The sequence below is a fragment of the Desertimonas flava genome, assembly GCF_003426815.1.
Taxonomy (GTDB): domain Bacteria; phylum Actinomycetota; class Acidimicrobiia; order Acidimicrobiales; family Ilumatobacteraceae; genus Desertimonas; species Desertimonas flava.
In genome coordinates, this window is record NZ_QKYK01000023.1 from 1 (window position 1) to 55,836 (window position 55,836).

Here is a 55,836-nt window from a genome sequence, read left to right on the forward strand (position 1 = left end):
ATCTGGATGCGGTCGATGTGGAGACCATGGTGTTCGACGGTCATTTCCGGGCCATCGAGAAGTCCGATGCCCGCACGTTCACCGGGGCGTTGCGCCGGGCGATTCAAGTGCGTGATCGACACTGTCAACACCCCGACGGTTGTGACGCCCCAATCGACGTGTGCGATGTCGACCACATCGTGCCGGTCCACGCCAGCGGAGACAACTCGCAGGACAACGGCCGGTTGATGTGCCGGTTCCACAATCGCATCACCCCCACCTACTGCACCCCACCACCAGCCGACCCCGCCCACGACACACGCACCCACACACCGAACCTGCTGCCCAACCCGCCACCACGACGCTGACCGTCAGATGGGGCCCTTCGAAACCGTGTCAACTGTCGAAACCGTGTCAACTGTCGAAACCGTGTCAGCTGTCGAAACCGAGGCCGAGGCGATCGAGCGTGCGGAGCCACAGGTTGCGCTTGCCGGTGTGGTCCTCCCGGTCGAGCGACCAGCGGGTGGCCTGGATCCCGGCGAACCGGAACGGCTCGGGAGGGAACGGCACCGGCTTCTTGCGGACGAACTCGGTGTCGGTGGCCTCGCTGCGGCGGCCGTCGAGCAGATCGAGCATCACGCTCGCCCCGAAGCGGGTGGACGCCACGCCGAGCCCTGTGTAGCCGAGGGCGTAGCTCACGCGCCCCGACATCGCCGTGCCCCAGAACACGCAGAAGCGGCTGCATGTGTCGATCACTCCGCCCCAGATGTGGCTGAACCGCACGTCGTCGAGCTGCGGGAAGGTCTCGAAGAAGTGGCGGCTCAGCTTGGCCCACGTCGCCGGCCGGCTCTCGAGCTCGACCGACACCTTGCCCCGCCAGTAGTAGACGACGTCGTAGCCGCCCCACAGGATGCGGTTGTCCTCGGTGAGCCGGTAGTAGTGGAACTGGTTGGGGATGTCGCTGAGGCCCTGCCGGCCGGACCAGCCGATGCGGTCGAGCTGTTCGGGGGTGAGCGGCTCGGTGACCATGCAGTAGTCGTACACCGGGGCGATGTAGTGGCCGATGCGGCGCAGCAGCGGCGGGAAGGCGTTGGTGCCGAGGGCGACGCGGGCGGCGCGGATCTTGCCGAGCGGCGTGGTGACGAGCACTCCGACGCCGTCCCGCTCGATGTTGGTCGCCTTGGTGTCCTCGTAGATGCGTACACCGAGTGACTCGGCCGCGGCCTTCATACCCCACACGAGTCGTGCCGGATCGACGAGCGCAGCCCGACCCTTGCGCCAGAGGCCGCCGGTGTAGGTGGGTGAGTTGATCTGGGCCCGCATCTGGTCGGCGTCGAGCAGCTCGACGTCCTGGCCGAGCTGCGTGAGATGTTCGTAGTCGTCGCGCAGCTCGTCGAAGTAGGAGGCCGCGTGCGACGTGGTGGCCACGTCGATGACGCCGGTGCGCTCGTAGTCGCAGTCGATGCCGTACCGGGCGATGGCCGCTTCGATCTCGTTGAGGTTCTCCAGCCCGAGCCGCTCGAGCAGCTCGATCTCGTCGGGGAAGCGTTCCTGGCCGTTGGCGATGCCGTGGGTGAGGCTCGACTCCATGAAGCCGCCGTTGCGGCCGCTGGCCGCCGAGCCGACTTCGGCGGCGTCGATCAGCACGACGTCACGAGAGGGGTCGCGCTCCTTGGCGATGATCGCCGTCCAGAGTCCGGTGTAGCCACCGCCGACGATGCACAGGTCGCACGATTCGGTGCGGACCAGCGTCGGGTTGGACTCGGGTTCGTCGGCGTCGTCGTACCAGTAGGGGTACAGATCGGCGTCGGCGATCGCGTCGAGGCACTGCTGCTCGGTCGGGTCGACGTCGGATGTGCCGGTCGGGTCGCCGGTCATGGGTATCACGCTCGTTCGTGGCTTCGCGGTTGCTGCGAGTGTAGGAGACTGCCACCGTGGAGATCGGGGAGGCACCGGAGCGCGTGCCGGGCGAGCGCGTCGGCAGCGGCCGCGAGGCCGAGGTCTTCGTCTACGGCGACGGTGAGGTCCTCAAGCTGCTCCGTCCCGGCAACGACCCGGGTCGTGCGGACGTCGAGGCCGCGGTGCTCGGCGCGCTCGAGGCGGCCGGCTACACGCGCCCCGCCAACGTGGTGTCGTCACGATCGACGGGCGGCGCGGGCTCGTCATGACGCGTGTCGACGGGAACGATCTCCTGACTGCGCTCGCCCGGAACCCGTTTCTGCTCGGCACGGTCGCCCGAGTGCTGGCGGTTCGTCAGGCCGAGTTGCACGACATCGTCGCTCCACCGGGGCTGCCGGCACTGTCCGACGCGCTGCGGGATCGCATCACCGTCGCCGGACCGCTGCCCGACGATCTCCGCCGTCGGAGCCTCCAATTGCTCGACACGTTGGACGGCGGTGACCGGCTGTGCCACGGCGACCTCCACCCGGGCAACCTGGTCGGTCCTCCCCGCGCCCCGACCGTGATCGACTGGGCCGGCGCGACACGAGGTCCTCCGGTGGCCGACGTTGCCCGCACGCAGCTCTTGCTCCGCGAGGGCGTCGTTCCTGACGAGGCGCCGCCGATGATCCGGATGCTCGCCCCGCGACTGCGGGGCCTGCTCGCCGCTCGTCACCTGAATCTCACGCGGCGCCGCCGGCCGATCGATGTACACCTCTTCGAGCGCTGGACCGTGGTCTGGGCGGCGGCGCGTCTGGCCGAGGACGTCGAGCCCGAACACCCGGCGATGTTGCGCCGCGTCCGTGCCTGGTCCGCCTGATGTTCGCGAGGGGTTGACTTCAAGTGTGCTTGAGGTCTTACGGTCGACTCATGACCGCCCAATCCGTACTCGCTCGACTCCTCGATGACGAACTGGCCTTCTCGCCCAGCTACCGCGGGTACTTCAGCAACCACCTCGCCATGGAGCTCGCCGCCCTGCAGCGGCTGGGTGCTCCCGACGGCGTGCTCCGATCGGTGTTCGACGCCCATGCCCGCAACGGTCCCGAAGCGCGCACGGACGGGGAAGTCCTGGCCGAGCGGCTCCGGGAGGTCGCGTCCGACGGGATCGCCGCGACGGTGCGCGACCGCGCGCCGGCACTCGTCGATGCCCCGGGGACTGCCCTGTTCCACCCGATCATCAGGCTCGCCTACGGGCTGGATGTCGCCCACGAGGGTCAGGTCGCGGCGGCCCTGCTCGACTGGGAGACCCGCCGTCACGCGCTCCCCGTTCCGGAGCCGTCTGCGGGTGGTCGCCGGCTCGGCGACATCGCCGCCGTTCTCTCCGCACGCCCGGCGGGGACCTGGCACGAGACGTTCGACCTCGACGGGACCGCCCGCCGCCCCGAGCTCCGCGAGTCGTTGCGCGACGTGGCGTTCGACCGCGGGACACTCGACGACGTCTCGTCGTTCGCCATCGCCGCCCACATCGCCGCCGACCACTTCATCACGCTGCACCTCGTCACCGGCGCACGCGCCATCCGCACCGTGAGCGAATGGGTCGACGACGCCACGGCGGCCCGCCTCGCGGCGCACGCCCTACCCGTGATGGCGGTCGCCTACGCCGCCGCCGGGGCACCGCGGCTCCCGGGGAGGGCCGAGCTCGACGCCCTGCGCCGGACCTCGCTCCCGTCGCGTGAACAGATCGCCGAGCGGGCGATCGCCGACCTCGACGCCCACGTGGTCAAGCTTGCCGACGTAGCGCTCGCCGAGGAGGAACGAACGGGTGACCCGCTGTATCGGGTCGCTGCCGGCCGGGTCGTCGGGCTGCTGGACCGCCCGGCCGCGGTGTGAGCTGACCGGCTGCTCGCGGCCGTGCCGGAACGGCTAGAACGGGCGCATGGATCTGGGTTTGCAGGGCCGCCGAGCTGCAGTGGCCGCGGCATCGGGCGGGTTGGGCTTGGCGTCCGCCCGGGCACTGGCCGCCGAAGGAGCGACGGTCGCGATCTGTGGCCGTGACCGACGCCGCATCGACGAGGCGGCGGCCGAGGTCGGTCCAGGCACGATCCCGCTCGTCGTCGACGTGGCGAGCGCCGCCGGTGGTGCGGCGTTCGTGGCCGCCGCCTCCGAGGCCCTCGGCGGTCTCGACGTACTCGTCACCAACGCCGGCGGACCGCCGGCGGGAAACTTCGCCGACACGGCCGTGGAGGCCTACCAGGCCGCTCTCGAGCTCAACCTGCTGTCCGTCGTGGGCATGGTGAAGGCTGCCGCGCCGGCCATGCAGGCCCAGGGCTGGGGGCGGATCGTGGCGATCACGTCGCTCGCGGTGCGCCAGCCGATGCCCAACCTGATCTTGTCGAACACCGCCCGCTCGGGCGCGACCAGCTTCCTCAAGACGGCGGCCCGCGAGCTCGCCGGCAGCGGGGTGACGGTGAACTCGGTCCAGCCCGGTCTGCACGCCACCGACCGGGTCAAGCAGCTGTACGGCGACGACGCCTCGTTCGGTGAGATCGGCGATCCCGCCGACTTCGGCGGGATCGTGACGTTCCTGTGCAGCGAGCAGGCCAAGTTCGTCACCGGCCTGCAGCTACACGTGGACGGCGGCGCCTACCAGGCGCTGCAGTAGCCGCCGCTACGGTCGCCGGTCAGGCCGGCACCAGCCGCACGTCGATCGCCTCGAGGCCCTTCTGGCCGGGACGGATCTCGAACTCCACCCGCTGACCGCTGCGCAGGCGCTTGCCCGCCGGAAGGTGGCTGCGGTGGACGAACAGCGACTCGTTCGTGCCGGCGTCGATGAAGCCGTACCCGCGGGCGCCGTTGTAGGAGCGCACCGTCCCGGTCTGGCGGGTCGACGCGACGACGGGGCGCTGCTGGTCGACCGCTCGCGGCTCGGCCGTGACCGTTGGGACGGGCGCGGCGGGCGGCGCCGCCGGCGCCTCGAGGTGGGAGTGGTCGACGTCGGAGACGGACACCGAGATCCCGACGCTGCGCTGGAGCGCCAGAGCGTCGCGGCGGTCGGCCGGGTCGACGAACGCCACGACCGTGCCGCGGGCACCGGCGCGAGCGGTGCGGCCGGAACGGTGGATGTAGGTCTCGCCGTCGGCGGGCAGATCGAAGTGGACGACGCCGGCGACGTCGTCCACGTGGACGCCGCGGGCGGCGACGTCGGTGGCCACCAGGGTGGTGACATCGCCCTTGGTGAAGGCGCGCAGGGCGCGGTCGCGCTGGGGTTGCGAACGGCCGCCGTGGATGGCGGCCGCCGTCGTTCCCGCCCGGTTGAGCTGACGGGCGAGGCGGTCGGCCCCGTGGCGGGTGCGGCAGAACACGATGGTCGAGCCCATCGATTCGATCGCCGCCGCGGCGACCGCGGCCCGATCGGCACGGGCGACGTTCCAGAACACATGGGTGGCCGCGCTGACGTCGGGTCGGTCGGAGCCGACGGCGTGGTTCACGGGATCGGTCTGGACCTCGGCGATGAGCTTGGTGACGGCGTTGTTCATCGTCGCCGAGAAGAGGTGCACCTGGCGGGGGCCGGTGATGAGGCCGAGAATGCGGCGGACCGACGGGAGGAAGCCCATGTCGGCCATGCGGTCGGCCTCGTCGAGGACGACCTGCTCCACGCGGTCGAGGCGGATGTCGCCGCTCGCGATGAGGTCCTCGAGACGGCCGGGACAGGCGACGACGAGTTCCGCGCCGTCGGCGAGAGCCTTGCGCTGCGGGCCGTATCCGACACCGCCGTAGACGGTGGCGACGGCGTGGTTGCGGAGACGGACGTAGGGTCGCAGCTCGTTGGCGATCTGGTCGACGAGCTCGCGGGTGGGGGCGAGGATCAGCGCGGTCGGGCGACGGTTCGACGCCGACGACAGGCCGGCGACCACGGGGAGACCGAACGCCAGCGTCTTGCCCGAACCGGTGGGGGCCCGGCCGCACACGTCACGGCCGGCGAGGGCGTCGGCGATGACGGCGGCCTGGATGGGGAAGGGCGCGTCTATGCCGCTCGCGGTCAGGCGGGCGCAGAAGTCGGACGGCAGGCCGAGTTCGGCGAACCCGGAGACAGGGGAGGTCATGGAGTGTGGGCTTTCTGAGTGACGCCGCGCGCGACGTGGGACGGCGGCGCGGCCACGGTGGCCGCGAGTTGGCGATGTGGTGAGGTCTCGACAGCGCAATTTGCCGGAGACAACTCGACGATCGCGCACTGACGACGAGTGCCGTCAGGACGCCCACCCTACCGGCGGGAGGTACCGAACCTCCCCTCCTCCCGCCGGCTGCCCGCACCGACCCCTACGGCTTGGCTTCGAGGATCAGGTTGAGCGGGGTCTGGGCGACACGGCGAACCCGATGGAGGCCGGCTTCGGCGAGCACCTCTGTCAACCGGGCCTCGCCGGCCTGCGCGCCGAGACCGAGCCCGACGTCCTGGGAGAGCGAGTTCGGCGTGCAGACGGCGGAGGAAACGGTGTAGAGCATCGCCGACAGCGGGTTGTCGGCGATGTTCTGATCGCGGCCGTCGAGGGCGAAGGGCTCGACGAGCATCACGGTGCCGTCCTCGTTGAGGTGCTCCCGGGCGTAGCGGGCGATGCCGACCGGGTCACCCATGTCGTGCAGGCAGTCGAAGAAGCAGATGAGGTCGAACGTCCCGGGGTAGCTGGTCGCATCGGCGACCTCGAACGTGGTCCGGTCGGACACGCCGGCCTCCGCGGCCCGCTCGCGGGCCGTTTCGACGGAGGGTCCGTGGAAGTCGAAGCCGGTGATCGAGGCGGCCGGGTACGTCTGGGCGAGGACGATCACCGACGCCCCGTGGCCACAACCGACGTCGGCCACGCGGCCGCCCCGGGCGAGGATGTCGGCGACGCCGTCGAGTCCGTCGATCCAGTTCGGCAGCTCGGCCCGATAGCCGGTGCGGAAGAACCATTCGGTCCCCGAGAAGAGGCACGGATGGTGATCGCCCCAGCTGAGGCCCCCGTCGCCGCGGAACGCGTCGGCCACCTTCGGCATGTCGATGAACACCGCCGCGACCGCGTTCATCGCGCGGGCCACGAACGCCGGCGACTCGTCGTCGGCCAGAGCTGCGGCCGCCTCCGGTGTCAACGAGTAGGTGTCGTCCGCCGGATCGCGGTGCACCAGGCCGCCCGCCGTCTGCCCGTCGAGCCACTCACGGACGAGCCGTTCGTGGCACCCGGTGCGCGTGGCCAGGTCGGCCGCACGCGCCGGCCCGCCGGCGTCCAGCTCTCGATACAAGCCGAGCTCGTCGCCCAGCCAGATTCCGAAACAGAGCGCGGCTCCGGTCATGTGGCCGACCAGCTGGCCCATCAGTTCCTCGAGCCGCGTCTCGTTGATCTCCGTCGTCGTCATCGGTCGCTCCTCTGCGTGATGTTCGATGCAGAGGAACGGTCCTTCTCGCCGGCGCGGCGTTACACGCGAATTCGAAAGACCCGCCGAGGGATGGGGCCTACGCTGCGCGCAGTGGACGACGACACTGCGCTCGTCCGGCGGCTTGGCGACGGCGACGAGGAGGCCTTCACCCTGCTCGTGCGTCGCTACCATCCGACGCTCGTCCGGCTCGCCCTCGGCACCGTGGGCAACAGGGCTGTCGCCGAGGAGGTCGCGCAGGACACCTGGCTCGCCGTCGTCAAGGGCATCCGGTCCTTCGAGGGCCGATCCTCGTTCCGGACGTGGCTGTTCCACATCCTGATGAACCGGGCCCGTTCCACCGGCGCTCGAGAGCATCGGGCGGCGCCGCTGCGCGACGACGACCTCGCCGAGAGGTTCGACGCCAAGGGGGCCTGGGCCGCCCCACCCGGTGCGTGGGCCGACGAGGTCACCGACCGTCTCGCCGCCGAACGGCTCGTTCCCGAGGCTCGACGGCTCATCGACGCCCTCCCCGACGCCCAGCGTCAGGTGATGCTGTTGCGGGACGTGGAGGGTGTGGAGGCCGACGACGTGTGCGCCCTGCTCGGGCTGAGCGGCGGCAACCAGCGAGTGCTGCTCCACCGCGCCCGCACCGCCGTCCGCGCCGGGTTGGCCGAGGTGATGGGGTAGAACATGACGATGCTGCGATTCCGCCGGTCGCTCGCGTGTCGTCAGGTCGTCGCCCTGTTGACCGACTACCTCGAAGACGCCTTGTCGAAAGGTGAGCGGAACCGGCTCGAGCGGCACCTCGCCGGATGCCCCCACTGTCGTGAGTACCTCGAGCAGCTGCGCGTCACCATCCGCGCGGCCGGGGAGATCGACGCCGACGAGATCGACGACGAGACGGCGAACGAGCTGGTGGCGATGTATCGGCGCTGGCGCGCCGACATCGACGCCGGCTAGGCGGAAGCTTCGGCGAGGGCCCGGCGGGTGAGGACCTTGGCGAGGTGCGTCCGGTACTCGACGCTGGCGTTCAGGTCGGCCTGGGGATCGGCTTCGGCGGCGGCCTGTTCGGCGGCCTCCTCGATCGATGCTCCGCCGGCCAGGGCGGCCGACACGCTCGTGGCGAGGATCGGTGTCGAGCCCATGTTCACGAGCGCGACGCCGGAGTCACCGTTCTGCCGCCAGGCGGCGACACCGACGATCGCCCAGTCCTGGGCTCGGCGGTTGAACTTCTGGAAGCTCCAGCCGGCACCTTCGCGCTTCGGGATGCGGATCTCGGTGAGCAGCTCGTCGGGCGCGAGCGCCGACTGCAGGAAGCTCTCGTAGAAGTCGGCGGCAGCGATCTCGCGGGCCCCGTTCGGACCCTGGGCGACGTAGGTGGCGCCGAGGGCGAGCGTGGTGGCGGGCAGGTCGGACGCCGGGTCGGCGTGGGCGACCGAGCCGCCGATCGTGCCGCGGTGCCGGACCTGCGGATCGCCGACGTGGCTCGCCGCATGCTTCAGCAGCGGCGCGTACTGGCCGAGCAGCTCGGAGGTCTCGACGTCCCGGTGCCGCGTGAGGGCGCCGATGGCGATGTGGTCACCGGCGTCACGGATGTAGGACAGGTCGGTCAGCCGGCCGATGTCGACGAGGACGGTCGGCTGGGCCAACCGCAGCTTCATCAACGGCAGCAGGCTGTGGCCGCCGGCGAGGAACTTGGCCTCGTCGCCGTGCTCGCCGATGAGGCTGATCGCCTCCTCGGCCGATCCGGCTCGGACGTAGTCGAATGCAGCGGGGATCATGAGGTGGCTCCAGTGTCGAGTGCGTGAAGGGCGGCCCAGACGTTGAACGGGCTGGCGGGCATGGGGACGTTGCGGACGCCGATGGCGTCGCACACGGCGTTGATGACGGCGGGAGCGGCACCGATGGTGCCGGCCTCGCCGATTCCCTTGACGCCGAGCTGGTTGGTGGGTGAGGGCGTGACCGTGTGGCCGAGCGTCAGTGACGGCACGTCGCTGGCCGCCGGCACGAGGTACTCGGCCAGCGTCGTGGTCTTGAGGTTGCCGTCGGTGTCGTACACCGCCTCTTCGAAGAGGGCCTGGGCGAGGCCTTGGATGACCCCGCCGTGGACCTGGCCCTCGACGATGAGCGGGTTGATCTGCACCCCGCAGTCGTCGACGGCGACGTAGTCGAGCACGTCGACGTGGCCGGTCTCGGTGTCGACCTCGACGACGCAGATGTGCGTGCCGAAGGGCCACGAGAAGTTCGGCGGGTCGTAGGTGACCTGCGCCTCGAGGTTGGGCTCGAGGCCGTCGGGCAGGTTGTGGGCGGTGAATGCCTCGAAGGCCACGGCGGCCAGCGGCAGCGCCTTGTCGGGCGAGCCGGCCACGGTGAACGTGCCACCGGCGAACTCGATGTCGTCGGCGTTCGCCTCCAGCTGGTGGGCGGCGATCTGCTTGGCCTTGTCGATCACCTTGTCGCAGGCCATGGCGATGGCCACGCCGCCGACCGGCAGCGAACGAGACCCGTAGGTGTCGAGCCCGAGCGGAGAGATCGCCGTGTCGCTGTGCAGCACGTCGATGTCGGCGGGGTCGATGCCGAGCTTGTCGGCGACGATCATCGACCACGACGTCTCGTGCCCCTGGCCGTGGGGCGTGGATCCCGACACGACCTGCACCTTCGCCGTGGGCAGGATTCGGACCGTGGCCGCCTCCCAGCCGCCGGCCGAGTAGTTCAGCGAGGCGAGGACCCGGGACGGGGCGAGGCCGCACATCTCGAAGTACGACGCCACGCCGATGCCGAGACGCTTGGTGGCGCCCTCGACGTTCTGCGTGCGCTGCCGTTCCCGCAACTCGTCGTAGCGGGCGAGGCGAGCCGCCTCGGTGGCGGCCAGGTCGTGATCACCCGAGTCGTACTCGAGGCCGCTCCACGCCGTGTACGGGTAGGCCTCCTTGCGGATGTAGTTGCGGCGGCGCAGTTCGAGCGGGTCGATGCCCATCGTCGCGGCGAGGGAGTCCATCGCCCGTTCGATGGCGTAGGTCGCCTCCGGCCGGCCGGCGCCGCGGTAGGCGTCGGTCGGCGTCATCGTCGTGAACACCGACGTGCACTCGAAGTCGTAGGCCTGGGGCAGGTCGTACACGCCGGCATAGAGGAACGCTCCGAGCAGCGGGATCCCCGGGGTGACGAGCTGGAGGTAGGCGCCCATGTCGGCGAGGAGCCGCACTCGCACGGCGGTGAGCTTGCCGTCGGCGTCGGCGGCGAGGTCGATCTTCTGGATCTGGCCCCGACCGTGGATGGTGGCGACGCTGTTCTCGGTGCGCGTCTCCGCCCAGCGCACCGGTACTCCGTGCTTGCGGGCGAGGGCCATGCACAGCAGCTCCTCGGCGTACACGTTGAGCTTGCTGCCGAAGCCACCGCCCACCGACGGAGCGATGACACGAACCTGGTGCTCGGGGATGCCCAGCGTGATCGCCGCCATCACCTTGAGGATGTGCGGGACCTGGGTCGCCGAGTACAGCGTGATGTCCCCGCCGAACGGCTGGGGCACGGCGGCGATGGCCCGCGTCTCCATCGCCATCGGGAGGAGGCGCTGCTGCACGTAGCGCTCGCTGACGGTGAACGCCGCCTCGGCGAACGCCCGGTCGATGTCGCCCTCGTTGGCCTCGACCTTCAACGGCCAGGTGTAGGACGCGTTGGTGCCGAGCTCCTCGTGGATGACGACACGGTCGGAGAGGGCGTCCTCGAGGTCGATCACGGCTTCGAGCGGCTCGTACGTGACGTCGACGAGTTCGACGGCGTCACGAGCCGCCGCTTCGGAGGTGGCGATGACGGCGGCGACGCCGTCGCCGACGTAGCAGACCTTGCCCTGCGCGAGCGGGTGGTGCGCGGGGTTCTTCATGTCCTCGGTGACCGGCCATGCACACGGCATCGGCGCGGCCCACGCGTCGGCCAGATCGGCCCCGGTGTACACGGCAGTCACGCCGGGCACGGCGGCTGCTGCGCTGGTGTCGATCGACACGATGCGCGCGTGGGCATGGGGGCTGCGGACGAGGGCGAGATGGAGCGCGCCGGGCAGCTGGAGGTCGTTGGTGTAGCGGGCCTCGCCGGTGAGCAGGGCCGGGTCCTCCCGGCGCAACAGCCGCTGGCCGATGAACGGGGCTGCGGCCGTGTCGACGGCGCTCATCGTGTCACCCGGCCTCGGCCGCGGCGAGCACGGCCTTGACGATGTTGTGGTAGCCCGTGCAGCGGCAGAGGTTGCCTTCGAGGCCGATCCGCACGTCCTGTTCGGTGGGATGGGGGATCTCGTCGAGCAGGCTGGTCGCCGCCATGATCATGCCCGGTGTGCAGTAACCGCACTGGAGACCGTGGTTCTCCATGAACGCCTGCTGCATCGGGTGGAGGGTGTCGCCGTCGGCGAGCCCCTCGATCGTGGTGACCGACGAGCCGTCGGCCTGGGCGGCCAGGACGGTGCAGCTCTTGACCGACTCGCCGTCGATGTGCACCGTGCAGGCTCCGCACGAGGAGGTGTCGCAGCCGATGTTGGTACCGGTCAGCTTGACGTGGTCTCGTAGGTAGTGGACGAGCAGCGTGCGTGGCTCGACGTCGTGCGTGTGCAGCGTGCCGTTCACCGTGACGGAAACTTCCATGTGGGCCCCCTGGGAAGGTCAGTGGGAGAGTAGGCCTCCTCCGGGCGCCATCATGGCATGCTGCGCCACGCGTCCAAAGACGGGGCGTTACGACTCGTGGAGCTGCTGGGAGAGGTAGTTCTCGAGGCCGATCTGGGCGATCGACTCGAGCTGCGTCTCCAGCCAGTCGACGTGGTGCTCCTCGTCGGTGAGGATGTCGGCGAGCAATTCACGCGTGCCGTTGTCGCCCCGGCTGACACACAGTGCGATGCCGTCGTTGAGCCGTTTGAGAGCGGCCATCTCCACGGCGAGATCATTGGTCAATTGTTCGGGGACGGTTTCGCCGATCTTGAGGGGCGACAACCGCTGGAGGTTCGGCACGCCTTCGAGGTAGAGCACGCGCTCGACGAGCGCCTCGGCGTGCTTCATCTCGTCGATCGACTCGTCGCGGATCGTGTGGGCGAGGCGCTTGTAGCCCCAGTTGTCGCACATCTTGGCGTGCAGGAAGTACTGGTTGATCGCCGTGAGCTCACCGGTGAGCACCTCGTTCAGCAGCTCGATGATGTCGTCGTGCCCCTTCATGGCGGCTCCGTTCGTTGGCGGGAGGATGGACCGTGCGGACCGCAGTCGGCACGGTGCGATCCTAGGCCGATGTTGTACCCATGTCAGCGGTCATTTCGAATTAAGGACCGCCTAACTCGTGCCCGTAAATCACTCTAAAGATCGCGTGAGGGTGGACCTGCCGCCGCCGGCATCTAACGTGCTGGTCGTGACCGATTGGAATCCGACCGACCCCGACACCGTGAAGGTCCACTACGACGTGTCGGCGTGGACGGTCGAGCAGCGTGCCGAGCTGGCCGAAGCGCTGGCCGAAGAGGACATCGCCCACGTCTGGGAGAGCGACGACGGCGTGGACGAACTGGTGGTCCCCGAGGAGCAGGAGGAGGCGACCGACGCCCTCTTCGCCCGGCTCGAGGAGGCCCTTGGTCCGTTCCCGATCCCGCTACCCGACGACGAGACGCCGGTCGAATACGGCCTCGACGAGTGGCCCGACGCCGAGCGCAAGACGCTCACCGCGGCCTTGGCCGAGGCGGGCATCCCGCATCGCTGGGAAGCCGCCACGCTGTTCGTCCCGGCCGCCGCCGAGCAGGCTGTCGACGATCTGCTCGACTCGCTCGAGGCCGGCACCCTGGCCGTGCACGTGCCCGACGAGGACGCCCCGCCCGAGGACATCCTCTCTCAGCTGTTCAGCGCGGCCGACCGCCTGGCGAAGGACGCGGACGACCGGATCGGACGCGACGCCGTGGCGAGCATCGTCGCCGTCGTGAAGCCCACCCACGCGCCCTACGGGGTGGGCGGCGCCGCCTGGAGCAAGATCGTCGAGTCCGTCGGCGCGCTGGGCGAACTCGCCGACGACGAGGAGTCGTCGAGCTCCGACGTGATCGGCGCCGCGCAGGAGCTGAGGTCGCTCGTCCGCGGCTACGTCTGATCAGCGGCACCCACCGTGCTGCTCGCCGAACTCGAACTGTGGCACACCCGCCCGCTGGCTCCCACGAGACGGCTGTCGCTCGGCAACCTCGTACTGCCGGTCGACCCCGCGCCCGGATTCGGAGGGCTGCTCCTGGGCGCGGTGGTCGCCCGTCACATCCCTGACGTCGACGACGATCTCGTCCCCGACATCCACCGGTTGATCGACCAGGTCGAAGCAGGAGGGCGCGTCCTCCAGCCTCGACTGCGCCACCGGTTCCAGGTGGATCGGCACGGCCTCGGTCGCTCGCTTCACCAGCTCGTCGGTCACGCCGACGTCGGCGCGGGGGAGGAGCTCGGCTTCGAGTTCGACACCCATGGCTCGCCGTTGGCGATGGTGCTCGGCGCGATCTACGCGGTCGAACGGTTGGAGGAGTCGAGTCGTCATGTCATCGCTCCGGTGTTGCACCGGGCCGCTCGTTGGCACGGACCGGTCGGTCCCTCGCTCATCGCCCATCTCGCCGGCTCGGCGATCACCACGCTGTCCTCGCTCGCCGATCCCAGGGCGTGGGCCCTCGAGATGCTCGGCTTCCCACTCGGTACGGCGGTGCCATCGAAACGGGAGATCACCGCCCGTTTCCGGACGCGGATGCGCGAGGTGCACCCCGACCACGGCGGCGACTCCGTCGACGCCTCCACGGCGGTCCGCGAGCTCGCCGAGGCCCGCCGCATCCTCAACGACGCCGTCCGGGGCTGAGCGTCGCCCAGGGCTACGACGGCGGCGGCGCCGTGCTGTCGCGGACGACCAGCTCGGTCGGCAGCACCACGTGTTCGGCGGCGATCTGGGGATCCCGCAACAGCGAGATCACCGCGCGGGCGGCCAGGCGACCCTTCTCGAGGACGTCCTGGTGCACGGTGGTGAGTCGGGGTCGGGTGTGGGCGGCGAAGGGGGTGTCGTCGAAGCCGACCACCGACAGGTCGCCCGGCACGGTGAGCCCGCGGTCTTCGGCCGCGGCCACGAGGCTGCTGGCCATCACGTCGGAGAAGCACAGGACAGCGGTGAGCTGAGGGTCGGCGGCCAGGAGCCGATCGAGCGCAGTCCGGGCGCCGGCCGCACTGGTGTCGTTGGTGCGGAACGTCGGCGGGGTGATCCCGGCGTCGTCGAGGGCCTCGGACCAGCCGCGGAGGCGCTCGCTCGCACCGAAGCCGTCGGTGTCGATCGGCGTCGGGTCGGTGACATCGGCGCCGGGACGCACGCTGAACGTGATGGCCCCGACGTGGCGATGGCCGAGCTCGACGAGGTGCTGAGCGGCCGCTCTGGCTCCGGCGCGGTCGGCGACGTTGATGCACGTGACGCCGTCACGCGGGAACTGGTCGACGTACACCAGCGGGAGGTTGCGCTTGACGAGCCACGTCGCCGCCGGCGAGGTGGGATCGCAGTGGTAGAGGAGGGCGGCGTCCATGGCGACGTCGCGCGCCGGGACCCGACCGTCGAGCTCGACGGCGGGGACGAGCGTGAGGGCCAGCCCCGTGGGCGCCAGCTCGGTGGCGATCGCCCCGAAGAATCGCGTGGCGACCTCGTCGGTGAACGCCGTGATCGCCGAGTCGGTGAGCACGATTCCGACCGCGCCGGTCGTTCCCGATCGAAGGGCCCGCGCCGCCGGGTCGGGTCCGACGTAGCCGAGCTGCTCGGCGGTGGCGAGGATGCGTTCGCGGAGCGCCGCCGAGAGCTGGTCGGGCCGGGAGAACGCGTTGGAGACGGTCATCCTCGAGACGCCGACTTCGTCGGCGATGGTCTGCAACGTCACACGGCTCATCGGCAAGGCGGGCAGGGCGCCCACGGCCGACCCTAACGCGTTCGTGCTCTGGCCCCGAAACGTCACCCGGTCAGTTCGTCGGCGTGCAGGCCGGGCCACCGCTGGCCGGCCGCGGCTCGATCGCCCGGCCGACCGCCAACACCGCACGCGACAGGTGCACGCGCAGCCGCCGGACGGGCCGGTTCCGAGCACGATCGGGTCGGCGTCGCTGCTTGGGCGGCTTCACCGGCCCGCCGATGTGGCCGCCCGCCAGGTGCCGGCGTTGCGCGTCGCGGCTCTGCACCATCGCCACCATCATCTCCATCTCGTGCTCCTTCCCTGGACACGGCCTTCGTACCGAAGTTCTGTATTGATACAGTACCTGGATCCTCTGTATCGATCAAGGGGATTCTGCGTCACGTCGCCGGCGGATCCGGGGGGCTGGCTACGCTCGGTCGGCGATGGCTGCCTCCCTCCTACTGTTCCCCGGGGCCGGGGCGTCGAGCGAGTCGCCCGCCCTGCGGGCCGTCGACGACCACGTGTCGGCGATCAAGGGGTGGTCCGTCGTCCGCGCCGATTTCCCCTATCGGAAGGCGGGGCGGCGGGCGCCCGACCGGCCGCCGGCGTTGATGAACGCCGTGCGCGAGGAACTGGCGGCGATCGGCAGCCGTCGCGACGTCGTCGTCGGCGGGCGCTCGATGGGCGGGCGCATCTGCTCGATGGTCGCCGCCGGTGCCGACGGTCTGGCGCCGCCGAAGCGCCTCAAGGGCGTCGTCACGATCGCCTACCCCCTGCATCCGCCCGGCAAGCCCGACCGGCTCCGTGTCGAGCACCTTCCCGACGTCGCGGTGCCGTGGCTGTTCGTCCACGGCACGAAGGATCCCTTCGCCAGCCCCGACGAGCTCCGGCAGTGGTCGAAGACCGTGGGCGGACCGGTGAGCCACCACTGGGTCGAGGGCAAGGGTCACGACCTGAAGGGGGCCGATTCGGCGGTCGCCGCAGTGATCGGCGAGTGGCTGTCCACGCTGTGAGTCCGGTGGTGCGTGGGGCCTCGTTCTCCCGGGACCGGCGGTTTCGCTATCGCCTCACGCGCACGTGGGACGAGTCTGCGCCACCCCTCGTCTGGGTGATGCTCAACCCGTCGGCCGCCGACACCACGAGCGACGATCCGACGACCCGGCGGGTGATCGGCCTGTCACGATCGTGGGGCTTCGGCGGCTGTCACGTCGTCAACCTCTTCGGCTACCGGACGCACCGTCCCCGCGACCTCGCCGCCGCCGCGGACCCGCTCGGCCCCGGCAACCGCCGTGCGGTGGCGGTGTCGATCCGCGTCGCCGAGCCGGCCGGGATGGTGATGGTCGCCTGGGGACGGCACGACGTCCCCGGAGTCGGCGTCGGGCCGGCCGCCGCCGCGATGCTGCGGCGCATCCGCCGTGCCGCGCTCCGACCGGTGACGGTGGGCTGCAACGCCGACGGCTCACCGCGCCACCCGTTGTACGTCGCCGGCGCGGTGCGCCCCGTCGACTACGTCGGGTCGGGCTGACTCGCCGCCGCCCGAGCCTTCGCCTTGGGGGAGAGGAAGCGGCTCCAGACGTACCAGGCGATCGCCAACAGGATGAGGGCGATCACGATGTACTGGACCACGCCGAGGATCGGCTCGACGTCGTGCCACTGTCGCCGCAGGATGTAGCCGGCGAGGATCAGTCCGGTGTTCCACACGACCGACCCGACCGTGGTGAGCACCAAGAAGCGCTTGAGGTCCATGCGCCGGAACCCGGCGGGGATGGAGATGAGCGACCGCACCAGCGGGACGCACCGACACAGCAGGACGGCCATGTCGGAGTGCCGGTCGAACCACCGGTCGGCCTTCACCACGTCGGCGGGCGTCAGCCGGAACCACTTGCCGTAGCGGATGAGGAAGCGGTCGAGCCGGTCGGGACCGATCCACGCGGCGATGCCGTAGAGCACGAGGGCGCCGACGATCGAACCGATCGTCGCGGCGATGATCATTCCCCACAGGGTCGCTTTGCCGTCGCGGGCCGAGAAACCGGCGAACGGCAGGACGATCTCCGAGGGGATCGGGGGGAACACGTTCTCCAGGGCGACCAACAGGGCCACGCCCACGTAACCGATGCGATCGATGACATCGGTGACCCAGTCGGCCAACCCGGAGAACATGTCGACTTACTTACTACAGATGTGCGCCGAACGATCGGCGCTCAGTGGCCGGCCGTGGAGACGGCGGCGGCGGGAGCGGTGCCGCCGGCGAGGCTCTCGGTCTTTCGCGACGAGAAGATGATCGCGCCGATGAGCACGATCGCGGCGCCGATCGCGATGAGGAAGCGGACGCCGCTGCCGTCCTGCAGCTTGACGAGCTCGCCGAGCTCCTCGGCGCTGCCCGGCAGGCCGAACATGCCCTCGCCGTTGATCGGCTCGAGGGCGATGATCGCCGGCAGGATCAGCAGCGAGACGAGGTTCATCACCTTGATCAGCGGGTTGAGGGCCGGCCCGGCCGTGTCCTTGTAGGGGTCGCCGACGGTGTCGCCGATGACGGCGGCCTTGTGGGCTTCCGAGCCCTTGCCGCCGTGGTGGCCGTCTTCGATGTACTTCTTGGCGTTGTCCCACGCACCACCCGAGTTGGACAGGTAGTTGGCCATCAGCTGGCCGGTGAGGATCACGGCGGCGAGGAAGCCCCCGAGGGCCTCCCACCCGATGCCGAAGCCGATGATGACCGGGGTGAGCACGGCGAGCAGCGCCGGCGTCGTGAGCTCACGAAGCGACGCTGCGGTGCAGATGTCGATGACCGGGCCGTAGTCGGGCTCCTTCGTGCCGGCCATGATCTTGCCGTCGGCGAACTGGTCGCGGACCTCGCGGACCACGACGCCGGCCGTGCGGCCCACGGCGCGGATGGCGAGGGCGGAGAACAGGAACGGCACGGCGCCGCCGATGAGCAGGCCGATGAAGATCTTCGGGTCGGCGACGTTGATCTGGAGCAGGTCGAACACCCCGCGCTTGGTGCGCTTCAGGCCCTCGACGACCTCGGTCTGCAGGACCTCGCCGGCGGCGGTCTCGATGAAGCTGGCGAACAGGGCGACGGCGGCGATGACGGCCGAGCCGATGGCAAAGCCCTTGGTGACGGCCTTGGTGGTGTTGCCGACGGCGTCGAGGCTGACCATGATCCTCTCCGGCTCGCCGTGGAACTCGCCCGACATCTCGGCGATGCCGGCGGCGTTGTCCGACACCGGGCCGAACGTGTCCTCGGACACGATGACGCCGGTGGTGGCGAGCATGCCCATGCCGGTGAGGGCCACCAGGTAGAGCGAGAACTGCAGGTTGCCGCCGCCGAGGGCGAGCGACACGCCGATCGCCGCGGCGATGGCGATGACGGCGTAGACCGACGACTCGAGGCCGAGCGATGTGCCCGACAGCACGACCGTGGCCGGGCCGGTCTCGGCCGATTCGGCGACTTCCTGCACCGGGCTGAAGTGGGTGGCGGTGTAGTACTCGGTCAGGCGGCTGACGAGCTGGGCGAGCACGAGGCCGATGGCGACGGCGCCGAAGCACTTCCAGCCGGCCGACGCCTCGTCGTTGCCCACGTACACGAGGGCGAGGATCAGCGTGCCGATCAGGGTGAGCGATCCGGCGACGAAGAAGCCCTTGTTGATGGGCTTCAGGGCGTTGGTCTCGCCCGGCTTGGCCTTCACGGCGAAGACGCCGGCGATCGAGGCCACCACGCCGATGGCGCGGGCGGCGAGCGGGAAGATGAGGCCGAGGGCCGGGTTCATGCCGATCGAGTTGAACGCCGCGACGCCGAGGATGATCGACGCCACGAGGGTCACCTCGTAGCTCTCGAAGAGGTCGGCGGCCATGCCGGCGCAGTCGCCGACGTTGTCGCCCACGTTGTCGGCGATGGTGGCCGGGTTGCGGGGGTCGTCCTCGGGGATGCCGGCCTCCACCTTGCCGACGAGGTCGGCGCCGACGTCGGCGGCCTTGGTGAAGATGCCGCCACCGACGCGGAGGAAGAGGGCGAGCAGCGAACCGCCGAAGCCGAAGCCGACGAGGATGGCCGACGACGTGTTCTGGAAGAGGATGATGATGATCGTCGCGCCGAGCAGACCGAGCCCGACCGTGAACATGCCGGCGACGCCGCCGGTGCGGAACGCCACCGTGAGGGCGTCGCCCATGTTGCCGGAGCGGGCGGCGGCGGCGGTGCGCACGTTGCCCCGGGTGGCCAGGGTCATGCCGATGTAGCCCGTGAGGCCGGACGCCGCGCAGCCGAGGATGAAGGCGATGGTGCGGAAGAGGCCGGACTGGGCAAACGACAGCGCCGTCTCACCGTTGGTCTTCTCGATCGCCGTCGACGTGACGAACACGACCACGGCCAGCGGCACGAGGATCAGCCCGATCGTGCGGAACTGGCGCTTCAGGTAGGCCCATGCGCCCTCCTGGATCGCGGCCGCGATCTCCTTCATCTTGGGAGTGCCCTCATCGGCGGCGAGGACGGCCCTGACGAGGTAGAACCCGACGCCGATCGCCAGCAAGGCGGCTGCTACCGAGAGCAGGAGTACTGCCCACTCGCCGCCTTTCAGGGTGAAGTCCTGCCAGCCGCCCTCGGCTGCGAACAGTGATAATTCCACGATGTCTCCTGCATCTGCGCGCGGCTGCACTGCCGCACACTCGGTGTGGGGACCCGGGTTGATAACCCCAGGGCTCTCAGACCCTTCCGCCGGCGAACGCCGGCATGGCAGCCACGAGCGGCGATGACGTTACCCGATAGCACACGTGATGCTCTAGATGGGAGCGGTCGCGATGTGACCGATGCGACGTCTCCGGCGCGGCCTCACCCCTCGGCGAGGTCCTCGGGGTTGAGGTCCTCGAGCTCACGGTGAGCCGTCTCGGGGAGCCAGCGGAGGGCGACGCCGACGGCGGCGAGCTGCCCGAGAGCGAGCCCGCCGATCACCGCCCCGTGCGACACCCCGCGGTCGAGGAGCTGCCCCATGATCAGGAGGCCGCCGATGCCGCCGACCAGGGCCGACGTGGTGAGCAGCCCGGCCGCCCGGCCCCGGTTGCCGGTCGGGAACAGCTCGGCCCGGTAGACGGCCAGCGCCGGGTAGGCAACGGCGCCGGCGATGCCGGCGAGCACCGTGGCGAGCCACATCAGCGGGCCGCCGATGCTGAACGACAGCGTCACGAGCAGGGCTGCGGCGGGTAGGCCGGCGGCCACCACGCGACGGCGCCCGCCGGTGTCGGCCAGCCGGCCGCCGGCGATCAGGCCGAGGGCGGCCGGTGTGGCCGTGGCCAGCGTGAACACGGCGATGATCGTCGCCGAGTAGCCGCGCTCGTCCTCGAGGTAGTCGTTCTGGAAGAACGACGCCGGGGCGATCAGCAGGTTCGTCAACAGGGCGATGGCGGCGAGCACGCCGAACCGGCGGCGGTCGAGACGGGTGGCGACCACGTGGGGGCGCTCGAATCGCTGCGTCTCGGGAAGGCGCCGGTACATGTCGACGGCCACGACGAGCCAGATCAGGGCGACGACGTAGACGAGCCGCCAGCCCGAGTCGGAGATGTCGGCCAGCGGCAGGGCGAGGACGGCCACGCCGGCGCCGAGGCCGCTCGCCATCGCCAGCACGCTCACGGCGTAGGCCCTCGAGTTGCGCGGCATCTCCTCGGCGGCGACCACGGCGACCATGAAGTCGAGTGCCAGGCCGAGCGGCCGGCCCACCGCCTGGGTGGCGACGAGAAACGGGAAGCTGGGGGCCAGGGCGCCCGCGGCCGACACGACCGGGGAGGCGAACGACATCGCCACGATCACCTTGCGGCGCCCGATCCGGTCGGCGAGCACGGCGACCGGGAGGGCGATCACGATGCCCGCCCGGACGACCGAGCCGGCGACGCCGATGCCGGTGTCGCCCACGCCGAAGTCGTCGGCGGCGAAGTTCACGGTCTGCGTGAACAGGGTGTTGATGAACGCCGACGACATCGACGAGGCGGCGAGCAGACCGAGGATCGTGAGCTGGCGCTGGGTCAGGCGGTCCGGCGGCGACCACCACGGTGTCGATTGCGGCGTCTTCCGCCCCCGGGCGTCGCCGGGGAGCGCCGGAGGGCGGCCCCGGCGGGCGATCGTCCACCGGACGGGGAGCGCGAACAGCCAGCCGAACCAGGGGAGCAGCAGGCGATAGGTGGTGCGTTCGAGCAGCTGGTCGCCCTCGTCGACGACCGTCCGGCGGTAGCCGTCGAACGGCCCGTCGGCCTGGACGAACGTGCCCTCCTCCTCGCCCGGGACCTCGCTGATCAGGTCGTCACGCGGGGCCGCGAGCGCCGTTCGCACCTCGTCGGTCGCCGGCCATCGCCGCACGATGTGACGTTCCCGCAGGGGGGTGGGCGAGGCCATCGGCCGGAGCATACGAGTCGACGGTGACACCTTTCCGGGCGATCGGGACACGTCCTCAGAACGCGATAGAACTACGGGCCGATGAGCGACGACGAGCAGATCGTTGTGCGGCACCTCGGCCCGTTGGCCGGCTCGGTGCTCGTGCCGGGAGCGAAGAACTCGGTGCTCAAGTTGATGGCGGCCAGCCTGCTCGCCGACGGCGTGTACGAGTTCACCAACGTGCCCGACCTGACCGACGTGCAGATCATGGCCGAGCTGTTGGCACCGATCGGTGTGAGCACCCAACGGCCCGAGCCGGGCATGCTGGTCATGGCGAACACCGGCGACGTGACGCCGGTGGCGCCGTACGAGCTCGCCGAGCGGATCCGGGCGTCGGTGAACGTCCTGGGACCGCTGCTCACCCGGTGCGGCGAGGTGCGTCTGTCGATGCCCGGTGGCGACGACTTCGGCGCCCGGCCGATCGACATCCACGTCGCCGGCCTCGAGGCGATGGGGGCGACGTTCAAGTTCGCCCATGGCGAGCTCCACGCCACCGCAGAGCGCCTGCACGGTGCCGAGATCGCCCTCCCGTTCCCCAGTGTCGGAGCCACCGAGAACCTCGTCACCGCGGCTGTGTACGCCGATGGGGTGACGACGATCGACAACGCGGCACGCGAGCCCGAGGTCGTCGACCTCTGCGACCTGCTGGTGAAGATGGGCGCGGACATCACCGGCGTGGGCACGTCGCGGCTCGTCATCAACGGCGTCGAGCGGGGCGCGCTCCGAGCGGCGGGACATCGCACGGTTCCCGATCGCATCCAGGCGGCGACGTACCTCGCCGCCGTCGCCGTGGCGGGGGGCGAGCTCGAGGTGCTCGACGCCAGGGCCGAGCACATGCAGAACCTGCTTGCCCGGTTCACCGACATGGGACTCGAGTTCGACATCGGTGACACGTCGCTGCGCGTCGTCGCCGATCGCCGGTTGCGGTCGATCGACGTCCCGACCTTGCCGTACCCGGGCATCGCCACCGACTACAAGCCGCTCATCATCACCATGCTCAGCGTGGCCGACGGAGCGGGCATCGTCACCGAGAATCTCTACCCAGGCCGCTTCCGGTACGTCGAGGAGCTGATCCGCCTCGGTGCCAACATCCGCACCACCGGGCATCACGCCGTGGTCCGGGGCGTCCCGCGCCTGTCGGGCGCTCCCGTGCGGGCTCACGACATCCGCGCCGGCGCGGCGATGGTCGTCGCCGGACTGGCGGCCGAGGGGGAGACGACGATCAGCGGCGTGCGGCACATCGACCGTGGCTACGACGACCTGGTCGGTCGTCTCGCCGCCGTCGGCGCCGGCATCGAACGCATCTGACCGGTTGCGCCCGACGGGATGTGCCCGTCAGATCGCTCAGTCGTCGCCGCGCGGGGTGCTGTCGGGTCCGGCCGGCGGCGACGCGGGTGCCTCGGTGGCCGCCGCCCGACTGACGCGTCGCTTGGCGAGCCACAGCAGCCACGCCACGACGACGATCGGGACGAGCACCAGCAGGATCTCGTCCCACCCGCCCTGATGGGCGAGCACGGCGGCCAGCAACATCACGGGGTCGAGGCTACGCAGCCCGCGGCCGAACCCCGAATCGCCGGCGCCTGACCGAGCAAGTGATTGCATTGTGCAACTGCTTGCTGTACGGTCGTGAAGCGTGAAGTTGTTGCTCACCTCGGCCGGCATCAAGAACACCAGCATCCACGATGCGCTCGTCGAACTGCTGGGGCGGCCGATCGCCGACTGCGACGCGCTGTGCATCCCGACGGCCGGCTACGGACACCCGATGGTCGCGCCGGCCAGCGCGTGGCGCTTCGTCAGCGGTCGAGAGCCCGAGTGCCCGATGACCGAGCTGGGCTGGAAGTCCGTCGGGCTCCTCGAGCTGACGGCCCTGCCGACCATCGGCGCCGACAGGTGGGTCCCGTGGGTCGAGCAGGCCGACGTCCTCCTCGTCAACGGTGGCGATCCGCTGTACCTCTGTCACTGGATCCGTGAGTCCGGGCTGGCCGACCTGCTGCCGTCGCTGGGCGACACCGTCTGGGTGGGACTCAGCGCGGGGAGCATGGTGATGACGCCCAGGATCGGCGAGGAGTTCGTCATCCCGCGCCCTCCCGGCTACACCGGCGACGACGCCACCTTGGGCCTCGTCGACTTCTCGATCTTCCCCCACGTCGACCACCCGAACCTTCCGGAGAACACGATGGCCGCGGCCGAACGGTGGGCCGAGCGCCTCGACGGGCCCGCCTACGCGATCGACGACGACACGGCGATCCGTGTGGTCGACGGCGCCGTCGATGTGATCTCCGAGGGACGGTGGAAGCTGCTGACGCCGGCCTGATGTGCCGGGGGACACCACGCCCCCGGATCGTCAGAGTTCGCCGGGCGAACCCTGATGGTGGCAGGCTCGCGGGATGGCTGAGGCATACATCGTTGAAGCGGTCCGCACCCCCGTTGGCAAGCGCGGCGGCGGCATGTCGAGACTCCACCCCGCCGACCTCGGCGCGCTGGCGATCGGCGCCCTCGTCGAGCGCAGCGGCATCGACCCGGCGGCCGTCGACGACGTGGTCTTCGGCAACGTCAACTCGGTCGGTCCGCAGGGCGGCGACATCGCCCGCACCTGCTGGCTCGCCGCCGGGCTCCCGCAGCACGTGCCGGGCGTGACGATCGACCGGCAGTGCGGCTCGGCCCAACAGGCGGTGCACTTCGCGGCCCAGGCCGTGATGTCGGGGACCATGGACCTCGTCGTCGCCGGCGGCGTCGAGAGCATGACCACCGTGCCCCTGACCGCCGCGTCCGACGCCGGGGCGGCCCTCGGGTTCGAGGACCCGTTCACCACGTCGCAGGGCTGGCTGGAGCGCTTCGGCAACGGCGAGGTGAGCCAGTTCGCCGGCGCCGAGCTGATGTGCGACAAGTGGGACATCTCCCGCGAGGAGATGGAGACCTTCGCCATCGAATCGCACGAGCGGGCCCTGCGGGCCCAGGCCGAGGGTCGATTCGACAACGAGATCGTGCCGTTCGGCGAGATCACCCGCGACGAGGGGCCCCGCGAGCCGAATGTCGAGAAGATCCGCTCCCTCGCCACCCTCACCGAGGGCGGGCGGATCACGGCGGCCGTGGCCAGCCAGATCTCCGACGGGTCAGCCGCCCTGCTCGTCGCCGGCGAGCAGGCGGTGAAGGACCACGGGCTCACCCCGCGGGCCCGGATCCACCACCTCACGGTGCTGGCCGACGACCCGATCATGATGCTGTCCGCGCCGATCCCGGCGACGCAGCGAGCGCTGGCCCGCACCGGTCTGTCCACCGACGACATCGACCTCGTCGAGATCAACGAGGCCTTCGCCCCGGTCGTCCTGGCCTGGCTCAAGGAGACCGGGTTCGATCACGCCAAGGTCAACGTCAACGGCGGCGCCATCGCCCTCGGTCACCCCCTCGGCGCCACCGGCGCCCGCCTCATGACGACGCTGCTCAACGAGCTCGAGCGCACCGGCGGCCGCTACGGCCTGCAGACGATGTGCGAGGGCGGCGGCCAGGCCAACGTGACGATCATCGAACGGCTCTGACCGAGCGGCGTGGGTGGAATGATCACGGGGGTCGGCTGGTTGAATGGAAGCATCAGCACGACGACATCACCCTCCGAGTCGCCGGTCACCTCTGAGTCGTCCGGCGCGACCTCCGCGATGCGGGCCATGGTGGAGAAGACCATCGAGGTCATCCGACCGGCGCTCAAGGCCGACAACGGCGACATCATCCTGCACGACGTCGACGAGACCACCGGTGTCGTCACCGTCGAGCTGATCGGCGCGTGCGTGGGCTGCCCGGCGTCGACGCAGACGATGCAGGCCGGAATCGAGCGGATCATGCGTGACCGTGTCGACGGTGTGACATCGGTCGTGAACCTGGCCGACGTCGCCGACACCGGCGACGCCACCGGTTTCGCCGGCTGACCGTCCGGGCTGGTACACCTCCCCACATGACGGCCGTTCCGCGCGACCCTGAAGCCCTGTTCGACGCCGCGGTCGGCGGCAGCCGCCCGGCGCTGGCGCGGCTGCTGTCATTGGTGGAGCGCGGCGGTGACGGGGCGCGCGAGATCAGCCGCCGGGCCGCGCCGCGATCGGGGAACGCCTACACCGTCGGCCTGACGGGGGCGCCCGGCGCCGGGAAGAGCACGCTCACCAGCGCCGTCGTCAGCCACCTCCGCAGCCAGGGGGAGCAGGTCGCCGTGCTCGCCATCGACCCGTCGTCCCCGTTCACCGGAGGGGCGATCCTCGGTGACCGGGTCCGGATGCAGGAGCACGCCACCGACGACGGCGTGTTCATCCGCTCGATGGCGACTCGCGGCCACCTCGGCGGCCTGTCGCTGGCCACGCCCGAGGCCGTGAGGCTGTTCGATGCCGTCGGTCACCGCCTCGTCCTGGTCGAGACGGTCGGGGTCGGTCAGGTCGAGGTGGAGGTGGCCGGCAAGGCCGACACCACGGTCGTCGTGGTGAACCCGGGCTGGGGCGACAGCGTGCAGGCCAACAAGGCCGGGCTGATGGAGGTGGCGGACGTCTTCGTCATCAACAAGGTCGATCGCGACGGCGCCGAACAGACACGCCAGGACCTGGAGCAGATGCTCGACCTCGCCGGCCACGTCGCCGAGGGCGGCTGGCGTCCACCGATCGTGTCGACCGTCGCCACCACCGGCGCCGGCGTCGCCGACGTCTGGAACGCGGTGAACGCCCATCGCCGCCACGCCGAGGCCAGCGGTGAGCTGGAGCGTCGCCGGGCGTTCCGAGCCGCCGACGAGCTCCGCGAGGTCGTGGCACGCCGGCTCGACCAGCGGGCGCGCGAGCTGTGTGGCCAGGAGCGATGGAACCAGCTGACCGCCGACGTCGTGGCTCGGAGGGTCGACCCGTGGACCGCCGCGGACGAGATGATCGGTACGGAGCGCTAGCGACGATCGGTACGGAGCGCTAGCGGAAGCTGTACCGAGCGTCAGGCCACGCGCGTGCGTGCGGCCAGTTCGTCGAGGAGGTCGAGGAGCAGGCCGGGCCCGGACCGACCGGGTTCCTGCCACTGCTGTGCGACCGAGCGGATCGCCGCCGCGGGGACCCCGCGGCCGAGGGCGTCGGCCAGGGCACCGATGAGCGTGGCCCGGGACGTCGTGGGGGCGATCAGGGCGAGCGTCAGGGGGAGCGACGTGACCGGGATCGGTCCGATGCGACCGACGTGCTCGCGCACCGGACCGCGGGAATAGTGCCGGGTGACGGGCAGCTTCGCGGAGAGGTGGGCGCCCCGCTCGCCTACGACGTCGAGTCCTCGATGGTCCGCGAACCCGGCGAGGCGGTGAAGGCGCGCCGCCGTGCCGTGGGAGACGGCGATGACGCCGGGGCGCAGGGCGGCCGCCATCGCCGTCGCCGGGAACGAGAGCCGGACTCCACCAGCGGCGAGGACTCCCGGGAGTGCCTCGGCCAGGGCTCCCTCTCGTTGGAGGCGGCGCTCCACGGCCCGCGACACGCCGAGGGCGCGAGCCTGCGTCGTCGACGCGACGCCCAGCTGCTCGGCCATCAGGGCGAAGAGCGCGGCGGGTCCCTGGCATCCGTCCGTGGCATTCGATGGGATCTTCATGCCCTCCGGTGCGTCGCCGGCGCGGCGAAACGGAAAAGATTCTTGGCGGCCTGCGAAGATGGCTGCGTGTATGAACTGTTGACGCTCGAACGCGGTGACGACGGAGTGGCGGTGCTCACCCTCAGCAACGGCAAGATCAACGCACTGTCCGGTGCGTTGCTCGCCGAGATCGCCGCCGCGGCCGCCGAACTCGCCGCCGAACCGCCGGGGGCGCTGATCGTCACCGGTGGCGAACGCATCTTCGCCGCCGGCGCCGACATCTCCGAGTTCGGCGGCCCCGAAGAGGCGCGCGCGATCACCGCCAACTTCCACGCCGCGCTCGACGCGATCGCCGCCCTGCCCCGCTTCACCATCGCTGCGGTCGCCGGTTACGCGCTGGGCGGTGGGTGCGAGCTGGCCCTGGCGTGCGACTACCGGATCGTCGGAGCCCGCGCCGTGTTCGGTCAGCCCGAGATCCTGCTCGGCATCATCCCCGGCGGCGGTGGGACCCAGCGCCTCGCCCGGGTCGTCGGGCCGAGCCGGGCGAAGGAGATGTGCGTCACCGGTCGGCAGGTGGCTGCCGACGAGGCCCTGCGCATCGGTCTCGCCGACGAGGTGGTCGACGGCGATCCCCACGAACGCGCCCGCGCGCTGGCCGCCGAGGTCGCCAAGGGAGCGCTCACCGCGCAGGCGATCACCAAGCGCGTGATCGACGCCGGCCTCGCCGCCCCGTCACTCGCCGACGGGCTCGCCCTCGAGCGCGACGCCTTCGCCGAGGTCTTCGCAACGGACGACGCCCGCATCGGCGTCGCCAGCTTCCTCGAGCACGGGCCAGGGAAGGCGACGTTCACCGGGCACTGACGACCCGCTGGGGTCGTGCCGCAGCCGCTACGGATGGGAGAACGACGTCTGCGCGCCCGCTGACCCGTCGGGGCGCTGTGTGGTGTAGGTGATCGAGAACTCCCGATAGGCGATCGCCAGCTCCTCGATCGGCTCGTCGTCGGACTCGCCGTGCTCGACGCTGGCGATCGTCACGTCGCCCAGTTCGTAGCGGACGAAGGCAAACGGTTGGTCGGCGCTTGCGCGCACACCGGTCAGCACGGCGTTCCGATGATGGCGACCTCTGACGCACGACTCGATGAGCTCCGGCGACGCCTGGCTGACGGGCGTGACCACCTGGAGCTCGTCGAAGTCGGGCCGTCCGGCGCGTCCGCCACCGCCGCCTGAACCACCCGACGTCGACGTCGACACACCCCAGCTCCACGTGATCACCTCGATCTCCCCGACGTGGTCCACCTGGGTGGCCCCGCCGTCGATCCCGTCGATGCGCAAGAAGTAGTCACTGGCCATGTCACACCGTCGCCGCGTCGCTCGGCGGGTGCAACCGATTTCGGTCAGGTCGTCAGGCCCACGTCGCGAGGCCGAGGTCGAACGGCGACGCCAGGGCCTCGTGGACGGGAAGCACCCGAGCCGTCACCCCGTACGAGCCGGGCGCGCTGAGGGAGATGTCGCCGCGGTACGTGCCGTCACCCATCGGCTGGAGCTGCACGGCTTCGGGCCGGCCGCTGAACTCTCCGTCGGTGCCGACGATGCCGTGCATCGCCTCCACGCGGACGTCTGCCGGGTCGAGACCGTCGAGATCGACCGTGGCCGTGACCGCCCGCGTCGTGCCGGTGTCACCGGCACTGGAGTCGACATCGACCGCCGTGATCCGGATGCCCGGCCACGCGGTTCGGATGCGTGACCGCCAGTCGGCCAGCGCGGCGGCGACGGCGTCGTTCGACGCAGTCAGCGCTCGGGAGTCGGCGGCTGCCGGCTCGTACAGGTCGGTCACGTAGTCGCGAACCATGCGGGCGGCGATCACGCGGGGCCCGAGCGTGGCCCACGACTCCTGGATCATCTCCACCCAGGCCCGCGGCAGGCCGCCGGACGTGCGCTCGTAGAACGTCGGGATCACCTGGTCCTCGAGGACGGAGAACAGGCTGGCGCACTCGCGCTCGTCGCGGCGTTCCAGGTCGGGATCGTTCTCGGCCGACTCGATCGCCCAGCCGTTGCCCGGGCTGTAGCACTCGTTCCACCACCCGTCGAGGATCGAGCAGTTGAGGGCGCCGTTCAACGCCGCCTTCATGCCGCTCGTGCCGCACGCTTCGAGCGGCCTCCGGGGTGTGTTCAACCACACGTCGCAGCCGTGGTACATCTCGCGGGCGATGGCGATGTCGTAGTCGGTGAGGAACACGAACCGATGACGCACCTTGCCCTTGCGGGCGAACTGCTCGATCTTCTGGATCAGCTGCTTGCCAGGTGTGTCGGCCGGGTGCGCCTTGCCGGCGAACACGAACTGCACGGGCCGGTCGGCGTCGTCGAGCAGGGCCATCAGGCGATCGGGCTGCGAGAGCAGCAACGTCGCCCGCTTGTAGGTGGCGAAGCGCCGAGCGAAGCCGATGGTGAGGGTGTCGGGGTTGAGCACGCCGCCACCGAGCAGGCCGCGGACGAATCGGACCAGACCGCGACGGCCGGCGACCATCGTGTCCCAGATCTCGGCCGGGTCCATGTCGCGCACGTTGGCCCAGCGGTCGGCACCGGCCGATGACCAGTCGTCGCCGATCGCCCGCGACAGCAGGGCGTCGACGCGGAGCGACGTCCACGACCTGCCGTGCACCCCGTTGGTGATCGAGCCGATCGGCACCTCCTCGGTGTCGACGCCGGGCCACAGGCCGTGGAACATCGCCTGGCTCACCGTGCCGTGCAGCTCGGCGACGCCGTTGGACCGGGCCGCCAGCCGCAGGCCCATGACCGCCATGTTGAACTTCTTGTCCTCGTCCGCAACGTCCGCCTCGTCGGGGCTCTCGCCGATGGCGAAGAGCTCGTCGATCGACACGCCGCACTCTTCGGCGAACCCCGAGAAGTACCGCTCGATCAGCGTGCGCTCGAAGCGGTCGATCCCGGCGGGGACCGGGGTATGGGTGGTGAACACCCCACCGCCCCGGACGGCCTCGACGGCGGCGGCGAACGGTGTGCCCGACGCGACGTGCTCGCGGATGCGCTCGAGCCCGAGGAACCCGGCGTGGCCTTCGTTGGTGTGGAAGACCTGCGGGTGGATGTCGAGCGCCCGGAGGGCCCGGACGCCGCCGATGCCGAGCACGATCTCCTGGCGAAGACGGTGGTGATTGTCGCCGCCGTAGAGGCGGTCGGTGATGGCGACGGCGTCGGGGGAGTTGCCCTCGACGTCGGTGTCGAGCAGGTAGAGGTCGACCTTGCCGACCTGGGCGCGCCACACGCGGGCGCTGACGTCGTCGCCGGCCATGTCGATGGTGACGACGACACCCGTGTCCGTGAGGCCGAGCGACTCCGGATCGAGGTTGACCGTCAGCTCCTGCTGCCAGCCCTCGGCGTCGAGCTCCTGGTGGAAGTAGCCCTCGGTGTAGAGCAGGCCGACGCCGACCAGCGGCACGCCGAGGTCCGACGAGGCCTTGAGGTGGTCGCCGGCGAGCACGCCGAGGCCGCCCGAGTACTGCGGGAGGGCCTCGGTGAGACCGAACTCCGGCGAGAAGTACGCAACGGCGCCGAGCGGCGAGTCGGTGCGGGTGGCGAACCACGTCGGCCCGGTGATCGCCGCGTCGAGCCGGCCCTTGGCGGCGGCGAGATCACGCACGATCGACTGGTCGGCGGCGAGTGCCTCGAGTCGCTCGGATGGTGTGGTGCGCACCATGTGGGCGGGGTGGGCCTCGTCGGCGGTCCATCCCGGCCAGATGCGCTCGAAGAGGCGCACCAGCTCCCGGTCCCACGCCCAGTGCAGGTTCGTGGCCAACTCCGGCAGGGCCGCGAGGGCCTCGGGGATGGCGGGACGGACCTCGAAGCGGCGAACGGGACGCATGCCGCGGGAGACTAGCGAGCAGTCCGCCGACGCGCTCGGGGAACCCCTCGCTGGGCGACGGCCGACCGACGGCGTTCGATCGCTGCGACGACCATGTCGATCGTGCCCTCGAAGTCGTCATCGAGTTGCGCCTCGCCGATCCGCTTCACGGCGATGCCGACGGCGTCGGCCGCGTCGTCGCGCCGGTTGTCGTTCGCCGCCCCTTCGAGCGTGCGGTGCTCGGGATGGACGTCGACCTCGAGCGCCCATCGCAGGTCGGGGAGGGCGATGTCGAAGGCGGCCGGTCCGTACACCGGCAGGATCTGGGGCCACTGACGCACCAGCCCCTCCACGCCGCGGTCGCACAGGGCGTCGTACACGTCCCGTTCCGGGTCCGAGGCACCGGGCCGGCCGGGATGCCGCCGGTCGAGCACTCGCAGGAACCGTCGAACCCACTCGCGGCCCGGACCGGCGAGACGCTCCGCCGTCCGTCGGAGAGCGGCCTCCGTGCAGTACTTCTTGGCGATCGCATCGTCGACCATCGAGGCGAGAGCGTTGTTGCCGAGATGGCGGGTCATCAACACGACGCTGACGGTCGGCCCGGACACGACCATGTCGGCCCGGCCTGCGCACAGCGCCGTGCATCGCCCGGCCTCGTCCAGGTCGGTTCCGGCAAACTGGTAGACGCCGACGATGACTCGCCGCAGGATGCGGTTTCGAACGAGGCGTTCGCGCTGGGTGGTGGAGATGCCGGCGTCGGCGAGCGCCTGGTTGGTGATGGTGCCCCGGTGGTGCCGTAGCCAGTGGGTGGCTTCGGCCGTCAATCTGCTCACGGTGTGACCCCTTCGTCGAATCGGTTGACGCAACGGGGGATGTCGGGTGCCTCTCATCATGGCGATGGGGTGTGACATCGACCGGCCCGCCCCACCGGTGGTGTTCACCACCCGCAGGTACTGCGGGACCCGCTCACCGGACCGGGCGACCGCCTGCAGGTTGTGTTCACCACCCGCAGTTACTGCGGGTTGTGTTCACTTCCGGCATGCAGGCCGGCAGGGGACCCGGTCAGGCGGTGGAGGCGTAGAGGTTGACGGTCGCCCGGGCGATCGCCGCCCAGGAGTACCGGGTGGCGAGCAGCTCGGCGCCGGCCTGGCGCATCTCGCCGGCCAGCTCGGGGTCGGACAGGACCATCTCGATGCACGTGGCCAGCTCGTCGGCGTTGCCGGGCTCGAACAGCATCCCGGCTCCGGTGCCGTCGATCAGCTCGGCGAGCCCACCGGTGCGGGCGGCGATCAGCGGGGCGCCGCCGGCCAGCGCCTCGAGGGCGACGATGCCGAACGGCTCGTAGAGCGAGGGGATGACCACGCAGCCGGCCCGGTGCACACCGGCCCGCAGGCGCTCGTCGGGGACGAACCCGACGAGCCGCATGATGTCGCTGACGCCCTCGATGTCGACCTGGGACTGCAGCTCGGGCAGGTAGCTGCCCCGCCCGGCGACGATGCACTCGATGCCGGGAACCCGCGAGCGGAGCGTGCTCATCGCCTGGGCGAGCACCTGGAAGCCCTTCTCGTACTGGACGCGGCCCCACGTGAGCACGAGCGGCGCCCGCCCCTGGGCGTGCTCGCCGCCGGCCCACCACGTGGGGTCGATGCCGTTGGGGATGCGGTGGACCCGTTCCGGCGCGAGCTCGAACCCGGAGATCACCTCCTGGGCCATGAACTTCGACGAAGCGATCACGTGTCGCGACGTGTGGGCGATCCACGACTCCACGGCGTGGATCGTGCTCGGCTCGCCCGGTGGCAGGCTGCCGCCGTGCTGGCCGCGGGTGGTGGTGTGGAACGTGGTGACCAGCGGGACCCCGTACAGCTCGGCGAGCGTCTCGGCCGCCCACGCGACCTCCCAGTTGTGGCCGTGGACGACCTCGGGGATCCACCGGTCGGGCCCGCGGCCGAGCGCCGTGACGAGCTGGACGAGCTGGTGACACGCCGAGGCCGCCGAGGCCACGTGGAACTCGTCGGGGATCCACGGCAGGTCGATGTTGGCCCGCAGCACCCGGACGGGGCGGGCGCCGTCAGCGTCGTCGGTGCTCGACGTCGGGAGCAGCTGTTCGGCGGGTGCGCCCTTGTGCCCGACCGTCAGCAGCACCACCTCGTGGCCCGCCTGTCCCAGCGCCCGGGTGAGCCCGTCCACGTGCGCGCCGGCGCCGCCGGCACGGGGCGGGAAGTCCCAGGCGAGCATCAAAACTCGCATCGGTCCGGAACCTAGTCGGCCCGCGGCGATGTGTGAGGTCTCGGCCCGCGAGAAGACAGCACGGAGATCCGCACTGCGTCGATTTCAGTCAGCTCACGGATCGGCGAGCGGGGCCGTCGAGGAGCGGACCACCAGCTCGGGCCGGAAGAGGAACTCCCCGTTGCGGGTCGGCCGTCCGGCGAGGCGGTCGCTGACGATGTCGGCGGCCGCGTCGCACATCGCCCGGACCGGCTGGCGGATGGTGGTGAGTGGCGGATCGGTGTAGGCCATCAGCGCGGTGTCGTCGTAGCCGGTGACCGACCACTGGCGGGGCACCTCGAGGCCGAGGTCGCGTGCGCCGCGGATGGTGCCGAGGGCCACCATGTCGCTGGCCGCGACGGCGGCCGTGGCGCCGCACTCGAGCAGCCCCTCGACGGCGGCGTGGCCGGCTTCGGCGCTGAAGATCGTCTCGACGACGAGCGACTCGTCGCGATCGATCCCCGCCGCCTTGAGGGCGGCGCGGTAGCCGGCCACCTTGCGCTGCACCACCGTGTGCCGATGCGGCCCCGACACGAAGCCGATCCGGCGGTGGCCGAGGCTCACCAGGTGGCGTACGGCGAGGGCGGCCGCGTGGCGGTCGTCGCACGACACGAACGGCGCCACCAAGTCGCGGCGGAAGCCGTTGACGAACGCCATCGTCACGCCCGTGTCGAGGAGATGCTGATACGGCGCCATGTCGGCGGTGGTGTCGGCGTGGGCGCCCGACACCACGATCATCGCGGCGACGCCGGCCGCGGCGAGGGTCTCCAGCATCTGCGGCTCCTCCGACGCCGTCCCGCACCTGGCGATCACGCTCGGGTGGTCCTTGCTGGCGAGCCGCGCCGTGAGCAGCTGGGCCATCACGGGGAAGATCGGGTTGTCGAGGTCGGGCATGAGGATCGCCACCAGGCCGGTGCGCTGGGCGGTCGGCCGGGGCCGCCCGCCGGGCATCGGACCGTCGAGCGCGCGCAGGGCGTCGAGGACGACCGCCTTCGTCCGGGCGCTGACGTTGGGCCGCTCGTTGAGCACGCGGCTGACCGTCGCCTCGCTGACCCCGGCTCGGGCTGCCACGTCGCGCAGTCGCACCCGCATGACCGCCCACCTTGGCAGTTCTGCGACACCGTTGCAAGAATTGCAAGAGTCTTGCCATGGCTGACAGCGGGCTGCCAGAATGCTGTTCACGGGCCGGACTGGGGCACATTCCGGCTCCCGGTCGACCGCTCATCCGGGGTCGCCCGTGTCCACGAAGATCCGCTCTATGAATGGGGAATCCATGCGTTCACGCAAGAAGCTGGTGGCGGTCGCCGGCGCGCTCGCCGTCGCCGCTCTCGGCACCACCGGCGTCGCCGGCGCGACCACCGCACCACCCGACAGCGAAGCCGCCGGCACCGAGCCTGCGGGCACCGAGGCCGCCGGCACCGAGGCGGCAGGCACCGAGGCGGCGGGCACCGAGGCGGCAGGCACGGAGGCCCCCGCACCGACGGCGCCGCCACGCGGCGACGCCGACCTGGTGATCTGGGCCGACGACACACGCACCCCGATCATCGAGGAGATCGCCGGGCCCTTCGCCGACGAGAACGGCATCACCGTCGACGTCCTCGAGCTCGAGTTCGGCCAGATCCGCGACCAGCTCTCCCTCAACGCCCCGTCTGGCGAGGGTCCCGACATCATCATCGGCGCCCACGACTGGCTCGGCGAGCTCGTCGCCAACGGGGTCGTCGAGCCACTCGACGTCAGCGCCGTCGCCGACGGCTTCAACCCGGTCGCCATCGAGGCGTTCACCTACGAAGGCCAGACGTACGGTCTGCCCTACGCCGTCGAGAACATCGCCCTCGTCCGCAACACCGATCTGGTGCCCGAGCCGCCGGCGACGTTCGAGGAGATGATCCAGATCGCCACCGAGTACCACGAGGCCAACCCCGGCTCCGATCACCTCGGTCTCGCCCTGCAGATCGGCCCCGAAGGCGACGCCTACCACCTCCAGCCGATCCTGTCGGCGTTCGGTGGCTACATCTTCGGCCAGAACGAGGACGGCACGTTCAACCCCGAGGACCTCGGGATCGACTCCGAGGGCGGTCTCGCCGCCGCCGCGTTCCTGCAGGAGCAGGCCGCGGCCGGTCTCCTCAACGCCGACGTCACCTACGACGCGATGATCGAGGCCTTCGGCTCGGGCCAGGCACCGTTCGCGATCACCGGGCCGTGGGCGATCAGCCAGGCCGACAACGGCTTCGCGGCCACCGGCGTCCCCTACGCGGTGAGCGCCATCCCGGCGCGTGAGGGCGGGGAGCCGCCGGCCGTGTTCGTCGGCGTGCAGGGCTTCATGATCTCGTCGTTCTCCGAGCAGAAGGACCTGGCGACCAGCTTCGTGCTCGACTACATGAGCCAGGAGTCGACGCAGCTGGCGCTGTTCGAGGCCGGCGGTCGTCCGCCGGCGCTGATCTCGGCCGCCGAGCAGGTGGCCGACGACGCCGACATCGCCGGGTTCAACGAGGCGGCCACGAACGGCATTCCGCAGCCGGCCATTCCCCAGATGAGCGCGGTGTGGAGCGCCCTCGGCCTGGCCGAGGTCAACGTCCTGCGCGGGGCCGATGGAGCCGCCGAGTTCACGGCAGCGGCCGAGGAGATCCGTTCGCAGATCGCCGGCTGATCGCTCGATGAACGGTGGGACCGTGGCGCCCGGGGCAACCCGGGCGCCCACCCGCTTCGGCGGCTCGGCCCCCGGCTGGATCGCCAAGATCCTCCTCCTCGGCGCCGCCGACGCGCTGGCCGTCCTCGGCCTGATCACCTCGATCGGCAACGAGGCCTGGGGCTACGCGACCGTCATGGTCGTCACGCTGGTCGCCCTCAACGTCGTCTACTTGCCGCGGCGGTTCGTACCGATGAAGTACCTGCTGCCGGGGGTCTTCTTCCTCGCCATCTTCGGGCTCTACCCGGTCGTCTACACCGTCATCGCGTCCACGACGAACTACGGCACCGGTCATGTCCTGAGCCGCGAGCAGGCAATCGAGCAGATCCAGAGCCAGTCGGTGCGGGCCGATCCGGATGCGCCGAGGTTCGACGCCACGCCGATGCGGGGCGACGACGGCACGTTCGCCGGCTTCGCGCTCTTCGAACCCGACAGCGGCGTGCTGTATCTCGGGACCGACGAAGGGATCACCGAGATCGACGCCGCCGATGCCAGCCTCACCACGCTGGTGACCACTGGTCGAACGTTCGTCGAGTCGGCCGCAGGGCTCACCGGCGTCCGCGCCGGCGACGCCAGATCGCTGCCCGGTTACCCGACCGGCACGTACGAGATGCCGGCTGATGACGGCGGCGTCTTCACGATCTCGGGTGCACAGGCCGTGCAGTCGACCACGACGCGCGTGTACGACCCCGACGCTGACACGATCACCGACACCGAGACCGGCGTGGTCTACCGGGAACTCGATGGGTTCTTCGTCGTCGACGACGGCACGCGGCTGTCGCCGGGCTTCCGCACGTCGGTCGGCCTCGACAACTACCGCGAGGTGCTCGGTGACGAGGAGTTCCGTGGGCCGTTCCTCCGCGTGTTGGCCTGGAACCTGGGCTTCGCCTTCGGCTCGGTGGTGCTCACCTTCGCCGTCGGGCTGGGGCTGGCAACCGTGCTCAATGACCCACGACTCAGATCGCGCCGGCACTACCGGTCGCTGCTCATCATCCCGTACGCCCTGCCCGGCTTCATGACCGCGCTCGTGTGGAAGGGCATGTTGAACGAGACGTTCGGGATCAACCGCTGGCTGCCCTTCGACGTGTCGTGGCAGTCGCACACCGGGTGGGCGATGGTGTCGCTGTTCCTCGTCAACACGTGGCTCGGCTATCCCTACATGTTCCTCGTCAGCACCGGCGCGCTGCAGAGCATCCCCACCGACCTCAAGGAGGCGGCACTCGTCGACGGGGCAAGCGGGTTCACGGCGTTCCGCAAGATCACCTTCCCATTGCTGCTCGTCACGGTGAGCCCGCTGCTCGTCGCCAGCTTCGCCTTCAACTTCAACAACTTCACGATCATCTGGCTCGTCACCGGCGGCAACCCGCGCGCGGTCAGCGAGTCGGCGGGGACGACGGACATCCTGCTGTCGTGGGTGTACCGCATCGCTCTCGACGCCAGCCCGCAGCGCCAAGGGCTGGCGGCGACGTTGTCCGTGCTGATCTTCCTGATCGTCGCCGCCATCTCGGCGGTCGGCTTCAAGTACACGAAGGCCTACGAGGAGGTGCGCTAGCGATGGCCACCGCGCTCGGCCCGCGCCGCAACAAGATGAAACCGGCACGCTGGGCGAGAGAGCTCGGCTGGCGTCACGTCGTCGGCGTCGCCGCCCTCGTGTTCGCCCTGTTCCCGGTGTGGTTCGTGGTGATCGCCGCGTTCTCCGACAGTGCGTCGCTGAGCAACCAGCGGCTGTGGCCCGAGACGTTCACGCTCCGTCAGCTGCGCACGCTGCTCGACTCGTATCCGTTCTGGAGCTGGTTCCGCAACTCGCTGGTGATCAGCATCGTCACGTCGGCGTGCACCGTGCTGCTCGCCGCCGCTGCGGCGTTCGCCTTCTCACGTCTCCGGTTCCGCGGCCGGCGCACCGGATTGCTGTCCTTGCTGCTCGTCCAGATGTTCCCGGCGTCGTTGGCGTTCGTCGCGATCTATCTGATGGTGCGCAACCTGCCGAACGCCTTCCCCGGGCTCGGCAACGGATCGACGGCCACGATCATCCTCTTCTACCTGGGCGGTGCGCTGGGCTCGAACGCCTGGCTCATCAAGGGCTTCTTCGACACGATCCCCAAGGAGCTCGACGAGAGCGCACGGATCGACGGGGCCTCCCACGCCCAGGTGTTCTGGCGCATCATCCTGCCCCTGGCGCTGCCGGTGCTCGCCATCATCTTCCTCCTGGCCTTCATCTCCGCCCAGGCCGAGTTCCTCGTCGCCTCGGTCGTGCTGTTCGGACAGGACCTCTCGTCGCCGTCGAAGACGGTGGCGACCGGCCTCCAGGGCCTGCTCGCCGGGGACCGTTACGACCTGCGCTGGGGACCGTTCGCCATCGGCGCGTTGATCGCCTCGATCCCCGTCGTGTTGTTGTTCCAGTTCCTCCAGCGTTTCATCGTCGGTGGCATCACAGCTGGTGCCGTGAAGGGATAGTCCATGAGCCTCGCCGCCAACCCGCACCACGACGGGTCCGCCGCCTACCTCGCCAACGAAGCGCCCGGACTGGGCGAGCGCGTGTCGGTACGGCTGCGGGTGCCGGCGTCGTTCGGCGCCACCGACGTGCACGTGCGCAGCGTGGCCGACGGCGAGCCGCACTACTCGATGGCGTCGGTCGTCGAGACCGAGCCGGGTGAGGGCGGCGCCGTCTGGTGGGAGGGCGAGGTGCGCGCGGTCAACCCGGTCACGCCCTATCGCTTCCTCGTCGAGACGCCGTCGGGCCCCCGCTGGGTCAACGGCCGCGGCACGTCGGCGATCGATGTCGCCGACCGCGACGACTTCGTGCTGTCGACCCACGAGCCGCCCCCGGCCTGGCTCGCCGACGCCGTGGCGTATCAAGTGTTCCCCGACCGGTTCGCCCGGTCCCGCGCGTCGCTCGACGCGCCCGACGTGCCGGTGGACGGCGACTGGCCCATCGAGTCGGACTGGGACGACCCGATCGACCCCGATTGGAAGCAGTCGGTGCGGCAGCTCTATCGCGGCGACCTCGCCGGCGTGCGGGAACGCCTCGACCACCTGGAACGGCTCGGCGTGAATCTCGTGTACCTGACGCCCGTGTTCCCGGCCCGGTCGAGCCATCGCTACGACGCGTCGACGTTCGACGAGGTCGACCCGGTGCTCGGTGGCGACGCTGCCCTCGCTGCTCTCACCGACGCCGCCCACGCCCGCGGCATCCGCGTGATCGGCGACCTCACGACGAACCACTCCGGTGACCACCACCGCTGGTTCCAGGCGGCGCAGGCCGATGCCAGCTCGCCCGAGGCGTCGTACTACACGTTCCGCCACCACCCCCACGACTACGTCGCCTGGTTCGACGTGCCCTCCCTCCCGAAGTTCGATCTCCGATCGCCGGCGTTGCGCGATCGTCTCGTCCGCGGCGCCGACTCGATCGCCGGCCGGTGGCTCCGCGGGCCGTCCGGACCTGACGATCGCCGGCGGCGCGACGCCGGCCTGGACGGCTGGCGGATCGACGTCGCCAACATGACGGGACGGCTGGGCGAGGTCGACGTCAACCACGACGTCTTCCGCGACGTCCGCGAGACGATGCGGCAGGTGAAGCCCGACGCCTGGCTGGTGGCCGAGCATTGCTACGACGCCACGACCGATCTCACCGGCGACGGCTGGCACGGCGTGATGGCCTACTCGTGGTTCACCAGGCCGGTGTGGAGCTGGCTGGCCCGGCCCGACGCCCGCCTGATGGGCGTGCCCGGTCCGCTGCCGCGGATCGGCGGCGACGGCCTCGCCGCGTCGCAGCAGGCGCTCACCGCCGGCGTGCCCTGGCGCTCGGTGGCGGCGAGCATGACGCTGCTCGCCAGCCACGACACCTCCCGCTTCGCATCGGTGGCCGTGTCCCCAGCCCACCAGCTCGTCGGCATCGGGCTGCTGCTCACGTCCGTGGGCGTGCCGATGGTGTTCGCCGGCGACGAGGTCGGTGTCACCGGCGCCGACTCCAACCTCGCCCGGGCCCCGTTCCCGTGGGACGAGTCGCGGTGGGACCGCGGCCTGCTCGACGCCTACCGCGACCTCATCGCCGTCCGCCGGTCGAGCGACGCCCTGCGGCGCGGCGGCCTGCGGTTCGTCGCCGCTGGGCCCGACTCCCTGGCGTTCGTGCGCGAAACCGCCGACGAGCAGGTGCTGGTGCTGGCCTCGCGTGCCGCCCACGAGCCGTTGCGCGTGCGCGCGGCGGAGATCGGCCCACACCGCCGCGCCGAGCGCCTCTACGGCGACGGCGACGTGAGGTTCGACGCCTCGACCGGCGCGGTCGAGCTGCCGGGCGCCGGACCGTCGTTCGCGATCTGGCGCCTCGGCTGATCCTCAGCCGGTCCGGCCGAGGACGCGGTCGACAGTGATCTCGATGGCCACCCGGTCGGGGCGGTCGCCGGGCTGGCGGTAGCGGGCGGCGTACCCGGCGACGGCTGCCGCGACGCCGTCGCTGTCGGTGACGAGCCGGGCCGGCCCCTCCAGGGTGAGCCACCGGCCGCCGTCGACCTGGGACACGGCAGCGCGGCCGCCACGTGCGGCGTTGCGCGCCTTCTGGCTCGGGGCGAACGTGATGACCCGGGCGACGCCGGCCTCCCGATCGAAGCTGAACCCGACGGCGACCACGTGCGGCGACCCGTCGGCACGCAGGGTGGTGAGTGTGGCGAGGTGGGACTCGGTGAGGAAGGCGAGGTCGGCGTCGGTGAGGTCGGCAACGGTGCGCGTCATCCCGAGATCATGCCGCGCCGGCGGCCGGCCACCGTGTTCGTCACGCCTGCGTCAGGCGTAGCGGCGCAGCGCGGCGAGGGCGGCGGCCCCGTACGAGCCTCCGAACTTGACGGCGTGCACCAGCAGCGGCGGGAGCTGATACCACGGCACCCGATCGCGCCAGCCGTCGCTCAGCGGGAAGGCCTCGTCGTACGCCGCGAACACGCAGTCGCCGAACCCGCCGAAGAGCTGCATCATCGCCAGATCGAGCTCGCGGTGCCCCCAGTGCGCCGCTGGGTCGATGAGCCAACTGCGACCGTGCGCATCGATCAGCCGGTTCCCGGCCCACAGATCGCCGTGCACCAGCGCCGGCGGTTCCGCCGGGCCGCAGAGCTCCGCCGCCCGGGGAGCGAGACGGTCCACGAGGTCCCGGGCTGCTGCATCGAGTCGACCAGAGGCGATCGCCGTCTCGGTGAGCGGCATGACACGGCGGTGAAAGAAGAGCTCGACCCACGTGGAGGTCGGCGTGAGGTCGACGGGCTGGGAACCGAGGAATCCCGCCGGTGCGCCGTCGACGGCCCCGAACGTGTCATGGGTCGTGCGGTGGAGGGCGGCGAGCTCGGCCCCGAACTCGCGCTCGGTGCCGGCCGACCTCGGTCCCGGCTCGATCCATTCCAGGACGAGACCGGCCGGGGACTCGCGGACGACCTCCGGCACTCGTGCTGCGCCTGCGGCTCGCAGCGCGCGTAGGCCGGCCGCCTCGCGCTCGAAGAGGCCGGGGCTGGGATCCGGGTGCCACTTGAGGAACAGCGGGCCGCTCGTCGTGTCGAGGCGGAACGCCCGGGCGACGTCGCCGCCCGACAGGAGAGTGGCCGACGCGATCTCGATGCCCGCGGTGAGGTCGGCGGGCAGCGGACTCGTCATGCCGGTTCGGCGGCGGTGGCGATCCGGTCGAGCAGCTCGCCGCACTGCTCCTCGAGTTGGTCCCACATCTCGGCGTAGGCCGACGGCGGATGTCCCCACGGGTCGGCGACGGCGGGCTCGAGCGTGACGATGCGGCCGAGGTCGGCACCCGCAGGGGCCATCCGCTCGAGGTTCCGGGCCGTCGACCCGTCCACCGCCACGAGGAGATCGAACTGCCGGAAGTCGCCGTCGGTCACCTGCCGGGCCCGGTGGTCGATCGGCACCCCACGCCGCCTCGCCTCGGCGAGGGTGTGCTGATGCGGCGTCTCGCCGATGTGGTAGTCGGAGGTACCCGCCGAGTCGACCTCGACCGCCACGCCACGGTCGGCGGCGAGGGCGGCGAACACCGCCTCGGCGGCAGGGGAGCGGCAGATGTTGCCGAGGCAGACGAACAGCACTCGCATGATTCACAGCATGCCAGCGGTCGTCGGGCGATCTCACCGGTGCGCCATCGCCACGCGGTCGTGCGCGGGAGGAAAATCACAAAATGACCGTACATGTGTGTCACATCTAGTGTGAGCATTCGGCTACAGTGTGCAGATGGGAACCAGCGTGCTCGACGAGATCCGTGAAGATCTCCGCGATACGGAGCTGGCCGGACATATCAGGGAATGTATCAGGGAATCGGCGCCGCTCGGCACGCCGACGGCAACGGCGTTCTTCGACCAGGCCGATTGGTTCGCCGAGCACGTCGCGTCCCGGGCGTCAGAGTTGGCCGAACATCTAAATGAACGTGGTTTCACGACATTCTTTGCTGCTCTCGAACGGGTCCGCCGATCGCTCGAAGCGGCGTCGGCCGTCGCCTTCAACGCCGTCGCCGAACGCGAGGTGCACCTCGTCGAGGGCCACCGCTCACCCCAGGCGTTCCTGCAGGGCTCCGTCAACCTCTCCAACCGGGAACGCGCAGAACGCCAGCAGATCGCCGCCCTCGTCGAGTTCTGTCCCCGAGCCGGCGACCTGCTCGCCGACGGCACCCTCCCGGTTGGGCACGCCCATGCCTTGGGTCAGTTGGTCGTCAACGACCGCATCTCTCGAGACGAACTGACGGCGGTGATGCCGGCGTTCTTGATGACCGCCAACCTCACGCCGCACGACGTGTACGCCAGGCGCGTCCGGTCGTGGGGCCGCTGCCACGATCAGGACGGCTCACCACCGGATCCCGACGTGACGCACCGGCGGCGCAACGTCAGGCTGTCGAACGTCCTGGACATGTTCGTGCTGGAAGGCCGCTTCGGGGCAGTGCAAGGGGCCAAGCTGGAGGCGATCCTCAGGGCCTTCGAGGACATCGAGTTCGACCGCGACTGGCAGGCGGCCAAGGTGGTCCACGGCGACGACACCTGCGTCGCCCACCTCGCCCGGACCCCGCAGCAACGCCGCGCCGACGCCTTGGAGGCCATCTTCCTCGCGGCGATCGGGCAGGGCACCGCCAAGGACGTCGAGATCATCGTCAACATCGTCACCGATGCCACCACCTTCTCGCAGGCCGCCGCCCGAGCCGCAGGGGCCGCGCGGGCTGCACAGACCGCCGCGCCAACCGACTCCGACAGCAGCGCAGGCGACTACAGCTGCTCGCCGGCGGACGACCAGCCAGCCATCGACGACACGACCGATGGCGACGACGGCGACACGGTGCCGTCGCCATCGGCGGTCACGGCGCAGCGGCGGTTCTGTCACACCAGCGATGGTGTCGACATCGGTCCGCTGTACGCCGTGCAGGCTGCGCTCGACGGCTACTTCCGCGCCCTGCTCGTGGGCGACGACGGGGTGATCATCAATCAGGGTCGCAAGCGGCGCTTCTTCGATGGCAACGCTCGGGTCGCTGCCCGGCTGCAGGCCGGCCTCGACCAGCTCCACCGATGTAGCTCGCCCGGATGCCGGGCCCGCCCACGCCACATCGACCACGCCACCGAATGGGCCTCACCCGAACGCGGCCGTACCGACCTCGCCAACGCCAATCCCGACTGCGGCCACCACAACCTGTGGAAGACGAAGCACGGCTACCGCGTGCGCCGCGACGAGTACGGCAACCTCCGCACCTACCGGCCCGACGGCAGCGAACTCCGCCCCTACTGATCGCCGCGAGACCGGTCGGGGCCGTGGTGAGACATGGGTGAGAACTGGTGTGTGAGATCGGCCCGAGTCGTTGCAGACTGGCGGGCGATGACCCCCCACGACGCGGAACCGGTGGACCCCGCGCGGCGCCGGGAGATCGTCTCGGCCGTCCTCACCCTCGCCGCCGCCGTCGGTCTCGTCGGCCTGGTGTTCGGCGTCGGGTGCGTCGCCGCCGGCGCCAGCGTGACGCAGACGTGCGTGATGTCGCTCCTCGTGTTCACCGGCGCGTCGCAGTTCAGCCTCGTCAGCGAGGTGGCGTCGGGGAGCACCGGGGCGGCGGCGCTCGGCGGCGCCGTCCTGCTGTCGGCGCGCAACACCGTGTACGGCCTGGCGATGTCCCGCGTCGTCACCGGCTCGCTCGGCATCCGCCTGCTCGCCGCCCAACTGACGATCGACGAGTCCACCGCGGTCGCCGCCGCCCAACCCGATCCGGCGTCGCGGCGACTCGCCTTCTGGTTGACCGGCGGATCGATCTACGTCTTCTGGAACATCGCCACGCTCGTCGGCGCCCTCATCGGATCGGGTGTCGACATCCAGACATGGGGCCTCGACGTGGCGTTCCCGGCGGCGTTCGTGGCGATGCTCGCGCCGCACCTGCGCACCCGTCGCGGCCTGGTCGCGGGCCTGTTGGGCGCGGTCATCTGCCTCAGCCTCATCCCGCTCACCCCGGCCGGCGTGCCCGTGTTGTGCGCCGCGGCGGCGATCCTCATCGGCCTCGAGCACCCGGGGGCGGCGCGATGACGTGGGGACTGATCCTGGTCCTGGCCGCCGTGGCGTTCGGCTTCAAGGTGCTCGGCCTGGTGATCATCGGGTCACGACGGCTGCCGGCACCACTCGAGCGATGCCTGGCGCTCGTCCCCGCCGCCCTGCTCACCGCGCTGATCGCCAAGGACACGTTCTCGACGGGTCAGGACCTCGTGCTCGACGAGCGGGCCGCCGGCATCGCGGTCGCGGTGATCGCGGCGTGGCGCAAGGCTCCGTTCGTCGTCGTCGTGGTCCTCGCCGCCGCGACGACCGCCTTGCTCCGTCAGCTGTAGCGCCGCCGGCGCGTCAGGCGGTGGCGCGGACGCTGCGCAGGCTCTCGGCGGCCGACTCGGGATCGACGACGTTGATCATCACGCCGGTGCCCCGCTCGAACCCGGCCTGCGTGACGAGGTTGGGCCACAGGTGCACGTGCCAGTGGTACTCGCCGGCGTGCTCGTGGGGCGCGCTGTGCACGCCGAGGTTGAACGACACGTCGCCGAGCGCCGAGTTGAGCTGACCGACGGCGTCGCGGATGGCGACACCCATGGCGTCGAGGCTGCGGTCATCGGCATGCTGCAGGTGGCCCTCGTGGCGACGCGGCATCAGCAGCAGCTCGTAGGGGGCGCCGCTCCAGAACGGGGCGACGGCGACAACGTCGTCGTTGGCGAACACGACTCGTTCGCCGGTGGTCTCCTCGGCCTCGATGGTGGTGCAGATGACGCAGCCACCGGCGAAGCGGGCGAACGCGCGCTCCTCGTCGAGCATCTCGGTGGGCACGAACGGCAGACCGAGGATCTGGGCGTGCGGGTGCGCCAGCGACGCGCCCGCTTCGCGGCCGTGGTTGACGATGACCTGGGTGTACCGGACACCGGTGGCCCCGGCGTGGTCGGCAAGGCGGCGCTTGAGCGCCTGCATCATCGCTGCCGCGTGGTGATCGCTGAGGTACTGGAGGCCCGACTGGTGATCGGGCGTGTAGATGAACACCTCGTGGATGCCCGTCGCGTCGGCGGTGACGTGCACCGGGCCGACGTGGTGGACCACGAATCCGGTGTCGCCGTAGAACGCCGGGTAGATGTTCGGCACGACGCGCATCTGCCAGTGGCCGCCCTCGTCGACGGTCTCGAGGGCCGGCAGTGTCGCTTCCTCGTTGCCCGGGCAGAACGGGCACGGCCGCCCCGGATCGGTCTCGAGGGCGTGATCGCGTGGCGCGAAGTCGTTGGGCCGCGCGGCTCGGTCGGAAACGATAGTCACCCACCGGCCGTTGAGCGGATTGAGCCGCATCTGTCTCACAGTGCTGTTCAGGATACGTCGGTTACCCACCGGTAGGGGCGATTACCGGTGCACGAGTTCACGAGCGCCTCACGCCGGCCGGCGGTAGACGCTCACGTGGCGCGGGCTGGCGTCGGGGTCGAACGGTTCGCCGGCGACGTCCTCGAGGCGCCGGTCGAGCGACAGGCCGGCGTCGGCGGCGAACGTGTCCAGCTCGTCGGGCGTCGAGTACCGCAACGAATAGGGGCGGAGGCGGACCGGCTCACCGTCGCGGAGCTCGACGTGCTGGCCGTCCACGGTTTGGCGCAGCGGGTCGGTCATCGTGACCGACAGCACCACGCTCGACGCCGTCATCGACCGCAGCGCCACGTCGGAGCCGGCGCGAGGAGGATCGGACGGGACGAAGGCCTCCACCACGAACGCCCCGCCCGGCGCGAGCACTCCGGCCACCGCCGAGAAGCACGCTGCCTGGCGGGCCGGGTCGGTGAGCATGAACAGCGAGTTGTAGGCCACCAGCACGACGTCGAACGGCCCGGGGGGCATGGCGTCGACCATGTCGCCGATGACGACCGTGACGAGGCCCTCGGGATCGTTGGCGGCGAGGACGGCCAGCATGTCGGGGCTGATGTCGACCCCGGTGACGAGATGGCCGCGGCGGGCGAGCGGGAGAGCGAGGCGGCCGGTGCCGACGGCGAGCTCGAGCACGCGCAGCGGCCGCGCCGGGACCAGCGACTCGAGGAGCGTCACCGTGTCGGTGACGCTGCTGACGCCCTCGTACCACTCGTCGTACACGTCGGCGAACCCCTCGCCGTACGACATTGCGTCATACCCCTTCACGCCCGCCATTCTGCTGGCCCGGGCGGCGGCGGGCATAGCCTGGATCGCCGTGGAGCGGTCCCTCGTCTACCTCGATCATGCGGCGACGACGCCGATGCGCGCGTCCGCGGTCGAGGCGATGCTGCCGTTCCTCACCGAGCGGTTCGCCAATCCGAGCGGGTCGTACCGCTTCGCCCACGACGCCAGGCGAGCCGTCGACGAGGCGCGGGACGCCATCGCCGCCGTCATCGGCTGCCGCCCGGGCGAGATCGTGTTCACCGGCAGCGGCACCGAGGCCGACAACACCGTCATCGCCGGCGGCGCCGTCGGAATGTGGCCGGTGTGCCCGGCCGCCGAGCACCACGCCGTGCTCCACGCGGTCGAGCGGGCGGGAGGGACGGTCGTCGCCGTCGATGCCACTGGCGCTGTCGATCTCGACGCCCTGCGCGGTGCGTTGTCCGACGACACCAGCGTCGTGTCGGTGATGGCGGTCAACAACGAGGTCGGCACCATCACCGATCTGGCTGCCGTCGCCCAGGTCGTCCGCGAGTCGTCGCCGGGCGCCCTGGTCCACACCGACGCCGTCCAGGCCGCGCCGTGGCTCGATCTCCGACATCTGTGGCCGCACGTCGATGCCCTCTCGCTGAGTGCCCACAAGTTCGGCGGGCCCAAGGGCGCCGGCGTCATGGTGCTGCGCGAGGGAACCCGGGTGCCGCCGCTGCTCGTCGGAGGCGGCCAGGAGCGTGACCGGCGCAGCGGCACCCACAACGTCGCCGGCATCGTCGCCACGGCCACGGCTCTCGTCGAGACCGACCACACCCGCGACGCCGATGCGGCCGCCGTGCGTGCTCGTCGAGACCGGCTGGTCGCCGAGCTCGTCGCCTTGGGTGGCGTCCACGAGACCGTCGCGCCCGACCGCAAGGTGGCCGGCGCCGCTCACATCTGCGTCGAGGGTGTGGAGAGCGAGGCGCTGCTGTTCCTCCTCGACGAAGCCGGCGTCTGTGCGTCGGCCGCGTCGGCGTGCGCTGCCGGGGCGATGGAGCCGTCGCACGTCCTGGCGGCGATGGGTGTCGACCGTGCCCTGTCTCGCGGTGCGTTGCGGCTCACGCTCGGCCACACCACCACCGACGCCGACATCGATCGCGCCGTGGACGTGATGTCCGACGCCGTCGTCCGCCTGCGGCGCACCCCGACGCTGGCGAGGACGCCGTCGTGAAGGTCATGGTGGCCATGAGCGGGGGAGTGGACTCCTCGGTCGCCGCCGCGCTGCTCGCGCGCGAGGGCCACGATGTCGTCGGCGTCACGATGCGGCTGTGGGGCGGCGAGAGCGACACCGGTTGCTGCAGCGTTTCGGACGTCGACGACGCGCGACGCAGTGCCGATCAGCTCGGCGTCGAGCACCTCGTGTTCAACTTCACCGAGGACTTCGACACCCACGTGGTCCGTCCGTACGTCGATGCCCACGCCAACTCGATCACGCCGAACCCCTGCATCGAGTGCAACCGGGCGGTGAAGTTCGCCCGCCTCGCCGAGCGCGCCGACCTGCTCGGCTTCGACGCCGTGGCCACCGGCCACCACGCCCGGATCACCGAGCACGGCGGGCGGTTCCGCCTCGAGCGCGGTGCCGACCCGGCCAAGGATCAGAGCTATGTCGTGCACATGCTCGACCAGGCGATGCTGGCCCGCACGCTCTTTCCGATCGGCGGGCTGCAGAAGTCGGCGGTGCGTGACATCGCGGCCGAGCTCGGCCTGCGCACGGCGGCCAAGCCGGACAGCCAGGACGTCTGCTTCATCACGTCGACCGGTGGGCGCACCCGGTTCCTCGGCACGCGGATCCCGTTCCATTCGGCCCGCGTCGTCGACACCGCCGGCACCGAGGTCGGCGCCGTCGAGGCGGTCGAGCTGGTGACGATCGGCCAGCGCAAGGGCGTCGGCCTTCCCGGCGGTGGCCCGAAGCGGTACGTCGTGGCCGTCGATCGGGAGGCGTCGACGGTCGTCGTCGGCGACGAGACCGATCTGCTCGACCCGGCGCTGCGCGCGGCGTCGGTCACGTGGACCGACCAGCCGTTCAGCGGAGCGGTCCTGGTGCAGACCAGCGCCCACGGCGAGCCTCGCCGCGCCACCATCGAGCCGCCATCGGCCGACGGCGACGTCGACGTGCGCTGGCACGAGCCCCAGCGGCGCGTGTCTCCTGGCCAGAGCGTCGTGTTCTACGACCCCACCGACACGTGCGTGCTCGGCGGCGGCATCGCCGCGCAGTAACGCGGCGGCGGCATCGCCGCGCAGTAACGCGGCGGCGGCATCGCCGCGCAGTAACGCGGCGCCCGGTCGCGGGCGAGTCAGGTGACGGGAAGGCCCCGGGCGGCGGCGGCGCGGAGGGCCGAGCCGGGGCGGGTGGGGGCCACGACCAGCGCCGTGAGGTGGATGGCCGTGCCGTTCGGTGAGCCGGGACGGGCGGCGAGGACGGCGGTCGCCGCCTCGTTCAGGCGCACTTCGATGGCGAGGCCGGGCGTCGGGCCGGTGAGGTCGGCGGCGTGCTGCGCGGCGATGCCACGGTCGTCCATGGCGATCGACTCGATCATCCGGCGATGCAGCATCAGGGTGTCGGCCAGGACCACGGGATCGTGGACCACCACACCGGCGGGCACGAGCACGAGCCACCGCCGCGAGAGTTGGTGCCACCGGATGGGGAGCAGCACGAGCCCCGCCGCGGCGACCACCAGCGCCGGGATCGCCAGCGGCCACACCCGCCCGGCGAGGGCGACCGGCGCGAGCACCACCGCCGTCGCCGTGATCAGCCACGTGGCGCCGGACGCCAGGACGTACCCGAACGGGGGTCGCAGGCCGAAGCGCAGCTCGTCGCCGTAGGCCGACGCCTGGAGGTACACGCGCCCGAACTCGGCCGAGGCGACGAGGCCGGTGCCGGCGATGGCCGGAGCGGCGAGGGCGATACCGGTGCCGGGGTCGGCACCGCCGGCGATCGCCGTCGCTGCCACGATCAGCGAGCCCGGGACGACGGTTCGCGCCAGCGTCAGGGTGAGCACGCCGGTGACGGCAAGGGCGGCGGCGCCGACGCCGAACCCGAGCCACGCCCCGGCGGTCCCCACCACCTGCACGGCTCGGCTGCGCTCCTCGAGGGCGTCGCCGACGGCGGCTCCGCCGGCGATGGCGACCACCAGCCAGGCGGCGCGGGCGAGCCAGACCGCGACGGTCGACGACAGCGGGACGCGGCGCCCCTGCTCGCCGCTCGTCAGGCGGGAGGTGGTGTCGGCGCCGGGCACGCCAGCGAATCTACGGTCCCTGGGTGGCCGCGGCGCGTTCCGTCCGTCACGTGCCCGGTCGTTTCCGGTAGTGCCCGAGCGGCGTGCGAGTGAGCAGAATGGTGGTACGAACGACAATCGACGCGCGAACACGGAGAAGCCTGGGCGGAGCGACGACATGGTGATTTCCGAGGTGGATCGGGGTGCTGCTGCGCTCTCGGGTCGTTCGTTGGCCCGCGGCGTGCCCCGGCTCGGGGATCTGCCGCCCGGCACCGCCACCGGCGTCGGATCGCTCCCTCACCGGTCGGCGGGTGAGGCGGTCCGCTTCGCGCTGCAGGAGTACGACGTGCCGGCGATCCCGTCGTTGCCCCGCCGCAGTCCGGCCGAGAGCATGATCGCCCAGGCGGTCGTGGGCATCAACGGCGTCACCGCCGGTCAGTACGGGAGCCTCGCCGTCGACGCCCGCAGCGTCGACCCGTGCGCCCCGGTGCTCACCGACCTCAGCGGCGACGGGTTCCGCAGCCTGCGGAGCTTCCTCCACCGCGCGGCCTCGTCGGGGTTCGAGGGCCCGGTCAAGTGGCAGTTCGTCGGTCCCGTCACGCTCGGTGTCGCCCTCACCCGTGCCGGCCTGCGGGACGAGCTGGCGTTCGCCGTGGCCGCCCGGGCGGTGCGCTCACACGTCTCGGCCGTGTCGGCGGCGGTCGCCTCGGCGCTGCCCCAGTCGCCGCAGATCATCGTCATCGACGAGCCGTGGATGGGCGGACTGATGGATCCGGGGTTCCCCATCGCGCCCGACCCGGCGATCGACATGCTGTCGAGCGCGATGGCGTCGGTGTCGGGCGTCGCCACCGTTGGTGTGCACTGCTGCGGTCGCGCCGACCTGGCCTCGTTGATCGCCGCCGGGCCCGACCTCGTGTCGATCCCCGCACACCCGTCGCTGTCGAGCGTGTCCGGGTACGTGGCCAGCTTCCTCGCCGACGGGGGACGGATCGCGTGGGGGGTCGTCCCGACCGACGGGCCGATGTTCCTGTCGGTCGAGCGGTCATGGCGGGCTCTTCGGCAGCTGTGGGACGCCATGGTAGAGCGTGGTGTCGATCCCGAGCTGTTGCGTGACCGCAGCCTGGTGACGCCGCACTGCGGGCTCGGCATGCACACCCCGACCGTCGCCGAGCGCGTGTGCGAGACGTCCCGCGCCGTCGGTCGCCGCATCGCCGACTGGGGCTGACCCCCCGCCCTGGCATAGTGGCCCCATGCCCGCAGACGCGCTCGACTCCGCTGCCGACACCACTGCCGACTCCACTGCCGATCCCGCCGCCGACGCAACTGCCGATCCCGCCGCCCGTCTCGTCGCCCTCGCCGAGCTCGTCGCCTACCACAACCGGCGCTACCACGAGCTCGACGACCCCGAGATCCCCGACGGTGACTTCGACGCCCTCGTCCGCGAGCTGCGCGCCCTGGCCGAGGCGCACCCCGAGGTCGAGTTCGACAACCCCCTGACCGCGTCGGTGGGCGGAACGCCGAGCACGATGTTCGCGCCGGTGCAGCACGCCGTGCCGATGACCAGCCTCGACAACGCGATGTCACGAGAGGAGCTCGAGGCGTGGGGCGCACGCGCCGCCAAGGGTCTCGACGGGGCGCCCGTGACCTACGTGTGCGAGCTGAAGATCGACGGGCTGGCGATGAGCATCCGTTACGAGCGGGGGAAGTACACGCAGGCGGCCACCCGGGGCGACGGCCGTGTGGGCGAGGATGTCACGGCGAACGTCGCCACGATCGCCGACATCCCCAAGTCGCTCCCGAAGGGTGCGCCGACCGTGCTCGAGGTGCGCGGCGAGGTGTACATGTCGGTCGCCAGCTTCGAGCGCCTCAACGCCGCGGCGGCTGCGGCCGGGGCCCCGGCGTTCGTCAATCCCCGCAACTCGGCGGCCGGCAGCCTGCGTCAGAAGGACCCGGCGATGACGGCGCAGCGCGAACTCTCGTTCTGGTCGTACCAGCTCGGCCAGGTGGAGGGCGCTCCCGAGCTGCCGTCGCACACGGCGTCGCTCGAGTACCTCGGGTCGCTGGGATTCCCCATCAACCCCGAGGTGCGCACGTTCACGTCCCTCGACGACGTGGTCACCCACTGCAAGTACTGGGAGGAGCACCGCCACGAGCTGGCCTACGAGATCGATGGTGTGGTGGTCAAGGTCGACGACGTCGAGCAACGGGCGCAGCTGGGCTTCACGTCGCGGGCGCCGCGATGGGCGATCGCCTACAAGTTCCCGCCCGAGGAGCGCACGACGCTGCTGCGCGACATCCAGGTGTCGATCGGCCGCACCGGCCGGGCGACGCCGTTCGCCGTGCTCGAGCCCGTGTTCGTCGGTGGTTCCACCGTCGGCATGGCCACGTTGCACAACGAGGACCAGGTGCGAGTCAAAGACGTCCGGCCCGGCGACACCGTCATCGTGCGCAAGGCCGGGGACGTGATCCCCGAGGTGGTCGGGCCGGTGCGGGCGATGCGCCCGGCCGACGCCTTGGAGTGGACGTTCCCTGCCGTCTGCCCGGCGTGCGGCGAGCCGTTCGTGCGGCCCGAGGGGGAGGCCGACACCAGGTGCGTCAACTCGGCGTGCCCGGCCCAACGCCACGCCAAGATCACCTACTTCGGTTCTCGCGGGGCGATGGACATCGAGGGCCTCGGAGAGCGCACCGTCGCCCAGCTCATCGGCGCCGGGCTCGTCAGCGACGCCGCCGACATCTACTCGCTCACCGAGGAGCAGCTGCTCACGCTCGACAAGGTCGGCACGGTCAGCGCCCGCAACCTGCTGGCCGCGATCGACGGTTCGCGCACGCGTCCGCTGCCCCGGCTGCTCACCGCCCTCGGGGTGCGCCACCTCGGCCCTGCTGCGTCGGGCGCCCTGGCCGCCGAGTTCGGCACGTTGGACGCTGTGATGGATGCCCCGGTCGAGCAACTCGCCGCGGTGTCCGGCGTCGGTGGGGCCATCGCCGAGGCGATCCACGACTGGTTCGGCATCGAGCACAACCGGGCGTTCATCGAGAAGCTGCGCGTCGCCGGCGTCGACTTCGGTCGTCCGGTCGAGCGAGCGGCGCCCGACCAGCCCCAGACGCTCGCCGGCAAGGCGGTCGTGGTGTCGGGAACGCTCGAGGGCTACACCCGTGAAGGCGCGGTGGAGGCGGTGGTCGCCCGCGGCGGCAAGAGCCCCGGCAGCGTGAGCGCCAAGACGTTCGCCCTGGTGGTCGGCGACAGCCCCGGCGCGTCGAAGGTGACGAAGGCCGAGCAGCACAACGTGCCCATCGTCTCCGGCACGGAGGCGTTCGAGCGCCTGCTCGAGACCGGCGAACTGCCGGCCTGACACTCAGTGCCGACAGCTCAGACGATGCTGCTGCGGGGGCTGCGCCCCCGGACCCCATCGCCGTCGGGCTCGCTGGCGCTCGCGCCGCCGGCCGTCCTCGCTTCGCTCAGACGATGTTGAACGTCCAGTTGTACTGGCGGAGGGTGCCGTCGACGATCTCGCCGTCGCGCTCCTCCCAGAAGCGCACGCGGACGTGGTGGTTGCCGACGGTCCACTCCTCGAAGCCGACGTCCTCGCCGGGCGTGAACGTCAGGGTGAAGTTGTTGGGGTCGTACACCACGCCGTCGCGGATGTCGACCTGCCCGCCCGTCACGACGTCCTCGCCGCGGTCGACGACGGCACGGGGACGCCACGTCTCGTACGTGACGTTGTCGATGGTCATCTCGCCGGCGTAGCCATCGATCAGGTCGACGACGACGTTGGCCTGGGCCGGGACCTGCACGGCATCGGGCACCGGGCTGATCGATTCGATCTGTTCGGGCAACTTGGTGACCTCGTCACCGGTGACCGAGCGGCTGATCCCGAATGCGATCAGGGCCACGCCGAGAGCGATGGCGAGGCTGGCGGCGACCAACTTCCAGTCGATCGGGCGGCGTCGGGCGAAGCGTCTGCGCCGCGCGGCGGGTGCGTGCGGCGTCCCTGCGGCCGGCACGAGGTCGTCGGCGGCGAGGCGATCCGGGCTGCCGTCGACGTCGCCACCATCGGCGCCGGGCTCGTGGACGATCGTCACGGCATCCATCATGCCTGGTCGCCAGCGCGTCGCCAACGACGATCGGCCGACCGGTAACCTGCGGACCGGCGGAGTCCGGTGAGCGCCGACCGGTCGCCCGAACCATCGTGGTCGGCGCCGTGACACCGCACCTGGATCAGTGCCAACAGACATCATGAGCAACGACGAAACGACATCTGGCCGCCGGACCGAGCAGGTCGGCGGGGCACCCCGCCGCCGCGGGCTCGAAGGGCGCATGATCGGTGGCCGTTACCAGGTCACCCAGACCGTCGCGGCCGGCGCCAACACGCTCATCGCCGACGCCCTCGACACGGAGCTCGGCCGGACCGTCACGATCAAGCTCGTGCGGCCCGAGCTGTCGGAGTCGGAGGCCTTTCGTCGCCGCTTCGGCAAGCGCATGGACGCCATGGCCGCCCTGTCGCACCCCAACCTCGCCGCCGTGTACGGCTGGGGCGAGGAACGCATCGGCAAGCGGGTCACGGTGTACGTGGTGGGGGAGTACCTCTCGGGCGGGAGCCTGCGCGATCTCTTCGACCGTCGCCGCAACCTGACGCCGTCACAGGCCCTGATGGTGGGGCTGGAAGCCTGCCGAGGCCTCGACTTCGCCCACCGCAAGGGCCTCATCCACACCGAGCTGACCCCGTCGAAGCTGGTGTTCGGCGACGACCGTCGTCTACGAATCGTCGACTTCGGGCTGGCCCGCATCCTCGGTGAGCAGGCGTGGAAGGATCCGTCGCAGCTCCCCACGCACGTCGCCCGCTACGCCTCGCCCGAGCAGGCCTTGGGCGAGAAGCCCGGCGATCGCTCCGACGTCTACTCCCTGGCGTTGATCCTCGTCGAGGCCGTGACGGGTCAGGCGCCGTTCCACGGAGACTCCACGGTCGCCACGCTGTCGGCCCGGGTCGGCAAGCTGATGCCGGTGTCGGCCGACCTCGGCCCCCTGGCCGCCGTCCTCGAACACGCCGGGCGGCCGGAGGCCCAAGAGCGCTTCAGCGCCTCGGAGTTCGGGCGAGCCCTCGTGCGCGCCGCAGAGCGGATGCCGCGGCCTACTCCGATCCCGATCCTGACCAAGACGTTGTTCGACGACCCGACGGTCCTGCGACGACCCAACGACCCCACCGGGGGACTGGTCCGCCCCGCCGATAGGCCCGAGCCGGCGCTGGTGCCGATCGTGCCGCCCGACGCCCGGCCCGGGGCCATCGAGCAGGCCGACATCGAGCAGGCCGACGCCGACGCCGCAGCCAACGAGCAGGCCGCAGGCAATGAGCACGTCGAGGACAACGATCAGGCCGCTCACGGCGAGCCGGCGCCCGGCGTCGAGGCGGCCACCCCGGCCGTGCCGGTGGCCCGCCGTGGCGTGCTCGCCGAGCCGGTCGACCAGGTCGAAGCGCCGGAGGCATCAGCGGCATCAGAGGTGTCGGAGGCATCAGAGGTGTCGGAGCCAACAGAGGTGTCGGAGGCGTCTGCCGACACCGAGGAGTCGCCGAGCCTCGCCCCGACCGATGAGCCGGCCGGCAGCATCGACCTGGCCGCCCTCGTCGAGCGCACCCCGAAGCTCCCGCCGGTGATCGACGACGGACCCGATGCCCTCGAACTGGGCAGCCGCCAGGAACGCAAGGCCGCCAAGGCCCGGGCGAAGGCCGCGGCCCGCGAGGCCAAGACCGCCGAGCGGGAGGCCAAAGCGGCCGCTCGCGAGGCGAAGGTCCGCGGCGACGACGCGCCGGCAGCGGCTCCGGTCCCGGCCGGGCTCGGCATCGCTCCCGTCTCCGAGTTCGGCGCGACGCCGCCGCCGGCGGTCGCCCCGGCACCCGAACCGCGCCGTCGGCGCGTGCTTTCGTTCCTCGTCGGACTGGTGCTGGTCGCCGCCCTCGCCGGGATCGGCTACGGCGCCTGGGTGCTGTTCCGCACGCCCACGCACGAGGTGCCGGACCTCACCGGACTCCCCGAGGACGAGGTGATCCGCGAGGTCCAGGACTTCGACTG

General features: G+C 71.0%; 55 protein-coding genes (1 of these 55 only partly in view). 29 read left to right on the forward strand and 26 right to left on the reverse strand.

The features are described 5' to 3' along the window. A partial coding sequence (locus tag DN771_RS21010; RefSeq protein ID WP_205528695.1) for an HNH endonuclease signature motif containing protein occupies positions 1 to 347 on the forward strand: 347 nt, incomplete at its 5' end. A gap of 64 nt (positions 348 to 411) precedes the next feature. On the opposite strand, the gene DN771_RS21015 is transcribed toward DN771_RS21010, so the two are convergent. Further along, a complete protein-coding gene (locus DN771_RS21015; protein WP_116999529.1) occupies positions 412 to 1,857 on the reverse strand; it encodes an NAD(P)/FAD-dependent oxidoreductase in 1,446 nt (481 codons plus the stop codon). A 56-nt stretch (positions 1,858 to 1,913) separates the two neighbouring features. Here DN771_RS21015 and DN771_RS21020 point away from each other — a divergent pair, with 56 nt between their 5' ends. The 4 genes from DN771_RS21020 to DN771_RS21035 are packed head-to-tail and all read left to right on the forward strand — an operon-like array spanning position 1,914 to position 4,519. Further along, entirely contained in the window at positions 1,914 to 2,147 is a 234-nt protein-coding gene (locus tag DN771_RS21020) for a hypothetical protein (RefSeq protein ID WP_116999530.1), read from the forward strand. Further along, on the forward strand, positions 2,120 to 2,737 hold the full coding sequence (locus DN771_RS21025; protein WP_116999531.1) for a phosphotransferase family protein: 618 nt from the start codon (positions 2,120 to 2,122) through the stop codon (positions 2,735 to 2,737). Before DN771_RS21020 ends, DN771_RS21025 begins: the two co-directional genes overlap by 28 nt. Before the next feature lie 50 nt (positions 2,738 to 2,787). Then, positions 2,788 to 3,747: a questin oxidase family protein gene (locus DN771_RS21030; protein ID WP_116999532.1), complete on the forward strand. Its 960-nt coding sequence runs from the start codon at positions 2,788 to 2,790 to the stop codon at positions 3,745 to 3,747. Positions 3,748 to 3,793: 46 nt separating this feature from the next. Beyond that, positions 3,794 to 4,519, forward strand: a complete 726-nt coding sequence (locus tag DN771_RS21035) for an SDR family oxidoreductase (RefSeq protein WP_116999533.1) — start codon at positions 3,794 to 3,796, stop codon at positions 4,517 to 4,519. A 19-nt stretch (positions 4,520 to 4,538) separates the two neighbouring features. On the opposite strand, the gene DN771_RS21040 is transcribed toward DN771_RS21035, so the two are convergent. After that, positions 4,539 to 5,960: a DEAD/DEAH box helicase gene (locus DN771_RS21040; RefSeq protein WP_116999534.1), complete on the reverse strand. Its 1,422-nt coding sequence runs from the start codon at positions 5,958 to 5,960 to the stop codon at positions 4,539 to 4,541. Positions 5,961 to 6,174: 214 nt separating this feature from the next. Then, positions 6,175 to 7,227, reverse strand: a complete 1,053-nt coding sequence (locus tag DN771_RS21045; RefSeq protein WP_116999607.1) for a class I SAM-dependent methyltransferase — start codon at positions 7,225 to 7,227, stop codon at positions 6,175 to 6,177. Between the two features lie 126 nt (positions 7,228 to 7,353). Here DN771_RS21045 and DN771_RS21050 point away from each other — a divergent pair, with 126 nt between their 5' ends. Continuing rightward, positions 7,354 to 7,929, forward strand: coding sequence for an RNA polymerase sigma factor (locus DN771_RS21050; protein WP_205528697.1), 576 nt, complete (start codon positions 7,354 to 7,356; stop codon positions 7,927 to 7,929). Between the two features lie 3 nt (positions 7,930 to 7,932). Continuing rightward, entirely contained in the window at positions 7,933 to 8,202 is a 270-nt protein-coding gene (locus DN771_RS21055; protein WP_116999536.1) for a zf-HC2 domain-containing protein, read from the forward strand. Here the strand turns inward: DN771_RS21055 and DN771_RS21060 are convergent. The 4 genes from DN771_RS21060 to bfr all read right to left on the reverse strand — a co-directional run bounded on the left by DN771_RS21060 (position 8,199) and on the right by bfr (position 12,428). Then, the gene (locus DN771_RS21060; RefSeq protein WP_116999537.1) at positions 8,199 to 9,023 is read right to left on the reverse strand and encodes an FAD binding domain-containing protein; all 825 of its coding nucleotides are present in this window, start codon (positions 9,021 to 9,023) and stop codon (positions 8,199 to 8,201) included. The genes DN771_RS21055 and DN771_RS21060 overlap by 4 nt on opposite strands. Further along, positions 9,020 to 11,404 (reverse strand): xanthine dehydrogenase family protein molybdopterin-binding subunit, encoded by a 2,385-nt coding sequence (locus DN771_RS21065; protein ID WP_116999538.1) that lies wholly within the window; start codon positions 11,402 to 11,404, stop codon positions 9,020 to 9,022. The genes DN771_RS21060 and DN771_RS21065 overlap by 4 nt, the downstream gene beginning before the upstream one ends. A 4-nt stretch (positions 11,405 to 11,408) precedes the next feature. Then, positions 11,409 to 11,867, reverse strand: a complete 459-nt coding sequence (locus tag DN771_RS21070; protein WP_116999539.1) for a (2Fe-2S)-binding protein — start codon at positions 11,865 to 11,867, stop codon at positions 11,409 to 11,411. An 87-nt stretch (positions 11,868 to 11,954) separates the two neighbouring features. Further along, positions 11,955 to 12,428 (reverse strand): bacterioferritin, encoded by a 474-nt coding sequence (gene bfr / locus DN771_RS21075; RefSeq protein WP_116999540.1) that lies wholly within the window; start codon positions 12,426 to 12,428, stop codon positions 11,955 to 11,957. 187 nt (positions 12,429 to 12,615) lie between these two features. On the opposite strand from bfr, the gene DN771_RS21080 reads away from it, so the two are divergent. Both DN771_RS21080 and DN771_RS21085 read left to right on the forward strand, forming a co-directional pair. After that, positions 12,616 to 13,335, forward strand: a complete 720-nt coding sequence (locus DN771_RS21080) for a hypothetical protein (RefSeq protein ID WP_162942216.1) — start codon at positions 12,616 to 12,618, stop codon at positions 13,333 to 13,335. Positions 13,336 to 13,350: 15 nt separating this feature from the next. After that, positions 13,351 to 14,070: a J domain-containing protein gene (locus DN771_RS21085; RefSeq protein WP_116999542.1), complete on the forward strand. Its 720-nt coding sequence runs from the start codon at positions 13,351 to 13,353 to the stop codon at positions 14,068 to 14,070. A 13-nt stretch (positions 14,071 to 14,083) separates the two neighbouring features. Here the strand turns inward: DN771_RS21085 and DN771_RS21090 are convergent, their stop codons facing one another. Both DN771_RS21090 and DN771_RS21095 read right to left on the reverse strand, forming a co-directional pair. Continuing rightward, on the reverse strand, positions 14,084 to 15,154 hold the full coding sequence (locus DN771_RS21090) for a LacI family DNA-binding transcriptional regulator (RefSeq protein ID WP_205528698.1): 1,071 nt from the start codon (positions 15,152 to 15,154) through the stop codon (positions 14,084 to 14,086). Positions 15,155 to 15,200: 46 nt separating this feature from the next. Then, the gene (locus tag DN771_RS21095; protein ID WP_116999543.1) at positions 15,201 to 15,434 is read right to left on the reverse strand and encodes a hypothetical protein; all 234 of its coding nucleotides are present in this window, start codon (positions 15,432 to 15,434) and stop codon (positions 15,201 to 15,203) included. Positions 15,435 to 15,570: 136 nt separating this feature from the next. Between DN771_RS21095 and DN771_RS21100 the strand changes: the two genes are divergently transcribed. Then, positions 15,571 to 16,140: an alpha/beta hydrolase family protein gene (locus DN771_RS21100; protein ID WP_116999544.1), complete on the forward strand. Its 570-nt coding sequence runs from the start codon at positions 15,571 to 15,573 to the stop codon at positions 16,138 to 16,140. Positions 16,141 to 16,145: 5 nt separating this feature from the next. Then, positions 16,146 to 16,652: a DUF1643 domain-containing protein gene (locus tag DN771_RS21105; RefSeq protein WP_162942217.1), complete on the forward strand. Its 507-nt coding sequence runs from the start codon at positions 16,146 to 16,148 to the stop codon at positions 16,650 to 16,652. On the opposite strand, the gene DN771_RS21110 is transcribed toward DN771_RS21105, so the two are convergent. The 3 genes from DN771_RS21110 to DN771_RS21120 all read right to left on the reverse strand — a co-directional run bounded on the left by DN771_RS21110 (position 16,634) and on the right by DN771_RS21120 (position 21,500). Further along, positions 16,634 to 17,287, reverse strand: coding sequence for a DedA family protein (locus DN771_RS21110; protein WP_116999545.1), 654 nt, complete (start codon positions 17,285 to 17,287; stop codon positions 16,634 to 16,636). The genes DN771_RS21105 and DN771_RS21110 overlap by 19 nt on opposite strands. Before the next feature lie 41 nt (positions 17,288 to 17,328). Continuing rightward, the gene (locus DN771_RS21115) at positions 17,329 to 19,746 is read right to left on the reverse strand and encodes a sodium-translocating pyrophosphatase (RefSeq protein ID WP_227462424.1); all 2,418 of its coding nucleotides are present in this window, start codon (positions 19,744 to 19,746) and stop codon (positions 17,329 to 17,331) included. Between the two features lie 203 nt (positions 19,747 to 19,949). Beyond that, positions 19,950 to 21,500, reverse strand: coding sequence for an MFS transporter (locus DN771_RS21120; protein ID WP_162942218.1), 1,551 nt, complete (start codon positions 21,498 to 21,500; stop codon positions 19,950 to 19,952). An 81-nt stretch (positions 21,501 to 21,581) separates the two neighbouring features. Here DN771_RS21120 and murA point away from each other — a divergent pair, with 81 nt between their 5' ends. Next, positions 21,582 to 22,847, forward strand: a complete 1,266-nt coding sequence (murA, locus tag DN771_RS21125; protein WP_116999547.1) for a UDP-N-acetylglucosamine 1-carboxyvinyltransferase — start codon at positions 21,582 to 21,584, stop codon at positions 22,845 to 22,847. A 36-nt stretch (positions 22,848 to 22,883) separates the two neighbouring features. Here the strand turns inward: murA and DN771_RS21130 are convergent, their stop codons facing one another. Next, a complete protein-coding gene (locus DN771_RS21130; protein WP_162942219.1) occupies positions 22,884 to 23,072 on the reverse strand; it encodes a hypothetical protein in 189 nt (62 codons plus the stop codon). A 100-nt stretch (positions 23,073 to 23,172) separates the two neighbouring features. On the opposite strand from DN771_RS21130, the gene DN771_RS21135 reads away from it, so the two are divergent. The 4 genes from DN771_RS21135 to meaB all read left to right on the forward strand — a co-directional run bounded on the left by DN771_RS21135 (position 23,173) and on the right by meaB (position 26,448). Then, positions 23,173 to 23,853, forward strand: a complete 681-nt coding sequence (locus DN771_RS21135) for a Type 1 glutamine amidotransferase-like domain-containing protein (RefSeq protein ID WP_116999549.1) — start codon at positions 23,173 to 23,175, stop codon at positions 23,851 to 23,853. Positions 23,854 to 23,926: 73 nt separating this feature from the next. Further along, positions 23,927 to 25,075 carry an acetyl-CoA C-acetyltransferase gene (locus DN771_RS21140; RefSeq protein WP_116999550.1) on the forward strand — a complete coding sequence of 383 codons (1,149 nt, stop codon included), beginning with the start codon at positions 23,927 to 23,929 and terminating at the stop codon, positions 25,073 to 25,075. A 126-nt stretch (positions 25,076 to 25,201) separates the two neighbouring features. Next, positions 25,202 to 25,459 carry a NifU family protein gene (locus DN771_RS21145; protein ID WP_227462425.1) on the forward strand — a complete coding sequence of 86 codons (258 nt, stop codon included), beginning with the start codon at positions 25,202 to 25,204 and terminating at the stop codon, positions 25,457 to 25,459. 26 nt (positions 25,460 to 25,485) lie between these two features. After that, entirely contained in the window at positions 25,486 to 26,448 is a 963-nt protein-coding gene (gene meaB, locus DN771_RS21150) for a methylmalonyl Co-A mutase-associated GTPase MeaB (protein WP_116999551.1), read from the forward strand. A gap of 41 nt (positions 26,449 to 26,489) precedes the next feature. Here the strand turns inward: meaB and DN771_RS30530 are convergent, their stop codons facing one another. Further along, positions 26,490 to 27,122, reverse strand: coding sequence for a type IV toxin-antitoxin system AbiEi family antitoxin domain-containing protein (locus DN771_RS30530; protein WP_227462426.1), 633 nt, complete (start codon positions 27,120 to 27,122; stop codon positions 26,490 to 26,492). Between the two features lie 66 nt (positions 27,123 to 27,188). Here DN771_RS30530 and DN771_RS21160 point away from each other — a divergent pair, with 66 nt between their 5' ends. Next, the gene (locus DN771_RS21160) at positions 27,189 to 27,962 is read left to right on the forward strand and encodes an enoyl-CoA hydratase/isomerase family protein (RefSeq protein WP_227462427.1); all 774 of its coding nucleotides are present in this window, start codon (positions 27,189 to 27,191) and stop codon (positions 27,960 to 27,962) included. 27 nt (positions 27,963 to 27,989) lie between these two features. On the opposite strand, the gene DN771_RS21165 is transcribed toward DN771_RS21160, so the two are convergent. From DN771_RS21165 to DN771_RS21185, 5 genes are all read right to left on the reverse strand, one after another. After that, positions 27,990 to 28,451 (reverse strand): Hcp family type VI secretion system effector, encoded by a 462-nt coding sequence (locus DN771_RS21165; protein ID WP_116999553.1) that lies wholly within the window; start codon positions 28,449 to 28,451, stop codon positions 27,990 to 27,992. Positions 28,452 to 28,503: 52 nt separating this feature from the next. Beyond that, entirely contained in the window at positions 28,504 to 30,975 is a 2,472-nt protein-coding gene (glgP, locus tag DN771_RS21170; protein ID WP_116999554.1) for an alpha-glucan family phosphorylase, read from the reverse strand. A gap of 11 nt (positions 30,976 to 30,986) precedes the next feature. Further along, positions 30,987 to 31,787, reverse strand: a complete 801-nt coding sequence (locus tag DN771_RS21175; RefSeq protein ID WP_162942220.1) for a hypothetical protein — start codon at positions 31,785 to 31,787, stop codon at positions 30,987 to 30,989. A 229-nt stretch (positions 31,788 to 32,016) separates the two neighbouring features. After that, positions 32,017 to 33,201, reverse strand: a complete 1,185-nt coding sequence (locus tag DN771_RS21180; RefSeq protein ID WP_116999556.1) for a glycosyltransferase family 4 protein — start codon at positions 33,199 to 33,201, stop codon at positions 32,017 to 32,019. 93 nt (positions 33,202 to 33,294) lie between these two features. Next, positions 33,295 to 34,311: a LacI family DNA-binding transcriptional regulator gene (locus DN771_RS21185; protein ID WP_116999557.1), complete on the reverse strand. Its 1,017-nt coding sequence runs from the start codon at positions 34,309 to 34,311 to the stop codon at positions 33,295 to 33,297. Between the two features lie 181 nt (positions 34,312 to 34,492). Here DN771_RS21185 and DN771_RS21190 point away from each other — a divergent pair, with 181 nt between their 5' ends. The 4 genes from DN771_RS21190 to DN771_RS21205 are packed head-to-tail and all read left to right on the forward strand — an operon-like array spanning position 34,493 to position 40,234. Then, positions 34,493 to 35,866, forward strand: coding sequence for a sugar ABC transporter substrate-binding protein (locus DN771_RS21190; RefSeq protein WP_116999558.1), 1,374 nt, complete (start codon positions 34,493 to 34,495; stop codon positions 35,864 to 35,866). Between the two features lie 22 nt (positions 35,867 to 35,888). Beyond that, the gene (locus DN771_RS21195) at positions 35,889 to 37,457 is read left to right on the forward strand and encodes an ABC transporter permease subunit (protein ID WP_162942221.1); all 1,569 of its coding nucleotides are present in this window, start codon (positions 35,889 to 35,891) and stop codon (positions 37,455 to 37,457) included. A 2-nt stretch (positions 37,458 to 37,459) separates the two neighbouring features. Next, positions 37,460 to 38,359, forward strand: a complete 900-nt coding sequence (locus DN771_RS21200; protein WP_116999560.1) for a sugar ABC transporter permease — start codon at positions 37,460 to 37,462, stop codon at positions 38,357 to 38,359. A 3-nt stretch (positions 38,360 to 38,362) separates the two neighbouring features. Beyond that, on the forward strand, positions 38,363 to 40,234 hold the full coding sequence (locus tag DN771_RS21205) for a glycoside hydrolase family 13 protein (protein WP_116999561.1): 1,872 nt from the start codon (positions 38,363 to 38,365) through the stop codon (positions 40,232 to 40,234). A gap of 3 nt (positions 40,235 to 40,237) precedes the next feature. Here DN771_RS21205 and DN771_RS21210 read toward each other — a convergent pair whose 3' ends face one another. From DN771_RS21210 to DN771_RS21220, 3 genes are read right to left on the reverse strand one after another with little or no spacing between them, the layout of a single operon-like run. Further along, complete coding sequence (locus DN771_RS21210) at positions 40,238 to 40,630, reverse strand: pyridoxamine 5'-phosphate oxidase family protein (RefSeq protein ID WP_116999562.1); 393 nt, start codon at positions 40,628 to 40,630, stop codon at positions 40,238 to 40,240. Positions 40,631 to 40,681: 51 nt separating this feature from the next. Then, entirely contained in the window at positions 40,682 to 41,533 is an 852-nt protein-coding gene (locus DN771_RS21215) for a fructosamine kinase family protein (RefSeq protein WP_116999563.1), read from the reverse strand. Further along, positions 41,530 to 41,976 (reverse strand): low molecular weight protein-tyrosine-phosphatase, encoded by a 447-nt coding sequence (locus DN771_RS21220; protein WP_116999564.1) that lies wholly within the window; start codon positions 41,974 to 41,976, stop codon positions 41,530 to 41,532. Before DN771_RS21220 ends, DN771_RS21215 begins: the two co-directional genes overlap by 4 nt. 136 nt (positions 41,977 to 42,112) lie before the next feature. Here DN771_RS21220 and DN771_RS21225 point away from each other — a divergent pair, with 136 nt between their 5' ends. The 3 genes from DN771_RS21225 to DN771_RS21235 all read left to right on the forward strand — a co-directional run bounded on the left by DN771_RS21225 (position 42,113) and on the right by DN771_RS21235 (position 44,721). After that, complete coding sequence (locus DN771_RS21225; RefSeq protein WP_116999565.1) at positions 42,113 to 43,645, forward strand: 13E12 repeat family protein; 1,533 nt, start codon at positions 42,113 to 42,115, stop codon at positions 43,643 to 43,645. Between the two features lie 87 nt (positions 43,646 to 43,732). Then, a complete protein-coding gene (locus DN771_RS21230) occupies positions 43,733 to 44,425 on the forward strand; it encodes an AzlC family ABC transporter permease (RefSeq protein ID WP_116999566.1) in 693 nt (230 codons plus the stop codon). Then, positions 44,422 to 44,721, forward strand: coding sequence for an AzlD domain-containing protein (locus DN771_RS21235; protein ID WP_116999567.1), 300 nt, complete (start codon positions 44,422 to 44,424; stop codon positions 44,719 to 44,721). The genes DN771_RS21230 and DN771_RS21235 overlap by 4 nt, the downstream gene beginning before the upstream one ends. Before the next feature lie 13 nt (positions 44,722 to 44,734). Here DN771_RS21235 and galT read toward each other — a convergent pair whose 3' ends face one another. Both galT and DN771_RS21245 read right to left on the reverse strand, forming a co-directional pair. Further along, a complete protein-coding gene (gene galT, locus DN771_RS21240) occupies positions 44,735 to 45,709 on the reverse strand; it encodes a galactose-1-phosphate uridylyltransferase (protein ID WP_227462428.1) in 975 nt (324 codons plus the stop codon). A 78-nt stretch (positions 45,710 to 45,787) separates the two neighbouring features. Then, positions 45,788 to 46,534, reverse strand: a complete 747-nt coding sequence (locus DN771_RS21245) for a class I SAM-dependent methyltransferase (RefSeq protein ID WP_227462429.1) — start codon at positions 46,532 to 46,534, stop codon at positions 45,788 to 45,790. 49 nt (positions 46,535 to 46,583) lie between these two features. Here DN771_RS21245 and DN771_RS21250 point away from each other — a divergent pair, with 49 nt between their 5' ends. After that, complete coding sequence (locus DN771_RS21250) at positions 46,584 to 47,729, forward strand: cysteine desulfurase family protein (RefSeq protein WP_227462430.1); 1,146 nt, start codon at positions 46,584 to 46,586, stop codon at positions 47,727 to 47,729. Positions 47,730 to 47,734: 5 nt separating this feature from the next. Beyond that, positions 47,735 to 48,775: a tRNA 2-thiouridine(34) synthase MnmA gene (gene mnmA / locus DN771_RS21255; RefSeq protein ID WP_227462431.1), complete on the forward strand. Its 1,041-nt coding sequence runs from the start codon at positions 47,735 to 47,737 to the stop codon at positions 48,773 to 48,775. Between the two features lie 77 nt (positions 48,776 to 48,852). Here the strand turns inward: mnmA and DN771_RS21260 are convergent, their stop codons facing one another. Beyond that, positions 48,853 to 49,794 carry a hypothetical protein gene (locus DN771_RS21260; protein WP_116999570.1) on the reverse strand — a complete coding sequence of 314 codons (942 nt, stop codon included), beginning with the start codon at positions 49,792 to 49,794 and terminating at the stop codon, positions 48,853 to 48,855. 157 nt (positions 49,795 to 49,951) lie between these two features. Between DN771_RS21260 and DN771_RS21265 the strand changes: the two genes are divergently transcribed. Together DN771_RS21265 and ligA are read left to right on the forward strand one after the other, a co-directional pair. Then, complete coding sequence (locus DN771_RS21265; protein WP_116999571.1) at positions 49,952 to 50,998, forward strand: uroporphyrinogen decarboxylase/cobalamine-independent methonine synthase family protein; 1,047 nt, start codon at positions 49,952 to 49,954, stop codon at positions 50,996 to 50,998. A gap of 25 nt (positions 50,999 to 51,023) precedes the next feature. Further along, entirely contained in the window at positions 51,024 to 53,123 is a 2,100-nt protein-coding gene (gene ligA / locus DN771_RS21270) for an NAD-dependent DNA ligase LigA (protein WP_116999572.1), read from the forward strand. A 106-nt stretch (positions 53,124 to 53,229) separates the two neighbouring features. Here the strand turns inward: ligA and DN771_RS21275 are convergent, their stop codons facing one another. After that, the gene (locus tag DN771_RS21275; RefSeq protein WP_162942223.1) at positions 53,230 to 53,853 is read right to left on the reverse strand and encodes a hypothetical protein; all 624 of its coding nucleotides are present in this window, start codon (positions 53,851 to 53,853) and stop codon (positions 53,230 to 53,232) included. A 154-nt stretch (positions 53,854 to 54,007) separates the two neighbouring features. Here DN771_RS21275 and DN771_RS21280 point away from each other — a divergent pair, with 154 nt between their 5' ends. After that, on the forward strand, positions 54,008 to 55,836 hold the 5' portion of the coding sequence (locus tag DN771_RS21280) for a PASTA domain-containing protein (RefSeq protein WP_116999574.1). 742 nt of this gene lie beyond the right edge of the window; only the first 1,829 of its 2,571 coding nucleotides appear in the window; its start codon is at positions 54,008 to 54,010; its stop codon lies beyond the right edge, outside the window.

Excerpts from the sequence above, each read along its gene's own strand:
- bfr (WP_116999540.1), bottom strand. The coding sequence starts at position 12,428 with ATGAAGGGGCACGACGACATCATCGAGCTGCTGAACGAGGTGCTCACC.
- DN771_RS21145 (WP_227462425.1), top strand. The coding sequence starts at position 25,202 with ATGGTGGAGAAGACCATCGAGGTCATCCGACCGGCGCTCAAGGCCGAC.
- DN771_RS21235 (WP_116999567.1), top strand. The coding sequence starts at position 44,422 with ATGACGTGGGGACTGATCCTGGTCCTGGCCGCCGTGGCGTTCGGCTTC.
- DN771_RS21120 (WP_162942218.1), bottom strand. The coding sequence starts at position 21,500 with ATGGCCTCGCCCACCCCCCTGCGGGAACGTCACATCGTGCGGCGATGG.
- DN771_RS21190 (WP_116999558.1), top strand. The coding sequence starts at position 34,493 with ATGCGTTCACGCAAGAAGCTGGTGGCGGTCGCCGGCGCGCTCGCCGTC.
- DN771_RS21210 (WP_116999562.1), bottom strand. The coding sequence starts at position 40,630 with ATGACGCGCACCGTTGCCGACCTCACCGACGCCGACCTCGCCTTCCTC.
- DN771_RS21070 (WP_116999539.1), bottom strand. The coding sequence starts at position 11,867 with ATGGAAGTTTCCGTCACGGTGAACGGCACGCTGCACACGCACGACGTC.
- DN771_RS21140 (WP_116999550.1), top strand. The coding sequence starts at position 23,927 with ATGGCTGAGGCATACATCGTTGAAGCGGTCCGCACCCCCGTTGGCAAG.
- DN771_RS21165 (WP_116999553.1), bottom strand. The coding sequence starts at position 28,451 with ATGGCCAGTGACTACTTCTTGCGCATCGACGGGATCGACGGCGGGGCC.
- DN771_RS21015 (WP_116999529.1), bottom strand. The coding sequence starts at position 1,857 with ATGACCGGCGACCCGACCGGCACATCCGACGTCGACCCGACCGAGCAG.
- DN771_RS21220 (WP_116999564.1), bottom strand. The coding sequence starts at position 41,976 with ATGCGAGTGCTGTTCGTCTGCCTCGGCAACATCTGCCGCTCCCCTGCC.
- DN771_RS21265 (WP_116999571.1), top strand. The coding sequence starts at position 49,952 with ATGGTGATTTCCGAGGTGGATCGGGGTGCTGCTGCGCTCTCGGGTCGT.
- DN771_RS21230 (WP_116999566.1), top strand. The coding sequence starts at position 43,733 with ATGACCCCCCACGACGCGGAACCGGTGGACCCCGCGCGGCGCCGGGAG.
- DN771_RS21040 (WP_116999534.1), bottom strand. The coding sequence starts at position 5,960 with ATGACCTCCCCTGTCTCCGGGTTCGCCGAACTCGGCCTGCCGTCCGAC.
- DN771_RS21060 (WP_116999537.1), bottom strand. The coding sequence starts at position 9,023 with ATGATCCCCGCTGCATTCGACTACGTCCGAGCCGGATCGGCCGAGGAG.
- ligA (WP_116999572.1), top strand. The coding sequence starts at position 51,024 with ATGCCCGCAGACGCGCTCGACTCCGCTGCCGACACCACTGCCGACTCC.
- DN771_RS21215 (WP_116999563.1), bottom strand. The coding sequence starts at position 41,533 with ATGACGAGTCCGCTGCCCGCCGACCTCACCGCGGGCATCGAGATCGCG.
- DN771_RS21180 (WP_116999556.1), bottom strand. The coding sequence starts at position 33,201 with ATGCGAGTTTTGATGCTCGCCTGGGACTTCCCGCCCCGTGCCGGCGGC.
- meaB (WP_116999551.1), top strand. The coding sequence starts at position 25,486 with ATGACGGCCGTTCCGCGCGACCCTGAAGCCCTGTTCGACGCCGCGGTC.
- DN771_RS21055 (WP_116999536.1), top strand. The coding sequence starts at position 7,933 with ATGACGATGCTGCGATTCCGCCGGTCGCTCGCGTGTCGTCAGGTCGTC.
- DN771_RS21095 (WP_116999543.1), bottom strand. The coding sequence starts at position 15,434 with ATGGAGATGATGGTGGCGATGGTGCAGAGCCGCGACGCGCAACGCCGG.
- DN771_RS21185 (WP_116999557.1), bottom strand. The coding sequence starts at position 34,311 with ATGCGGGTGCGACTGCGCGACGTGGCAGCCCGAGCCGGGGTCAGCGAG.
- DN771_RS21110 (WP_116999545.1), bottom strand. The coding sequence starts at position 17,287 with ATGTTCTCCGGGTTGGCCGACTGGGTCACCGATGTCATCGATCGCATC.
- glgP (WP_116999554.1), bottom strand. The coding sequence starts at position 30,975 with ATGCGTCCCGTTCGCCGCTTCGAGGTCCGTCCCGCCATCCCCGAGGCC.
- DN771_RS21205 (WP_116999561.1), top strand. The coding sequence starts at position 38,363 with ATGAGCCTCGCCGCCAACCCGCACCACGACGGGTCCGCCGCCTACCTC.
- galT (WP_227462428.1), bottom strand. The coding sequence starts at position 45,709 with ATGCGGCTCAATCCGCTCAACGGCCGGTGGGTGACTATCGTTTCCGAC.
- DN771_RS21200 (WP_116999560.1), top strand. The coding sequence starts at position 37,460 with ATGGCCACCGCGCTCGGCCCGCGCCGCAACAAGATGAAACCGGCACGC.
- DN771_RS21030 (WP_116999532.1), top strand. The coding sequence starts at position 2,788 with ATGACCGCCCAATCCGTACTCGCTCGACTCCTCGATGACGAACTGGCC.
- murA (WP_116999547.1), top strand. The coding sequence starts at position 21,582 with ATGAGCGACGACGAGCAGATCGTTGTGCGGCACCTCGGCCCGTTGGCC.
- mnmA (WP_227462431.1), top strand. The coding sequence starts at position 47,735 with ATGGTGGCCATGAGCGGGGGAGTGGACTCCTCGGTCGCCGCCGCGCTG.
- DN771_RS21100 (WP_116999544.1), top strand. The coding sequence starts at position 15,571 with ATGGCTGCCTCCCTCCTACTGTTCCCCGGGGCCGGGGCGTCGAGCGAG.
- DN771_RS21225 (WP_116999565.1), top strand. The coding sequence starts at position 42,113 with ATGGGAACCAGCGTGCTCGACGAGATCCGTGAAGATCTCCGCGATACG.
- DN771_RS21065 (WP_116999538.1), bottom strand. The coding sequence starts at position 11,404 with ATGAGCGCCGTCGACACGGCCGCAGCCCCGTTCATCGGCCAGCGGCTG.
- DN771_RS21035 (WP_116999533.1), top strand. The coding sequence starts at position 3,794 with ATGGATCTGGGTTTGCAGGGCCGCCGAGCTGCAGTGGCCGCGGCATCG.
- DN771_RS30530 (WP_227462426.1), bottom strand. The coding sequence starts at position 27,122 with ATGAAGATCCCATCGAATGCCACGGACGGATGCCAGGGACCCGCCGCG.